This window comes from Haloarcula amylolytica JCM 13557 (assembly GCF_000336615.1).
GTDB classification, from domain to species: Archaea; Halobacteriota; Halobacteria; order Halobacteriales; family Haloarculaceae; genus Haloarcula; species Haloarcula amylolytica.
This window is the reverse complement of record NZ_AOLW01000035.1, coordinates 227,793-285,463: the sequence shown is the minus strand read 5'-3', so window position 1 is coordinate 285,463 and position 57,671 is coordinate 227,793. Positions and strand designations below refer to the sequence as shown.

Here is a 57,671-nt window from a genome sequence, read left to right as displayed (position 1 = left end):
ATAGGTATCACACATAGCAGAAAATACACCTCTCGAATTGTCGTTACGAGGCTATAGTAGCCATTGAAAATCAATGCACACCTGATCGCACGACGGCAGTACGATCAGTGTGTACATCGTTTCAATTGTTACTATAGCTTGGTCTTGCGGAGCTCGAGCCTATGCTATCAGCCACTGGTGACGTTAACCCAGATGTGTGTGCGGCGGTACGCGTTCTCGGGACGAGGATTCGCCCCAACTGGTGCTTCATTGCGGTAGAGGAGGTATGAAACTCGAATGTGATCACCGACCAGCGTGGGGGACAGTTCGTGTGGCCGCTTGAGAGTGTCACCCGCCCCGACACGGTTTCTGAATCGGTCAATCCGTGCAGTGGCCAGGACACTGCCGTCCTCGATTTTCTGCGCAATGACAACAACAGTATAGTTTAGTTCTTGGCCTTCATGGTTGCCGATGGAGACCTGAACAGTCCGAGAACTGCCGAGCGGGATCTGTGACGGATACTCAGACGCTATGGGTTCTCCGTCGGCGGATTCAGTTACCAGCGCAAACTCGGTAAACTGTTCACCCCGTTCAGTCGATATGGCCGCGTACCCAATACCGGTACCGGAGAGAAGAAGCCCAAATACAAGCAAAATGCGTATCGTCGGAACACCCCCAGACGGTGTTGAAAACGCTCGGCTCCGTACAGTTGTCATCCACCGCAGGGGACTGAAACGCACATCTGATGGCATTCGCGCCCGTCGGATCGTTGCAGCAAACGTGAGGAGTACCGTCGTGACTCCGATAGAGAGTTGATACGATCCGGTAGTCGCACCAAGCGAGCCCAAGACTAACCCGAGCCCCAATAGTGGAACTATACAGACACTGCTCCCGACTGCAAGGAGAAGTCGTTCACCGGCAGATATTCGTCCTTCCCGGTTGTCAAACAGTCCACCAGACTCGGAAGATCCTCGTGGGAATAGAAGCGCAACTAGAGCGTATCCCGGTGCAACAAGTACCGCCCCCAACCCCAAAAAAACCCCTGCGGGAGACTGTTCGAAATATCCCTGGGCAACGCCGAGGTGCCAGAATCCGAGGAGTCCGACCAACAGAAGATCGATCGGGAGCGTCTCCGTCTCCATGTTCGCATCAGCATCAGTAGTCATTATCGCTTGGTGCGGTCGTAGTAATAAAATTAGACAGTTACTACCAGTGCATGTAACCGATTAGTGCCAAGAGTTCCCGTCCGGAATCTGGCCAAAATAAGCTCATTGGATGGGGAGTAACCTGTTGTCAATTGGTGAATTACCACCGGGAAAGCAACCAGACAGAACACGCTCTTCCAGTTGTACAGATTTGGTCGTTCTTCCCTATCCTTGGTCAAACAAGTCGTTGAAGAGCGGTCAATTCGTACTCGAGAAACTACCCGAATCAGAACCGGACGTACAGTGCTTGCCGGCCGGTCACTCGGGCGCTGTGACTGCTTCCCTGACGGGGAGTTCCGAAACTGAATCGAGTATCTGAATGGCGGCTGTCCCATCTCCGAAAGGCGTCGTCCAATCCTCAGCCTTTCCGCGCATCTGTGTCGCCGCTGCAGTGATACTACTCGGCTCCCGGCCGGCAACGCAGTTCGCACCGACAAACGCCGTCTCAGGGCGTTCAGTTCCATACCTGAGCGTCACACACGGTGTCCCGAGGATGCTCGTCTCCTCTTGGACACCACCTGAATCGGTGAACACCAAGTCTGCTGTACTCTCTAATCTGAGGAAATCGAAGAACCCCAGTGGTTCGATAAGACGAACTTGATCGGGGACTGCGATACCGAACTCTTCGAGGCGATCCTCCGCTCGGGGATGGATTGGGTAGATGACCTCCCGGTCCGCTTGAGCGCTTGCCCGTGCAACGCCGCTGAGAATCCGCTCGAAGGCTTCCCGGTCGTCAACTGTTTCCGCCCGGTGAGCAGTCAATAGGTCGAACTGCCCTTCGGAAAGGCCGAGTTCACTCAGAATCTGACTTTTGTCTGCGGCTTCATCATCAAAGGTTTCGACTGCGTCGACGATCGTATTTCCGGTGACTGTGATGCGGTCCTCGGGGACCCCTTCGTCTCGGAGCAACACCGCTGTCTCGGCGGTCGGGGGAAAGAGGTAATCGGAGATGTGATCGATGATGACGCGGTTCGTCTCTTCGGGCATGTCGTCATCGAAACTCCGAAGCCCAGCTTCGACGTGGGCTACGTCGACATCTATCTTGCTCCCCGCTAATGCACCTGCGAGAGTCGAGTTCGTGTCCCCTTGGACAAACACCACCGTTGGCTCGGCATCTTGAAGTTCTTTCTCAATACCAGCGAGCATCGCACCAGTCTGAGCCCCGTGATCGTCAGATCCGATTTCGAGGTTCGTATCTGGCGGTGATAATCCGAGTTGTCGGAAAAAGACGGTATCCAGCGAATCTGAGTAATGCTGCCCAGTGTGGATGATATGTGTGTCGACGCCACGTCGGTGACACTCCTGAATTACCGGGGCTAACTTGATAATCTCGGGACGCGTTCCAAGGACGAAACCCACAGTGCTGTCAGTCATTGTTGTCCTCGTCTCGTAGGGCGAAATTCTGACAATAGTGCCACCCGATCAGGTTTCATAGCGGTTCCGTGAGTCGTCAACAGGATTGTTATGGGCCTCCTACGCCGTTGATGATGGCCAGCCGACCGCGAGGGAGTTGTTACTAACAGAATGGTATTCGTAGAAGGACTCAGATTGTCCGGACATCGAACCCGTGCTCAGTCCAGTGATCCACGTCGATTACATCGACCGGGTCAATCACGGTTCGGCCCGTCATCTTCGACCGAATGTCTGCCGGGTTAAGTTCTGCAAACTCATCGTGTGCTGCCCCGAATATCACTGCATCAGCGCCATTTACTGCTGTATCGAGCGTAACGAGCTGTAGTCTGGAGTCCGTCGCCCGTGGGTCGTGAATAGTGACTGATCCCTCGTTCCAACCCCCATCCATGGCCCGGCGTGTATCCACCGTGACATTACCGAGCAACTGGGCTATTTCCAAGCCTGGACTATTTCGAGTGTCGCTGACGTTACCCTTGTATGTTATTCCAAGGACAGCTACAGTCTTATTTTCGAGCGAGTCGATAGCGTCCTCGAGTAATCTGATAACGTGTTCAGGCATCCTGCCGTTGACTCGGTTCGCTATATCGATCAGCTCCGTTGCACCAGAGCCATCGCTCAGGAACCGTGGGTCGACAGGAAGGCAGTGTCCACCTACCCCTGGACCTGGACTCAGAATATCAACCCGCGGATGGTTGTTTGCGAGGTTGATCGCAGACCGCACATCGATGCCGTAGTTCTCTGCAAGGAGAGCGAGCGTGTTAGCATACGCGATACTAACGTTTCGCTCAGCGTTCTGTGCGAGTTTCACGAACTCGGCGGTTGTTGGGTCAGCGGCGACATGTATCTCTCCGGTGGTAAGCGGTTCGTAGAGGGACTTGATAGCGCTAACCGAGGCCTCATCAACACCTCCAACGATTCGATCGTTGGTTCGGAGTTCTGTGAGCGTATTCCCCGGCATCACCGTCTCCGGCGTGTACCCCAAGTGGACATGTTCACCGATATTGAGATCGCTTCGTGATATGATCGGCGCCAGGATTCCGGTAGTTGTTCCCGGCGGCACTGTTGATTCCAGAATGACGGTGTCGCCAGGCCTGAGAACGTTGGCCACGTTTCGCCCAGCGTCCTTCACGTAGGTCAGATCCGCCTCATCGTTCAGTTCGTCGTACGGTGTTGGAACGCAGATGATATGCACATCAGCGGGTTGGGGGCGACGGCTCGGCGTTAGATTACACTCTAACGCATCCTGAATGTACGACTCAAGCTCCGACTCGCTGACTTTGGGCTCACCCTCGTGGAGGCGATCTATTACATCTTCGTTGACATCGAAACCAATGACATCGGTGCCTTCGTTGGCGAACAGCGATGCGGTTGCAAGCCCGATATAGCCGAGCCCATGGACGCAGATAGTCATATTTCCAGTGCCTCCCGTAGTTTGATCATTGACTCGTAGCGCTGTCCCCGTTCCAGATAGTCTGATATGGGTTCGTGCTCCATTGACGTACGAATCATATAGGTTACCCTTTGTTATGCAGAAGTTGTTCCCAATCAAAAATCAAATACTCTGGTAAACCAACACCTGAGAAAGAAAGATACGAACCCTAATTTGTCCGTTGAATACTTGAACTGCCAGCTATTGTCGGTATAATTCTAAGGAGTGGAGAATGATTCCAGTGAAGGCTGCGAGGATGCCAATAATTGTGAAGGTAGTGCTAGCCAGAGCATGTCCAAGTGGAAAAGTTCCGGACTGAAGATAGTTGAACATCGTAAGGTAAGTAAACACAAATCCGATCAGAACGCAGGAGACACCAGGCACGCCGAGCAACATAATCGGATGTTCTCGCTCAACCGTCCGAATAATGTTTCCAACGAGCGTGAGGCCATGCTCAACTGGGCCAAGGTTGTTAGAAGTCTCCACGTCGTAATCTATCGTCGTCGGAACCTCTGTGATCTGGTAGCCATTTGAGTGAGCATGGTACAGAATATTGGTACTCGCATCCATCTGGTCTCCGATTGAGTTGTCCTCAGCGAGCGAGGTTATAGCCTCTGTACTATACGCACGGAATCCGCTCTGTGTATCGCTGATCTGATTTGCCGGCTTGAGGATTCCGAGGCTGAGGTTTGTCATGAGGTTAACCGCAAATAGGCCAAACCGCCTGTACAACGGTATCTCGGTGTCTGCATCCTCATCAAACCGGTTGCCGATGACAACTTCCGCCCCGGATTTCCGCTGTTGTTCGATTAATTCCGGGATGTCACTGGGGTCGTGCTGCCCGTCTGCGTCGAGTATGACCAAGTAGTCGGCGTCACCACGGCTAGCTTGGTCAAAAATACTGTTGAGGGCACCGCCATACCCGATGTTACGGTCGTGCTCATACACTGTCGCACCGGCCGCCGCTGCGACTTCGACGGTGTCGTCAGTACTCCCATCGTCGACCACCAGAACGGTGTCGACATAGTTCTTAGCTGACTCCACTACTGCCCCAATCGTCGCCGCCTCGTTGTACGCGGGAATTCCGACCATGACAGTCGGGTCCGGGTCCGTGACGGGCTCAAGACGGGCTTCGACTGTGAATTTCTCGGTATTCTCCAGGGCTTCGCGGCTTGCCGAGAGATTAACTGACCCCTTCTCTTCACCATGGTACAGGAGTCCCGGATACCCAGCTTGCTTAGCGAACAGACGCAACCGCTCGCGAGGGGTATCGGTCTCAGCCCAGTTTCCAGAAGGGAGAACCACCTCTGCATCAAGCCACCGGGCAAAAGTGAGTGCCTGAAGGTCAGCATCAACAGCAGCTGTAACGATTGCTTGGTGTGCCCGTGAGTGTATGCGAAGGATTTCAGCCGCGATCCACTCAGCGTTCGACTCGGTCGCGACTAGTCCCACCGCGGGCAAGTTCTTGGAAACCTCGCGGATACCGTCATTAGCGGGTGATTGTTGGATTCTATCCGACATCTCAGTCCCACTCCGGAACCGCTCTCGATGGCGGTCGTTCGGTGTGGTTGCCCACACGCTCCAGTACGTATAGTGGTATCATTGTGGCGAGTAGTGGACTCCGTTGTGCTCTGCTGTGAACGAGTTATCACATTGTTATTCCCAGCTTTCCGAGATTGCCCCAATCCTGTATTATCCGCAAAAAGCAGGTAACAAAGTATAGTCTGAGGTGGGGATACAACGCATGGCCGCTACGGTATCAGACGGGTTTAGTTCGGTACAGCCTCTATGAGATCGAGATGACTCGCTCGGGAAAGGAGACGTATGTCTACGAATAACTTAAAACATGAAAACCGCGTCTTCGAATGACATGTCGATGAATGATGTCAGCAATTGTCGGGTGCTAGTTACCGGGGGTGGTGGGTTCGTTGGAAGCCATCTAACATCAGCGTTAGCGGTGGAGAACCATGTTCGAGTCCTTGATAACTTCTCGACGGGACGGCGAGCAAACCTCCCGGAGGATGTGACTGTAATTGAGGGTGACATACGAGATACGGAAACAGTCAGCGAAGCGATGGACGACGTCGACATAGTTTTTCATGAGGCCGCGATGGTTAGTGTCCCCGAGTCAATCGAGCAGCCGGTCGACTGTCACGAGCTCAACGGGTCGGCAACCGTCACCGTTCTCGATTGCGCTCGACGGCAGGATGCACGGGTCGTACTCGCCTCAAGTGCCGCCGTATACGGCAATCCCGATACAGTCCCGATTAGAGAAGCGGAGCCGGCCGACCCACGCACTCCATATGGAATCGAGAAGCATCTCGGTGAACAGTATGCGCAGTTTTACACAGAACGGTACGGCCTGCCGACAGTTCCGTTACGATACTTCAACGTCTACGGGCCGCGTGGGCTTGACGGGGAGTACGCCGGTGTCATCGGCACCTTCATCCGGCAGGCGCAGGCGGGCAACCCGCTCACAATCGAGGGTGACGGGGAACAGACGCGAGATTTCGTCCACGTCGATGATGTCGTACGTGCAAACCTGCTTGCAGCTACAACGGATGCTATCGGCAGGCCGTTCAACGTCGGAACTGGACGAAGTATCTCTATCAACGAACTCGCCGAAACCGTCCGAGATGTCGTTGGAACGGATGTGGGGATAAAACACGTCCCTGAACGCACAGATGACATCAAGGAGAGCGAAGCAGATCTCAGTGACGCACGCACACTGCTGGGATATGAACCAACAGTGTCGCTCGAAAAAGGGCTTGAATCGACGCTCAGTGCTGAAGGGGAATAAACGCCGCCGGTTGCTGATCGAGTTATATGTACAAATATATGTACAAGTATAGTAAGATATCCACATTCAGGCCAGTTATTTGATCTCGATATCAAAGATGTAGATACTTGCTTGCTTCATCGATTCAGTGATGTCCGTATGAAGGATACAGATAATCCATACGTAATGATATAAAACAACGTCTACCACTGGTCCTGATCCAAAACATTTGGCTTGCTCAACCAGCCCAATATAATACACCGAGAACTGGCGACTGGAGTAGCCCGGAGAGTTGAGAGGTGGATACCGGTACGATGAGGACGGAGGTGCATCGGACGCTGACTGTAACAGGAAATGTCACAATGCTCTATTTCTTGGCCTCTACCCAGTTCTAACTGGGCAATCCACTCGGTTACAAGTACCCTTACTCGGGAATATCTTCGGACGGAGCTTCCAGCAGGGCTGGGGTATATTGGGACGGTTTTAAACAGTAGCTATATAATGATCACATTATCGGTAGGGATGGTATCTCATCGCGGCAGACAACGCTCGCTGACCCCTGCTACCGAGGGGACTTTTACCGATTCGGATGGAAACAGTTGTATGATTCAGAACCGGGCCGCACTGGCTGCCAACGCTGCACGCGAGGTGGCACTCGATTGTATCGAGGCCGCCGTGGCCGCGGCTGCGCCAGAAGTGGCCACTAGGTCGGTCGTCAGCCGCGTCGGTGAGACGCTGACAGTCGGTGAGACAACGTACGACCTCGGCAACTACACCGATGTCGTTGTTGTCGGCGGCGGGAAAGCCACGAGTGGCGTGACCCGCGCGCTCGAATCCATTCTCGGCGACTCCCTCAGCGGCGGCCACGTCGTCGTCGAGCAGGCTATCGACACCGAAACCGTCCGGAGTTCCGTCGGAGACCACCCGTTACCGTCGGACCGGAACGTTGAGGCGACCATCGATATTCTCGAAATCGTCGACGACGCCGACGAAGACACGCTCGTGCTGTTTGTCCTGACCGGCGGAGCCAGCGCGCTTCTGTCGGCTCCGGCCGGGGACCTGACGCTGGACGATCTCCAGACGACGACCGACAGACTCCTGAGTGGTGGCGTCCCGATTGAAGAGATCAACGCGGTCCGGAAGCACCTCTCGGACCTGAAAGGCGGGCAGATAGCACGGCGCGCGGCTCCCGCCACTGTCGCCGGGGTACTGATCAGCGACGTTGTCGGGAACGACCTCTCGACCATCGGTAGCGGGCCCTCAGTTCCGGACGAAGCCACCTACGAGGACGCCCTTGACGTGTTTGCTCAGTACGATCTCACTCCACCGCCGGCCGTTCGAGACCACCTCGAAGCCGGACGAGACGGCCGAATATCGGAGACACCGTTTCCCGGCGATTCGGTCTTTGACCGGGTCACGAACCATCTCATCGGGGACAACGCAACCGCACTTGACGCCGCCGCTGCTGTCGCACGGGAAGCCGGGTACGAACCGCTCGTGCTCACGTCTCGCCTGCGCGGCGAAGCCCGCGAGGTGGCGAAACCGCTCGTCGCTATCGCCGAAGAAGCTACGGCGACGGGAACACCCGTCGAGCCGCCGGCCGTCCTCCTCGCCGGCGGCGAAACGACTGTGACCGTGACCGGGGACGGTGGACAAGGCGGCCCCAATCAGGAGTTCGTCCTCTCCGGCGCACTGGTCCACGACGGCGACGCGGTCATCGCCGCCGTCGACACTGACGGCGAAGACGGGAGCTCCGACGTGGCCGGGGCTATCGCTGACGCGACCGTCGTCGACGACCGCGAACGGGCCCGCGACGCGCTTCTCGCAAACGACGCCGGCTCGTACCTCTCTCAAATCGAGGCGACAGTCGAGACCGGGCCGACCGGGACGAACGTCAACGACGTGGCCGTGCTCGTTATCCCAGACCCGAGCGAGTAATGCCGGCCCCCGAGACACGGTGGCTATTTTCGAGTGGTACTACCGGACTGCCGCATCACGATGGAAGGGCAGTACCGTTCGATCCGTGGCTCACGTTTATCAACAGACAGTCTGATATGCTGCGTATGAACGCATCCGATCAACAGATCGCGGCGGACGCCCTCTCCGTTCCGGAAGAAACAATCGTCGATGCCTGTGGCGACCCGCCGCTCCCCGAACTCGGCATCATCGAACAGAACTGGGAGACGGACCCGATAGCGCCGGACGACGTCGCAACACACGCGGCCCGGGCGGTCGAATCCCTGTCCTTTGCCGACGTGCCAGAAGGCGGCGAAGTCGCGCTGGGCGTCGGCAGCCGTGGTATCGCGAACCTGCCCACGATTGTCGCCGGTGTCGTCGACGCAGTTTCCGACGCCGGCTACGAGCCGTTCGTCTTCCCGGCCATGGGGAGCCACGGTGGGGCTACCGGCGAGGGCCAGCGAACGATGCTGAACGAACTCGGCGTGACCGAGTCGGCTATCGGCTGTGAAATCCGGTCGACCATGGACGTGGTCGAGGTCGGGCGAACGCCGGACCGGGACGTACCTGTCGTCGCCGACGACAACGCCGTGGCGGCTGATGCAATCATTCCCATCAACCGCGTCAAACCGCATACGGACTTCGACGGGCCAGTCGAGAGCGGGCTCTCGAAGATGCTCGTCATCGGCATGGGCAAGCAACGCGGCGCACAGATCGCGCACAAGTGGGCCGTCGACTGGTCGTTCCGGCGGATGATTCCAGAGATCACCGGGCAGTTGCTCGACGAGTTGCCGATTGTCGGCGGCGTCGCAATCGTCGAGGACCAGCACGACGAGACGACGCTGATAGAGGGCGTGCCGCCGAGTGGCTTCCTCGACCGCGAGGCGGAACTGTTAGAGACTGCCTACGAACTGATGCCCAAGCTCCCGTTCGAAGATCTCGATCTCGTGATGTTCGACCGCCAGGGGAAGGAGATCAGCGGCCAGGGGCTCGATACCAACGTCATCGGCCGCCGGCCGTTCTCGATAAACGAGCCGGCTCCCGAGACGCCGGAGGTCAAGCGCATCTTCACCCGCGGGCTGACAGAGAAGACACACGGAAACGCGATGGGCGTCGGTTCTGCGGATGTCGTCCACGAAGACGTCGTCGCGGAACTCGACGCGCAGACGTCGCTCATCAACGCGCTCACCGCGAGCACGATTCGCGGGGTGAAAGTACCGCCGGTGGTCGAAACCGACCGCGCCGGCATCGTCGCCGCGTTGTCGACGATTGGAGTCGTGGACACCGACACAGTTCGTGTGCTCCGTGCGGCCGACACGATGCATCTCCATCAGCTCTACGCGTCACCCGCGCTGATCGAGGCCGCACGCGACCGTGACGACCTCCGAGTCGTCGAAGCGCCGTCGCCGATCGAGTTCGACAACGGACAGCTCGCCGCGCCGTCGCTCCGCGAGTAGCTGTCGTTGCGGACCTGTATACGTGCACTGCAGACCGTGGACAGGACAAGTCACGAGACGCACGCGTCCCAGCGGAACACACGACATCTCGGGTCGTGGTGTCCATTCCAATACGTAGCCCAACACGCGCAAGAGGTATAAAGACGGGATAAATAACGGCCGTACACGCGTTAGGGGCTGTTTCCTTGCCCACACGCGGTTCTCAGTTTATGTCGCCAACAGCTCGATTGGATGGCGCGGCTGCCGTTCCAGCAGGGCGTCGATCTGTTCGAGACAGGACGTCCCGCTTGCGACGACGGGGCGGTCTTGGACACCGTCGTCGCGCAACTGCGTCCGGAGTCGGTCGCCGACGTCCATGCTCAGTTCGTAGTAGTCGGACTTGTACCCGAAGCTCCCGGCCATACCGCAACACTCCACGTCAGACGTGACGACGTCGTAGCCACACTCTTCGAGCACAGCGACAGTGTGAGCTTCGAGCCCGAGCGTCCGCTGCTGGCAGTGGCTGTGGTACGCGATTTCAGCGCCGGTGACGGTCGAGAGCGAATCGACGGACCCCCCGTTGTCGAGCAGCCCGAACACGTATTCGAACACCTCGTAACTGTTCTCCGCGATGTCGGTGAACGCCGACTCGTCGAGGAGGCGCTCGTACTCCCGTGTGAACATCGCGTGGTCGCTCGGTTCGATAACGACCACATCGCGGCCGTCTTCGATATGAGGTTCGAGCGTCTCCGTGACCCGTTCGGCGTGGTCGGTTGCCGTCGCGACCATTCCCTGTGACAGCGGCGCGCGGCCGCTGGATGGTGCCGGTGGGACCACCACGTCGACGCCCAGCGATTCGAGCACCTTCACGGCGGCTTTGCCGCGCTCGACCTGTACGTGGTTCGTGTACAGGTCCGGGTAGAGCACTGCCCGGCGTTCGGGATCTGTGACCTTTGAGTCGCGGGCGGCGGCCCAGTCGACGAGCGTCTCCCGTTCGAACGTCGGGAGGTCACGTCGGGGGTCGATACCCAGAATTCGGTCCATCGCTTGCCGTGCAACTGTCGTGTCGGCCAGCCAGTTCGACACCGGCGCGGTGGCGCTGCCGAGTTTTGCGACAGTCTCGAAGTTGCCGAAGAAGCGCTTTTGCAGTGGCGCACCGTCGTCCGCTTCGTCGGGCGTGAGGCCGTCGACGAGCCACTCTCCGGGGGCGTCCTTGTCGCGGTTGATCCGATCCCGGACGACGGTGTTGATCCATGGGATGTCGATACCGACCGGGCAGGCGTTCACGCAGCGCGTACACCCGGTACAGAGGTCGTTGAACTCCTCGGCCACATCCAGGCCCTCGATGCCGGCCTCCCAGCCCGTCGCAATGCCACCCGAATACGTTTCGCCGCCAAAGGCGTGGCCGCCGACGCTCTGGAAGTTCGCACAGGAGTTCGAACAGGCGGAACACCGGATGCAGTACAGCGTCTCCCGGAGGTGCTCGTCGTCCCGCATCTCCAGCCGGCCGTTGTCGATGAGTACGAGGTGGAAATCGCGGTCGGACTCAAACTCCGACAGCGGCGTTTCGTCGTCGGTGAAATCGACGACCGGGGTGTCGACCGGCGGGGTCAACAAGGAGACGTACGACGTGATGTCCTGGCCGGTGCCCGACCGACCGATGAGTTCGATGAACGGGTGGAGGGCTCCAACCGTCGGGATGACCTTCTCGACGCCGGCCACAGCGACGTGCGTGTCTGTCGCGGCCACGGTTTTGCGGGCGTTGCCCTCGCTGGTGACCAGCGCCATCGTCCCGGTATCGGCAGTGACGAAGTTCGCGCCGGTGATGCCGACTTCCGCGTCGATGATCTGCTCGCCCAGCTTTTTCCGGGCGAAGCGGGTCAGTTCCTCAGCCGTCTCGAGCGGTTCGTCAGGATCGAACTGTTTGTTGAACAGCTCCGCGATGCTCTCCCGTGATTTGTGAATCGCCGGAGCGACGATATGGGAAGGGGCTTCGTCAGCCACCTGCAACACCCACTCGCCTAAATCCGTCTCGACTACGTCCACGCCGTCGGCTTCGAGCGCGTCGTTGACCTCGATCTCCTCGCTGGTCATCGACTTGCTCTTGACGACCCGGTCAGCCGCTCGCTCGTCGACGACGCCGCGGATGTAGTCGTTCGCGTCGGCGGCGTCGTCGGCGATGTACACCGTTCCCCCGTTCGCTTCGACGGTCTCCGTCAGTTGGTCGAGGAGATCTGGAAGTTCCTCGATGGCGTCCTCCTTGATACTCCGGGCCGCTCGCTTGAGTGCCTCGTAGTCCTCTAAATCCGCGACAGAGTCGTAGCGCCCCGTGTTGAACCCCTGGGTGTTCTCCGCGACTGCCGCGCCCTCGGTCCGCATCAGTTCACGGAGTTCGTCGGCGGTCGCCATCGTCACGCCTCCTCCTCGACGATGATAACGTGGACCTCTCTTGCTCCGTGCGCACCGTTGACGAGCGCGCCCATGTCGGCTGTCGCGCTCGGTCCTGTTGCGATGATCGCGCTCCCACCGGTTTCGTTGAACCGTTCGTCCAGTTCTGCCACTGCCGCGTCCATATCGGGCTGGATGTCTTCCTCGTGAAGAATGGCGACGTGACGCTCGACAAACAGGCTCAGGAGTTCGCTGGCCTCTTCGGTCATCGAGAGGACGAGCGAACCGTAGTCGCCGATGCCGAGTTCAGCACCGGTTACGCCGGTGGTCGCTTCGCGAAGCGCGACCGGAGTGGGGTCGACCGTGACCGGCGTCTCCGTGAGAGAAAACGCCTCGTCCCCGGCCGTTTCGCCGAGCGCGATCCCGACTGCAGGCTCCGTGACTGCCTCCGTAACAGCGGCTTCGAGGTCGGACTCGGCAGTGCTTGAAACTGTCACACCCAATGCTTCGAGAGCGCCCTCGAACGACGCGCGTTTGCTTTTCATCTATGCGCGAACCGAAAACCTACATCATCATTTAGTTTTTGTCTGAAACGGGCGGAAGTCCGATAAATCCAGTGGGCTGCCGCGTATATCCAGCTACGCTGGGCATCGTTTTACTATAGTAGCCATTGAAAATCAATGCACACCTGATCGCACGACGGCAGTGCGATCAGTGTGTAAATCGTTTCAATTGTTACTATAGATCAGCAGACAGTTACTGTATTTACTTATATTGCCACTCGCCCGATGTAAGCGGATTAATATATCCGCCACACCAACACATCCAAATATCGGTACTCTCTACCGATATCACTCATATAGAAGTGTATCTATCACAGATACATTACCATATACTGCGTTAATAGCGGTATCACAGCTTCAACGGTGAGCGGTTGTTTTCGGATCGAGTAATACCCGGGAGGCAAGGGGTTTTGTGGGTTCTCCGAGAAACGCAGACAACGGACCGATGGACGACCAATCCGGTGCACCTCCAGATTCAGAGATTGTGACGTTACTCGAACAAGGAGAGAAAGCTGACGCACTGACAGTACTCGAGCGGCTTTCGACGGCCGGAGCGGCTGACCAACAGGCGTGCTTGCGGTCACTCAAAGCGGCTGCTGACGACCAGCCGGAACTGTTCGATGGCGTGCTGGCGTCGCTCACTGAGTTTTTGCAGAACAGCGAGCGGCCGACACGGCTCACGACAGCGAAATTGTTCGTCACGGTCAGCGAGAGCGCGCCGGACAGCGTGGTTCCGGTTGTCCCGACGCTTGCCGAGCGACTGGCGGATGAGTCGGAGTTCTACTACGTTCGCGCCCGGTGTGCAGAGGCGCTGGGCTACGTCGCCGTCGACCATCCCGATGCCGTCGTCTCGCCTGAGGTCGTGGCAGACCTGCGCATCGGCCTGGAGTTCGACAAACCAGAAGTTAGGGAGAAATTGGCGAAGGCGCTGGCCCACGTCGCCATGGGCCGTCCCGACAGACTCCGCTATCAGGTCGACTCGCTCGCCGAGCATCTTCGAGCGGACAGCGAACTGGTTCGATATCACCTGAGCACAGCTCTCGTCGTTATCGGCTCTGCGTGTCCCGAACGGCTTACAGACGCCAGGGAAGCACTCGTCTCATGTCTCGAAGACGAAAGCAGATACGTCCGCGGGCGGGCAGCCGAAGCGCTGGGGTTGCTTGCTGGCACTAAGAGCGTGGAAGCGTTCCCGGACGCACAACTCGAAGAGTTCACTGTGGACGAGGAGTTTGTTGCCGAGCGAGCCCAGTTCGCTCTCTCCCAGTATCGCGGGGCGGAACCTGCTGATGGCTTCACAGGAATAGCCGCGAGAGATGCAATCCGCACGCAGACATCCGACATTGTCTCGGAGATCCGGACGCTGGAAGGCGATGACGGATGCCCACACTGCGGGCTTTCGCTCCCCGAATCCGGCCCCCCGCTGTGCCCTGGCTGTGGCACCCCATTGTGAGAGCACAGTCGGTTTTCCTGCAGTTCCCGCGGAAACCGTATGTCTCCGTCTCTGACAGGGTCACGGTTGCAATAGTTATCTGGTGCTGCGTCGTCTCGTAGCGATACCCATCAGAGCTATCTACTTCCGTGGAAGATCAGACGTTGCGTGTGAGATATACAGACTTGGGTGAAATAGACGTATATCTAGCAATTCCATACCCAATTTTGAAATATATGACTTGAAGTGTATCAATTATATATTCATATTAGCGGTGGGCGTGAGTTAGAGACCAATAGCCGCTGTTGTAGTCGGTGGGACTGTCCCCACAACACCTCGCTGTTCAATCCTGCAGCCTGTTCTGTTATAGAGAACAGCACGCGATCGACAGCAGTAGCACTCACACGATGGTGCTTAATCTCACAGTCAGTACAGAGGGGGAATAAAGTGATCCGCGACTCCTTCGCGAGATTACTTCTGATGCCGAGGTGACCGCGAACTATCTTTTCGACGCACGAAGGTCAGGCGTCGCCGGTAGCGGTGTGTGGCAGTGAGGGCGTTCGTCCATTCCGATGGCGGCCACCGACAGAATAGAATAACAGTAGTACGCCCGTTATTCAGGAACCCATCAATTCGATGTAAGGGCCACCTGAATGGATTTTGTCGTGCTGAGGACTTGCCCGGTGATATCTTCCCTGAGGTATCGGCCGTTCAAACGCTCGACGGGGCCACAGATGCCCAGTGCAGCGATCCGATCACCACTGACGTCAGGGAGCGGGGCGGCAACACCGATAATCCCCTCGTACTGTTCTCCTCTACAGAACGCAATGCCGTCATCCCGAACCCGGCGCAGTTCCTCGATGAGTTCGTCTGGATCGACGAGAGTTGCGTCAGTCGGTGCGACAAGCTCTCTTCCATAGAGAACCGATTCGACGCGATCACTCGGGAGCGACGACAGCAGTGCCTTTCCCGGAGCGTTGACATGGAGTGGCAACCGTTCGCCCGCGTGGAACGGGACTGACCAGCCGTCCTCGGGTTCGGAGATCGACACCGGGACACCGGCCGTTTCCTCAAGGACGAACAGTGTCGCTGTCTCCCCTGTTGCCGCCGCGAGATTGTCCAGTTGTTGTTTCGCCGCCTGATAGAAACTGAGTCCATCACGCGTTCGCTCACCGAGAGACAACGGGCGGAGCGACGCCTCATATTTCTCTGCGCGCTTGACCACGTATCCGGCCGCACGCAACGTCGAGAGGTGGTTATGGGCGACGCTCTTGGAAACCCCGACGATATTGGCAAGTTCTGTAACGCCGACAGGCCCCTTCGCGTCGACAAGCGCTTCGAGGATAGCCACCGATGTCTGGGTTGCTTCGACTGCATACTGTGGTTCGTCGGTCATTGACCGTCGTTTCGGCCCGCCGCGACAAAAGCCTGTTCACTAGAGCAGAACAGGTGGGAGCATGTGCAGTAGGCCCAGAAGATATTCTACATCATTTATCACTATTTTCTGGATCGCTACGAGTTCCGACTGTCGAAATTTATTCGTTCTTCTCTCCAGAACAATCGCGGTCGCTCCCAATCCAATTCGCTAGCGTGTATAGAAGACTCATGTCAGACCTGCAAGGTCACTTCAGCCCTATTGTGATCGCAGCCGGTTGCAGGACACAGCATCAAGTGTGGACTGTACTGTTCGAGTCCGTGAATTGCTTCCATACCGATACCGTGGTCAAGCGCCACGAGGACCGCGTTTCCGGACAGTATCGAGGAGGTCGTACTCGCTCACTCGGCGTCCCCTGGAACGACTACTTTCTTCAGCCCCTCAGCGTTGCCCATCCGTTCAAACGCTGTCGGGAGATCGTCGAGCCCGATACGTTCGGTGATGAGCGTCTCGGCGTCGATGCGTTCGTGTCTGAGCAGTGTTATCGCTCGCTCGAAGTCCTCGGTCGTCAGGGAGAACGAGCCGCGGTAGTCGACCTCGTCGAAGAAGACATCGAACGGGCTGATTTCCATTGTCGCTTCTTGGTCAGGGACACCGAAGATGAGTGTCGAGCCGCCGGGCGCGGTCACAGCGTTGGCCTGCTTGATTGTCGGGACGAGCCCGATAGCCTCGGCGCCGACGTCGACCGGTCCGCCGGCCGCCGCAGGGATCGCTTCCTCGGGATCTTCGTCGTTGGGGTCGACGACGGCATCTGCGCCGAGGTCGGCAGCCAGCTCTCGCCGTTCGTCATCGAGTTCGGAAACCACGATTGGGGCAGCGCCCGCATTGCGGAACGCCTGCAGGAGCAGCAAGCCGATCGGGCCAGCGCCGATAATACCGACACTGTCTCCCGGTTTGATCTCAGTCTGCTCGACGCCGTGGACACAGCAGGCGAGCGGTTCGGCGAGCGCGGCCCGTTCGAATGATATCTCGCCGATGTCCTCGACGTTGATCGCCGGGACGCGGACGTATTCAGCGAAGGCACCGTCGAGGATGGTGTCACCGGCACCGCCGATGCTCGTGTTGTTCTCACAGAGGTGCGTCTCACCCTTCTTGCAGTACGAGCAGGCGTTACAGGGGACGGTGGGGTTGATTGCGACGCGGTCTCCGACCGCGAAGCCCTCAACGTCGGCACCGACTTCCGCAACGGTCCCGGCACCTTCGTGGCCCAGGACCAGCGGTGTCTCTGCGGCGAAGGTACCGTGGTACATATGATAGTCGGTCATGCAGACGCTACAGGCGCCGACCTGCACGAGAACCTCGTCATCCGCAGGGTCCGGTCGGTCACGCTCTTCGACGGTAATTTCGCCGACATCGGTCAACGTGCTGGCGCGCATCAGTCGTCCTCCGACGGTCGGGTCGCGGTCGTCACTACAGCAGTACCTCGGTCGTGAGTTGGTGTGGGTCGGGTCATGGGTGGTCTGGGCCGTAGCCCGTTGTCACTGGTCCAGCCGAGCTGGACGCACACAGCGGACTCAGCCACGATCCGTACTATCGATGTTTTCGGACCGCGTATTAAAATCTTGCCACGGTCTCCCGTAATCGGGCGACAGAGGAATTCGTAGATAGAGGCGTCCTAGTACTGCAAACCATCGGATCTCCCCCAGTGAGATGGGTATTCTACCTTACAGATGATTACCTTTATTATGCATCGGTAATTCGGTAGTGACGAGGCAAACTGGCATGACCAACTCCAACAGGCGGACGTTTCTGAAAGCGACAGGTGTCGGACTACTCAGCGGTCTCGCTGGCTGTACACGAGGCGGCGATGGCTCAGATGGGAGCGGAAGTGACGGCTCAAGTGGGGGTAGTGATGGTAGCGATGGCGGAACCAGCACCGACGGAAGCGATGGCGAGCTCGCGATTCCGCTCAGCGAGTACGAGGACGCCGATATCGACTGGCGACAGTTCGAGGGGTCCTCGATCAACATCGGGGCCGTCCAGCACCCCTGGGTTTCAGCCATCAAGCCCGCAGTCCCCGTCTTCGAGGAACTGACTGGGATCGACGTCGTCTGGAACGTCCTGCCCGAACAGCAGTTCCGGACCAAGCGCCAGACGGACGTCAGTACCGGCGCCGGGCAGTTCGACGTTTTCTACATGGATCAGGTCGTCAACCAGTTCCGCGAGGAAGGCTGGATCCAGCCGCTCGACCCGTTCTTCGACGACGACAGCCTCTTCGACGAGGACTGGTACGAGCCCGACGACCTCTTCGAGGCGTCGCGGTGGCAGGCCCACGGTGGTGGCTACAGCGACACATGGACGGGAATGCCGATTACCGTCGAAGTCCAGACGCAGTTCTACCGCAAAGACCTCTACGACAAGCACGACCTGGAGGTCGCGGAGACGCTCGAAGAGTTCCGTCAGAACGCACAGGCCATCCACGAGAACGAATCGGACGTCGTCGGCACCGTCGGCCGTGGCGACAAGGGGTACGGGATGAACATCTACATCCTGAACACGTTCCTGCGCCAGAACGGCGCGGAGCTCTGGGACAGTTTCCCGGACGATTCCGGCCTCGACTCCGACGGCGTCATCAACGCCGCGGAGTGGTACGTCAGCCTGCTGCAGGACTACGGTCCCGAAGGCGCGTCCACGCAGACCTGGTCGGACGTGCTCTCGACGATGCAGGAAGGGCGCGCCGGCCACATCGTCTCCGACGCGAACCTGTTCTGGCCCGGACTCACCGGCTCTGACTCCTCAGTTGCGGACACTATCGGTATCGCGAAGGTGCCCAGCCCGGCCGACGGCCAGTTCTCGCCCAACGCGTTCAACTGGCAGATCTCCACGTCCAAAAACGCCCAGAACTCCGAGCAGGCGTTCCTGTTCATGGTGTGGGCGTCCTCGCAGCCGACCAACACCTGGATGCACGTCGAGGGCGACGCCGCCTTCTCCGTCCGACAGTCCGTCTGGGAGAACGACGAGTTCCGCTCTCGCGTCGGCGAGAACTTCGCACAGGTCACCCTCGAATCCCTGCAAGCGGCGGCACCGGACCCGTTCGACCGGAAGTACCCCGAATGGGGCCAGCGGTACTCCGAGGAACTGCAGCGCGCCATCGCCGGCCAGAAGTCCGCCGAGGAGGCGATGACCCAGGCGGCGTCCATCGCAGAAGACATCTACAGCAATTAAACTGAAGCCATACCCGAGCCACAACACATCCCACAAATGAGTACACCAACGCAAACGGAAACGGCACCCAAATCGACCTTCGCCAGGCTTCGGGACCTGTGGAACGACTACCTCCCGTACTGGTTCATGGCACCGATGGTGCTGGTGATGATCATGATCACCTTCTTCCCCGGTGCCTACGACCTGTATCTCAGCCTGATCGCGGAGCCGACACTCGATGTATTCGCAGCTGATTTCGTGGGGCTGCGCAACTTCGAGACGGCGTTCACCCGCGGCGGCGCGATCCACTCGTTCGTCATTACGATTACTGTCGTCGTCAGCGCGCTGCTCCTCGAAACTATCCTCGGGTTCGTCCTGGCCGCGCTCGTCGCCGGCGTCGGCTCCGACCGGGCGAAGTCGTTCTACCGGGTGTTGTTCATCATTCCGATGGCCGTCGCGCCCGTCTCGCTCGCGACCATCGGCCGGATCATGCTGAACAGCGAAATCGGCATCATTCCGTACGTCATAAACACCGGCACGCCGTTCGTCGCGCCGAACTTCCTCTCGGACGTGCCGTTGCTGACGGTGATCCTGCTTGACGCCTGGAACTGGACGCCGTTCATGTTCATCATCTTCTACGCCGGCCTCTCGTCGGTGCCGAAGACGCTCATCGAGGCGTCGCGCGTCGACGGTGCGCCGATGTGGCGGCGCTACGTCCACGTCATCATCCCCTACATGAAGCCGGTCGTGTTCGTTGCGACGCTCATCCGGTTGATCGACCTGTTCCGGACGTTCGGCGTGGTGTACGGGCTCACGGGCGGCGGCCCCGGGACGGCGACCCAGCTCGTGAGCATCAACATCTACGAACAGATGTTCATCAACAACCAGATCACCGTGGCCGCAGCGATCGCCGTCGTCTACCTCGTCCTCGTCGTTGCACTGTGTAACGTCATCATTGCGAAGGTCGGCTTCGAGGGGGTGTGGGACTGATGGCGACGACAGATAGCGACTCCGCGACCGCGTCACAGCGACTCGACAAGGATACGCGTGAGACCATCGTCACGGTGGTTCGACACACGATTCTCCTGACGTGGTCGTTCATCGTGCTGTTCCCGCTGTACTGGCTGGCTTCGATGTCGCTGAAGCCCCCCGGAACAGCGAATTCGCTGCCCCCGGACTGGATCTTCCTGCCGACGGTGTACAACTACATCCAGTTGATCCAGGATTCCGGGTTCGTCGCGGCGTTCGCCAACAGCCTCGTCATGGTGTCGGCGTCGGTCGTCCTCGTGCTGTTGATCGGCGTCCCCGCCGCGTACGTGCTCTCGCGGTACGACATCCCGATGGAGCGGGACGTGCTCGTGTGGATACTCTCCTCGCGGATGCTCCCGCCGATTGCCGTCGTGCTCCCCTTCTTCATCATCTTCCGGGAGCTCAATCTGTTCGACACGCGGATCGGGATGGTACTGATGTACGTCAGCATCAACCTCTCCCTTGTCGTCTGGGTGATGAAAGCGTTCTTCGACGGCATCCCCGAGACGCTGGAAGAGGCGGCCCGTGTCGACGGCGCGACCCAGTTCCAGGGCTTCAGGAAGGTCGTCCTGCCGGCGGCCAAGCCCGGCATCTTCTCGGTCGCCATCATCAGCTTCATCTTCGCGTGGATCGAGCTGCTGTTCGGGCTCGTGCTGACGAGCTTCGAGGCCGTGCCGGTGACGCTGTTCGTCTACTCGTTCATCGGCTCGCGCTCGATCGAATGGGGGATGCTCGCGGCCGCCTCGACAGCGATGATCGTTCCGGTCGTCATCTTCCTCATCGCGGTCAACAAGTACCTCGCGGCCGGGCTCAGCTTCGGCGTGGTGATCAAAGAATGACCACGCTGTCCACACCTCGACAGGTATCGCTCGCAAACGACGCCCCTGCGGCGGCGGTAGCTTCACTTAGCCGTACATCGGAGGCAAGATAATGGCAAAGATCACAATCGACGACGTTACGAAGCGATTCGGTGAAGGAGATAAGTCAATCGTCGCGGTCGACGACGTCTCGCTGGACATCCGCGATGGCGAGTTCATCGTCTTCGTCGGTCCGTCCGGGAGCGGGAAGTCGACGCTCATGCGTATTGTCGCGGGACTGGAAACGCAATCAGAGGGCGATATCCGCATCGGCGAGAAGGTGGTCAACCAACTCGGCCCGCGCGCCCGGGACATCGCGATGGTGTTCCAGAACTACGCGCTATACCCCAATATGACCGTCGAGGAGAACATGTCCTTCGGGCTGAAGATGTCGACGGACATGTCCGCCGACGAGATCGAGGACGCCGTCACGTCCGCCGCCGAGATGATGGACATCGACATGCTGTTGGACGACAAGCCCGGCGAACTCTCCGGGGGACAACAACAGCGCGTCGCGCTCGGTCGCGCAATCGTCCGTGACCCGAACGTCTTCCTGATGGACGAGCCGCTTTCGAACCTGGACGCGAAGCTTCGGGCGGAGATGCGCACCGAGATCAACCGGCTCCAGAACGACCTCGACGTGACGACGCTATACGTCACCCACGACCAGACGGAGGCAATGACGATGGGCGACCGACTCGTCGTCCTCAACTACGGGGAACTCCAGCAGGTCGGAACGCCGCTAGAATGCTTCTACCGCCCAGCCAACCAGTTCGTCGCCGGCTTCCTCGGCTCGCCGTCGATGAACTTCTTCGAAGGCAAGGTCGAAGGCGGAACGCTCCGCGCGGACGGCTTCGACTTCGATCTGACAGAGCGGATGCAGTCCGCTGTTGGAAGTCGAAACGAACTCGTCCTCGGTATCCGGCCTGAGGATATGACGCTTCACGACCGGGCGAACTTGGGCCACGAGTTTGAGGCCGTCGTCGACGTCGTCGAACCGATGGGGAGTATCTCCTACGTCTACCTCCAGGCGCGGTCACAGAGCCACGACCAGACGTTCATCGTGGAGACGGACGGCCAGCGTCCGATCAGCGAAGGGCAGCACGTCTACGTCGAGATCCCGGACCGCGACGTGCACCTGTTCGATCCCGCCAGCGGCGAGACGATCCACCAGCGCCAGCTCGGAGATGACGCGGAGATGGCGCTCGAAGAGCAGATGAAGCCCGCCGAGTGACGACGAGCGCCGTCGTCATCCCACTCGCCGCAACCGACCGACAGTTATCGACACACGACACATGACAGAGCAAGACATTTCACACTACGAGACGCGTAACGCTATCTGCGAGTACGGCCGGAGCCTGCTCGAAGACGATCTGACCACCGGGACGGGCGGAAACCTCAGTGCCCGGCTCGACGAGACCCACATCGCGATCAGCCCGTCGGGAATCCCCTACGGGGAGATCGAACCCGAAGACGTCCCGGTCGTAGAGACGGACGGCACAGTCGTCGAGGGCGACATCGAGCCGTCGACGGAGCTTCCGATGCACCTGGCCGTCTACCGCGAGCGACCGGCGGTCGGCGGCGTCGTCCACACCCACTCCCCGTACGCGACGACGTTCGCCTCGCTCGGGGAGGCGATACCGGCATCGCACTACCTCCTCTCGTTCACCGGGACTGAGGTGCCGGTCGCCGAATACGAAACGCACGCGACCGAGAAACTCGGCGAGGCCGCCGTCGACGCGCTGGGCGAGTCGTTCAACGCCACGTTGTTGCGCAACCACGGCGTACTGACGGCGGACGAAACGCTGGACGACGCCTACACGGTTGCGCTGATGGTCGAGTACTGCGCGCGCATCCACCATCAGGCCCGGGCCATCGGTGAGCCGGAGATCCTCCCAGACGAGGAGATCGACCGGTTGGCTGACAAACTCGACAGCTACGGGCAGTGATCAGGCGTGCGAACCACACCTGAAAGTATCCGAGCATGAATCACGTCGCTATCGACATCGGCGCGAGCGGCGGGACGGTGTTCCTCGGCGAGGTGACGCAGTCGTCCTTCGCTGTGCAAGAAGTCCACCGGTTCGATAACCGACCCGTCGAACGGGACGGCCGCTACGTCTGGGACGTCGACGCGCTGGTCGACCACATCGGGGACGGAATCCGGGCTGCCGACCACGAGGCCGACAGCCTCGATACGGTCGGTATCGACACCTGGGGGCTCGACTTCGGACTCCTGGCCGACGACGAACTGCTCCGGGACCCGGTCTCCTACCGCGACCCAGAGTCGACGGCCACGCGCGAGCAAGTGTTCGAGGCTGTCGGGAAGCGGCGGCTGTTCGACGTGACCGGCATCACGAACTGGAACACCCCGAACACGCTGTGGCAGCTCCACACCATCGCCGAACGCGAGCCGGAACTCCTCGAAGCGAGCGACGGCCTGCTCATGATGCCACAGCTCCTCTCTGCACGGATAGGGGGCCAGCCGGCGGGCGAGGTGACGATAGCCTCGACCACGCAGATGGTCGATCCCGAGGCGCGGATGTGGGCCACCGACCTGCTCGAGGAGCTGTCGGTTCCGACGGACCTGCTCCCGGACCTGTCCGAACCCGGTCAACGTCTCGGGGCCGTCGATGATACCGTCGTTTCGGGCCTGTCTTCGACGCCGGAGATAGTAACGCCGGCGAGCCACGACACGGCGGCGGCCGTCGCCGGTCTCCCGCTAGTCGAGGACGCCGCGTTTCTCAACACCGGGTCGTGGTTCATCCTCGGTGTCGAGCGAGACGAACCAGTACGGACAGACGCCGCCTTCGAGCACGCCATTTCGAACGAACTCGGCGTCGGCGGGACCGTTCGGCTCCTGAAGAACATCAACGGGTTCTTTCTGCTCGAAGAATGCCGCGAAGCGTGGCGCAAGGCCGGCGAATCGGCCGATCACAAGGCGTTGCTGTCGGCCGCTGAAGAGGCTCAGCCACGGACCGCGCTCGTCGATACGGACGCCGACGCCTTCGGCATCGACGAGCCGATGCCCGACCAGATTCGGGCCTACTGTCGCCGGACGGACCAGCCCGTCCCCACGGGGCGGGGCGGTATCGTCCGCTGCCTGCTCGACAGCTTGGCGGCGAAAACGGCGCTGGAACTCGACGCACTCGCGGCAGTCGTCGACGACCCGCCGTCGCGCATCGTTCTCGGTGGCGGCGGTGTCAGAAACGAACTGTTCTGTCAGTTACTGGCTGACGCCACCGACCGCCCGGTGTCGACTGGGCCAGTCGAGGCGACGGCTGTCGGCAACGTCCTCACACAGGCCGTCGCCGCCGGAACGGTTTCTGACATCGGAACCGGGCGGCAGTTGGTCGAGTCGGCGTTCGAGACGACGACCTACGAGCCACAGGCTGGTGGTGCGTGGGCCGACGCAAAAGATCGGTTGGCGGCACTGACTGACGACTCGTCGTCCGAAGCCTGACGCTTTCACCGCGAGGTGTAGCCGCCGTCCATGACGACGGTCGACCCCGTCATGAACGACGACGCGTCCGACGCGAGGTAGACAACGAGTTCCTTCAGTTCCTCCGGTCGACCGAGTCGGCCCATCGGCGTGTTCTCCAGCCACGTCTCTTCCATCTCGGGGCTCTCTTCGAGCACTTCGTCGACGAGTTCGGTCCGCATGTACCCGGGCGCAATGGCATTGACGCGGACGCCCTGATCGCCCCACTCGACCGCCAGAGATTGGGTCAGCATCCTGACGCCGGCTTTCGTCGTGTTGTAGCTAGCCTGCTTCTGCGGGACGTTCACGTCGAAGCCTGACATCGAGGAGACGTTGACGATGCGGCCCTCGCCCCGTTCGAGCATCTGCTGGCCGACGTGCTTGGCACAGAGGAAGACACCGTCGAGGTTGACCGACACGACACGCCGCCAGGACTCGATGCTCGTCTCCTCTGCCGGTGAGTTCTCGACGATACCGGCGTTGTTGATCAGGACGTCGATCGGTCCGAGGCGGTCGGTCACGTCCTCGACCATCGCCTCCACCGAGGCCTCGTCCGTCACGTCGACCTCCGTCGCGATAACGTCCGTTTCACCGTCGAGTTCCGAAGCCGTCCGTTCCGCTTTCTCGATGTTCACGTCCGCGATAGCCACGTCGGCCCCCATCTCGGTGAGCCCGGTCGCCATCTGTTTGCCGAGACCCTGCGCCGCACCGGTGACGATAGCCGTCTCTCCGTCGAGGGAGAAACTGTCAAGTACACTCATGCGTACGCTTGGTGCTCCGGTAGCCTCCAGCATAAATGTACGCCTATTTTTGTTACAGTCTTTGTCGGGCCGATATCGGCAGCCAGTCATTACAAGTACTCCCTCGCAGATAACATAGCTATGCAAATCACCGACTTCGAACTGTTCGCCGTGCCGCCGCGGTGGTTGCTTCTAAAACTGGAGACTGACGAGGGGATCGTTGGCTGGGGCGAGCCCATCGTTCAGGGTCGGTTGGAGACGGTCCGTGCCGCCGTTACCGAACTTATCGAGGCGTATCTCCTCGGGGCCGACCCGCTCCGAACCGAGTATCACTGGCGGAAGCTCTATCAGAGCGGGTACTTCCGCGGCGGGCCGATACTCATGAGCGCGCTCGCGGGCATCGACCACGCGCTCTGGGACATCAAGGGGCGGCACTACGGCGCACCGGTGCACGAACTGCTCGGCGGGCACGTCCGCGATAAGCTACTCGTGTACCAGTGGCTCGGTGGCGATGATCCGCAAGACGTGGCCGCGGCCGCGGAAGAGGACCGAGAACGCGGCTACAGAGCGTTCAAGTTCAATTTCGCCCGGGAGTTTCGGCCGATTGAGACGCCGAACGCTGTCGATCATGCGGTTGAGCGTGTAGCCGCAATCCGTGATGCCGTCGGTGACGACGCCCTCGTTGGCGTCGACTTCCACGGCCGCGTCTCGAAACCGATGGCCGCGGATCTCGTCGAGCGGCTCGAACAGTTCGATCTGATGTTCATCGACCAGCCGCTGCTCCCCGAACACGACGACTCGTTTGCCAGTATCGCCGAGCGGACGACTGTCCCGATAGCGACTGGCGAACGGTTCTATTCGCGCTATGACTTCAAGCGGCTCCTCGTCGATGACGGGGTATCGATACTCCAGCCCGACGTGACCCACGTCGGTGGCATCAGCGAGATGCGCAAGGTCGCGTCGATGGCGGAAGCGTTCGACGTGGCCGTCGTTCCGCACTGCCCGCTCGGTCCTGTCGCGTTCGCGGCGAGCCTGCAGGTCGGGTTCTGCGCCCAGAACGTCGTGCTGCACGAACAGGACCTCGATCTACACGACCCGACGACGAGCCAGCGACTCAAGGTCCTGGAGGACCCGGAGACGTTCCAGTTCGAAGACGGCTACGTCAAACGGCCGACCGGCCCCGGACTCGGTATCGATATCGACGAGACTCTCATCCGCGAACTGGCACAGACAGAGGTCAACTGGTACAACCCGGTGTGGCACCACGAGGACGGGAGCGTCGCGGAGTGGTAGCTGGACACGGCAACCCAATGAGGCGGCTCACCCTGTGTATTTTTATGGCTCTGTTCCGTGCCAACAGGTATGCGAACTGCTGTACTGGTAGAACCAAATGAGTTCGAACTGGAGGACCGTCCCAGACCGTCGCCCGGGCCCGACGACGTACTCGTTGCCGTGCGCGACGTTGGGATCTGTGGCTCCGACGTCCACTACTACGAACACGGTCGTATCGGCGACTACGTCGTCGAAGACCCGCTCGTCCTCGGACACGAGAGCGCCGGTGAAGTCGTCGAAGTCGGCGAGAACGTTACGCACCACGAACCGGGCGACCGGGTCGCGCTCGAACCTGGCGTTCCGTGCCGACGCTGTGCCCACTGCAAGCGCGGCGACTATCACCTCTGTGAGAAAGTGACGTTCATGGCGACCCCGCCACACGACGGCGCGTTCACCGAGTACGTCTCGTGGCCGGCCGACTTCGCCTACACACTACCGGAGTCGGTCTCCACTGCCGAGGGGGCGTTGTGCGAGCCGCTTTCGGTCGGGATTCACGCCTGCCGCCGCGGCAGCGTCGGAACCGGGGATACAGTGCTGATAACCGGCGCCGGGCCGATCGGGCTGATGGTGCTGGAGGCCGCGCGTGCCGCGGGCGCGACGGACGTAATACTGACAGATGTTGTCGAGGAAAAACTAGAGTTCGCCAAAGAACGAGGAGCGGACCTGACAGTCGACGTTACCGAAACGGATCTCGATGCGGCGGTCGCCGAGTACACGGACGGCGTCGGTGCTGATGTGGTCGTCGAAGCCTCCGGCGCGGAGCCGTCGATCAAGTCGACAATCGACGTGGTCCGTCGGGGCGGCACGGTCGTTCTGGTCGGACTCGCCAGCGAAGCGGAGGTCCCAATCGACGTGCTGGAACTCATCGACAACGAGGTCGACGTCCACGGCTCGTTCCGGTACAAGAACACCTACGACGCGGCTGTCGACCTATTAGCCGACGGCGAAGTCGACGTCGAGGGCATAATCGACTTCGAATCCGAACTCGAAGATATCGACGACGCGTTCCGCCGAGCGATGGAGCCGACTGTGGTCAAGGGCATGATATCACTTGATTCGTAACTGGGATTCCATTGACAAGATAGTCCCGAAAGAAGCTCGATATGATGGCTATACAGATGTTACTGAGTATTGGTAGTAATTTCAGCAGGTCCGTTGTACGCACGAGCTCGGGACGCGACTCTGAAATAATTAATGAGGCAGTATATTATCTGAACGTACGGCCTAATGGCGTTTGAGTCCCACTAATTTGGGATCCCTGAGTTTCGGAAGGTACCCGAGAGATATAATTCTCCGACCTTCACACTGCCCAGAGATAGCCAGTATAGCGAAGTGAGACATTCTGTTTAAGATAGTATTGCATAAAACTATTGCTTTTTCTAGATATCAGTTATAACCGAGTGGGACGTTCCATCAGAGTGGTGTACCCGAGTGAGATACCCACGCACTGTGAGTAGCCGAACGGTTAAACCTCGCCACCGTTGTGGGCGGATATGGACCTCTCAATCGTCGATCTCTCTCCGGTCCCGAATGACGGAACTGCGGCTGACGCGTATTCGAACACCGTCGACGCGGCACAGCAGGCCGAACGCCTCGGCTATTCCCGGTTCTGGGTGGCGGAACACCACGGGATGGGAAACAAGCTCGCCGGAACAACACCCGAGGTACTGCTCGGCAACCTCGCCGCCGAAACCGACTCGATCCGGCTCGGGTCGGGTGCGGTCCTCCTCAACCACTACAGCCCGTTCAAAGTCGCGGAGCTGTTCGGCTCCCTCGACGGCCTTGCTCCCGGACGAATCGACGCGGGGCTTGGACGGGCAAACGGGTCTCCGGCCGTGGACCGCGCGCTCGGGACGGACCGCCGCGTCCGAAACCCCGACGAAGACCACGCCGAAAAAATCGAGGCCGTCGTTTCGCACCTCTACGACAGCTACCCGGACGGACACGCGTACAGTGATCTGGAAATCCCTCGTTCAGATGCGGAGACGCCTGTGCCGTGGGTTCTCGGATCGAGTCCGTCGAGCGCCGCGCTGGCCGGCGAACTCGGCCTGCGCTACTGTTTCGCCGCGTTCATTCGACCGGGGTTGGCCACCCGTTCGTTCGAGGAGTACCGGACTCACTTCGAATCGTCGGAGTTGGCCGGCGGCGTCGACGAGCCACAGGGGATGGTCGCAGTGAACGCGGTCTGTGCCGAGACCGACGCGGAAGCGGCGCGGCTCCGCGCCGTGGCCGAAGCGTCGTTCAAGCGGATGGAGCGAGGGGTCGTTGGCACGACTCCATCTGTCGAGGAAGCGATCGACGAACTCGGAGCGGTGCCCGAACCGACGCCCGCCACGCTGGATGCCGGTGAGTGGCCACGAGCGATCTCCGGGAGCCCGGAAACGCTCAATAACCTTCTCGAACAACTGTCAGATCGTGTCGGTGTCGATGAGGTGATGATCCAGCACGTCGTCGGCGACCACGCTGACGCGCTCCGCTCCCACGAATTGCTCGCGGACGGTGTCGGACTCACACCGCGCTAACTCCCACTACTGAAGTGGATGTGAGTTGGTCGATGCCATATAGATTCATATACTCGGTTTTATCCGATAAAATGTACTCAGTGTCTCTTTCGTATGCTATCGGGGGCACAATACTCCATAGGTGTTTTTATATACCCGTAATTGAGATAGGCCTACGTAGATACTAGTTGTTCTGAGCGATTTTCTATTTTGAAACTCAGTATAGAGAGACAAAGAGTCAGCGTGACGGCGGTTCCAGATACCGGCTGTTCGGCCCAGTTCAGTCGTCTGCGGCCGCAGGGGCAGTCGGTTCCGTACGGTCGGCTTCGGACAGCGCAGACACAGGCGACCACTCCAGATCACGCTCGTACTCGAAAGCGCTGTGGTCCTGCGTGGGGTCGACGACAGTCACCGAGAGCCAGTTGTTGTCGAGCAAGTCCATCAGTTCCGTATGGTCGGCGAGAACGTCGTTGACGCGGGCGACCGGCGCGTGGATGACCGTCGAGAGGCGGAGCGGCTGATGGTGTAGGTCGTCGTCGGCAGCCATGAGGGACTGCAGCGGGAGGCCGGTCATCAGGTCGCCGCCGTTGCCCTGATAGACGCCGACGTTGCCGACGGGGTTGTGGGTCACCTTCGACCCGCTGCCGTAGACGGCGTTGTCAACCGTCGAGAAGTAGTACTGGGTGTTGATCCACTGCGTGACGACCATCGGGCCGGTGAGTATCGCTTCCAGCGCCTCGCCGTCGGGGTCGGCCGACCAGTCATATGAATGAAGGAACGTGCGGCCATCGAGGTCGACATCGCTCGTCAGTTCGCGGGGACCGACGACAAAGCCGGCGTTGCCGGCCAGACCCCACTCGGGGCGGGTCTCGGCCCAGTCGGCGGCGCGGCGTTCCGTCTCGGTGACCCCTGATGAGGTGTCGGCACCCATCGACTCGGCACGCTCGGCGGCCGCGTTCTCGCGGGCGGTGGTGAGGTCGGCGCGCAGCTGATCGAGAGAAGCGGCGTGGCTTTCGGGCACGTCGCTGTCGTACAGCGCCACTTCGTCGGTCGTCGTGTTGTGTTCGCCGGCGAGGAAGACGGTGTCTTCGGGGATTTCGAAACCGCGGTCACGAAGCGCGGTCCTGACATCGGTGTCGTTGCAAATCGCCGCCAGCACGCGGGCGTTCGGGCCGCCGGGGTTGCCGGCGCAGGCCCCACAGTCCAGACTCGAATCGTAGGGATTGTTGGTTGTCTCACTGGCGTGCCCGGTGAAGACGACGAGGCGGCTGAACGTCTCCCAGCCCATCAGGTCGAACGCGGTGGCGGCGTACTCGACTTTCTCGTCGGTGGTCAGCCCCACCGGCAGATCACCGGCGTAGGTGTGCTGGTGGTGGACGAGCGGGTCACAGAACTCGTGTTCGTCGGGGACCGTACCGTCAGCCGCGTCGAATAGCTCCTGCACGCGTCCGGGGACAAGCGTGCGGGCCGCGAGCGCGAGGCCGTAGCCGCTGCCGGCGGTCTCGACGAAGCCGTAGGCCGTGGCGGCGTTGGCCTCCAGCGTCTCGATGATTTCGTCGGCGGTCTCACGGACGCCCCACAAGCGGTCGTGGCGCTCCCGGGTGTCGTCGTCGGTCGGAACGTCGGCGATGCGGTGTTGTAGTTCGAGAATCGGCGGGCAAGCGTCGACCGACACGTCGGCGTCGTATCCCTGGTACTCCATCGGAACCCCGAAGAAACCGGCGTACCCATGGGTCTCGTAGTCGCCCGCGGCCTCGATGTGACGGCGGATGATCTCCGAGCGCGTGTCGATACAGAAGACCATCTGTGCGTCCGGGCGGCCCGATTTGTCACTGTCGGCGAGCGACTGGCTCTCCGCGGCGACGGTCTCGACGAGGTCGCCGCGGTAGGTCGCCTCCCAGGCGCGCAGGAACGCCCCGGCGAGTTCGGCGGCCGGGTCCGGGTCGATGCTGTCGTTCGAGGGGGCGATGTCAGCACCGACGGCATCGAGCAGAGCCAGACGCGCCGCGAGGTACCCCGCCAGTGAAATCGGGTACGCCGACTGCCACGCCCCCTCGTCGTCGGCACGCTGCTTGATGAGTCCCGTCCAGCCCGGGAGAGCGGCCAGTTGCTCCTCGAAAATGGGCACCCACTGGCTCTCCGGGTACGGCGCAAGCACGGTTTCGATGGCCTCGGTCGGTGCCTCGGGCAGGTCAGCGATGACCCCCTCGTCGGGGATTTCGCTGTCGTGCTCGGCCACTCCGCGGAAAGCGGTGTAGAACCCCGCTTCGCGGTTCGGCATCGACCAGTGGGCGCTCCCCTCGTCGAGGAACGCCGACAGCCACTTCGTCAGCACCTGGTCGACGCGGTCCGTGGTGGTGTCGGAATCGCTTTTCGAGGCATCGGTCGCTGTGGCCATCCGGTCGAGCAGTACCTCGGGGTCGTTCTCGTAGCCGGCCTCGGAGAGTTCCGCGTCGAGAATCTCCGGGTCTATCTGGCCGCGTTGTAGCGCCGCACGGAACGTCTCCGCGCTGGGGTAGCCACGGCCGCCCAACAGGTCGGCTGCCTGCGTGACTGCCTCACTGAACGGCTGGTCCTCGAACCCCGCGAGGGGGTTTGCCGTCACGAACGAGTGGATGGGCCAGAGGGAGCCGACGGTGGTCGCTGCGGTGTCGATACTGTCGTGGATGGTGGATTCAGTACTCATTGTAGTCCTCCGTAGCAGTGAGCACAGTGTCGGCTGCCGGTTGACCGGCGTTCAGCAGCGCCACGTAGAGGCACTGGCTGCGCTCGTGAACCCCGGTCTCGATGCCGGTGTAGATGCCGACGAAGACGACGGCGATAATGCCGTGGAGCAGGGTCAGTTCGGTCGTTGCCGGGCTGACAGGCATGAGCCCCGAGACGCCCGTATAGACCGCGGCGTAGATGACGATAGCCGGGAAGAAGACCACTGGGACGGCCCCGTAGCGGGTCGCCGTCGGAAGCGAGGTGTGCTGTACGGCGCTACGGGCCGCGTGGAGCGTCGTGAACACCACAAAGAACGTCAGTAGGAGGCCGCTGTCGACCTTCGTCCCTTTCCCCGTCAGCACCGCGAACACTGCGCCGCCGGCGATGCCGGTCAGCAGTGTGACGATGACGCCGATGATGCTCGTCGTCGTTCCTACCGTGTGTGGCGTTCCCTCGCTGGGGCTAGTGTGTTCAACCTGTCCGCCAGCGCTGAGGAACTGATAGGCCTTGTAGAAGCCGTGGAGGATGAGATGGGTGATAGCAGCCCCGAAGAAGCCGAGACCGGCCTGCATGATCATGAATCCCATCTGGCCGACCGTCGAACAGCCGAGTTTGCCCTTGATATCCGTCTGGACCGATTTCAGGAGTTTCCCGCCGATAGCGCTTGCACCGCCGACGGCGACGATTGCGAGCATGAGCGCAGGGTCGACAGTGATGACCGACGCGAAGCGGGTCAACAGGATGCCGCCGGCGTTGACGAATCCAGCGTGCATCAGCGCCGAGGCGGGCGTCGGTGCGGTCATCGAGGAGAGGAGCCAGCCATGGAACGGGAGCAGGGCGGACTGAATCATCGCTGCGAGCACGAGCGCGCCGGCGGCGACCAGCCACACCGGGCCACCGAGTGCGTCGGCAGCCGCCGTAACTCCGGTGACTGTGGTCGCATCGGTCGTCCACCACAGCGCCGTCAGCGCGACAGCGAGGAGCGCGCTGCTGGCGAGGAAGTACTTGCGGGCGACCGTCGCAGCCGCCTGTGCCTGGTCCCAGCCGCTGACGATGCCGATGAGTTTCGCCATCAGTAATCCCATCGCGATCCACAGCGCCCCGAACAGGGCAAGGTGGTCAGCCGCGACCAGCCCCATCACGACCACCGTGAAACCGAATACGGTGGCGAAAAAGCCCGTTTTGAGGCGACTGCCTGCCAGGTAGCGGCGCGAGTAGCTGTGAACGATACCGCTGAAGAAGGTGACGACCACCCACATCAGAACTGTCAGTCCGTCGACGGCGACAACGCCGGGAATCTCCCATGCGAACCCGGTTCGGATTCGGACGGCAAGCACAGCAATGCTCGCGGCCACCATCGACCACACGAGCCATGTGAGTGCGACGGGCACGAACGGCGATTTAGCCGTCGTGTCCGGGAGTGATCCAACCGTCGTCGTTGAGTTGCGTCCTGACATCGTTGTTCGTGACCGATCACGGTAATCACGGGACGTGATTGACCGATTATGGTTGTCTTCACCCCTAGTGCGAACGGACTGGTTATTAAATCCTTCTATACTACCAATTTGTTCCTAAAATAGTAGATTATAGAACATTATGGTCCTGTTGTCGATGCTCCGGCGAAAACCACTGCCAATGGGTTAGGAAGGTACATCGCGGCCTGTCGCGGCAAAGTTCTTCAAAGACAAATGGCCTGCTCACACGGACATCGGTTCGGCTGCTGAGGACTAATCGGGTATCGAGACGGGAGGGGATTACCAAACTGTTCAGTGGACCGTTAGAGAACTCAGTTCGTCATCGAAGCTGGCGCAATCGCTCACATACGCCGTCCCGCCGTGTAGTCACGGGTACGCAGGTGTCCGGGACACGACCGTGCGACAGCAGTTCCGTCCGCAGCTACCTCTCGTTCTCGGAATCGAACTTACCGAAGGGCGTCGTCTCGTGGCTCCGGACGAGTACTTCGTCGGCCACCGTCAGGCCCATATCGAGAAGTGCCTGCGCGACCGGCGTGATATCGCTATCCGATTCACCGACAGCCGTCACGAGGAGGTTCTCCTCCCCGGTGACCAGTTCCTGTACCGACACCACACCGTCTATATCGAGGATTTCGGGGATTAAATCGCCTCGTTCGGGAATCGACGCAGTGCAGTAGAGCAGCATTCGGAGCGGATAGCCCGCCTGCTGATAGTCGACGTCAGCGCTGTAGCCTTTGATGACCTCGCTGGCCTCGAGATGGTTGATGCGCTTGCGGACGGTGCTGTCGGACGTATCGGTTCGCTCTGCGATGTCCCCGGACGACATGTTTCGAGCATCCTCCTGTAATGCGTACAGAATCGCTCTGTCCACGTCGTCGATTTCCTCGTCAGCCATACCAGTGTGTCTACAGCAAGGACACTTTACTGTTGTACGTTCCCACGATCCGCTGTTGTCGCTACCAGCCATAGCCGAGAGGTTTCAGCTGCTCCCGATACAGTCGCGATTCGATGCCCATCCATGATTCCGGCATAACAGTAGGGAATTTCGATGCCGATAGACAGGCGTGGCTGTAACACAAACAGCTCGGTGGAAGCCGGCGTCGTGAATCTGAAGCGTATGTGGGCTACTGATTCGGTGTCGTATAGAAGCAGAAGACAAGTTACAGCGATATCTCCCAGTAGACGCACTACTGAACAGCAGTTCGGAATCCATGACAACGCCCCGTTTTAAGGTGTGCCTAAATTCCGAAGCAGTTATATATTTTTAGGCAGGCCTAATCATTATGTCGAGAGATGATACGAATCACGAAGGTCCAACGAGACGTGACTACATGAAGTACAGCGGCGCGGTGGTGAGCGGGGGCTTGCTGGCGGGCTGTGCAGGTCAGTCCGGACCCGAATCAACTCCGGCCGAGAAGAGTACGGGAAGTGAGTCAGGCTCGTCGAACGAATCAACGTCGGAGGACGGGAGATACTCGGTTACAATGTCGCCAATGGGAACCGTCGAGTTCGAAACGGTCCCCCAGAGTGTGTTCACGATACTGGGCCACCACGTAGACATGCTGGTCGCGCTTGGGCGAGGCGACGCGATCAACGCGATGCACGCGCCCGAATACCGCAAGTCGCTGTATCAGAAGTTCCTCCACCGACTCGACGGCGTCACGGTCGACTGGGATGGGCTATACTCCTCGTGGCCGCCGACCAAAGAGAAACTGTACGAACTCGATAGCGATGTCCATATAGCGGACCCAGCGAAGGTTGCCACGGCCGAGGGATGGGACGACAGTAGCCTCGAAGAGATAGGCTCGAACGTCGGCCCGTGGTTCGGGAACACGCTCAGCGGCACTCATCAGAAACCGCCATCAGGCTGGGCCGATGCGTACGAATACTACACGCTCTGGGAAATCTTCGGAAAGATCGCGCAGGTGTTTCGCGAGAGCGACCGGTACGAGGCACTCACATCGGTCCGCGAATCGATGCTGCAGACTATCAGAGCGGGCCTGCCCCCGGAACAGGAGCGGCCGAGTGCGGCTCTGGTCCTGTTCTCCACATCCGACGAGAAAATATGGGGGTACAAAATGAACCACCCGGGCTACTACGCTGCCCACACCCGCCCGCTGGGTGCTACCGATGCGTTAGCCGACGCCGTCGGTGACGAGTACGGCGACGACGGGCGGAATATCACGCTCGACTCCGAACTGCTTCTCGACGCCGACCCGGACGTGTTGCTCGTCCTCGGGCCGATGACGGGGTACCACAACCTCGACGACATTCGGTCACAACTGGCAGACGACGAGGTACTGAGAAAGATGACTGCCGTCCAAGAGGGGCGGATATACGCTCAGGGTGCCCGTCGGCAGGGTCCGATCCTGAATCTGTTCCAGACAGAAATGACAGCGAAACAACTGTACCCCGACCAGTTCGGCGAGTGGCCGGGCTACGTCGACGGCGAGCCATACCCCGAACTCCCCGTCGAGGAACAGCTGTTCGACCGCCAGCGCGTCGCTGACATAATCACGGGTGAGGGACAGTGACTGACCCCGATAGAACGACGCTTGAACAGCCGACACGCAGAGATTATATCAAGGGTGCCGGGCTGATCGCGGGCGGCAGTTTGCTCGCCGGGTGTTCGAGCAACTCCGCCACGGACTCCACTGCGACTGAGCCAACGGAGACAACCGGGACCCCAACAGCGACTGAGACTGAATCATACACCGTCAATATGGAGCCAGTGGGCGACGTTACGTTCCAGACGGTTCCCGAGCGGTGGCTCCCTTACGGTGGCACTTACGCCGATATGGGCGTGGCACTCGGACAAGCCGATGGCCTCACAGGTATCGGCGGGGCGGACCGCTACTACACGTACGTCTACGACGAGCTTCCCGGTGTGTCCGTCGACCAGGAGACGATTGACGCGAATCCGGAGGTCCGAACGAAAGAGGAGTTTTACGAACTCGACAGCGACGTACACCTCTATGACCCAGAGATGCTCGTCAACTGGTTCGACTGGTCGCAGTCGGACGTCGACGAAATCGCCGAAAACGTCGCTCCGTTCATGGGGAATCTGATCTTCCGTCGCTCCGACGAGTGGCACGACTACCGGTACTACACCCTGTATCAGGCCTTCGAAAAGGTCGCCGAGGTCTTCCAAGAACAGGCTCGATACAAGGCGTTCAGACAACTACACGACGACTACATCGCGGACCTGCAGAGTCAGCTCCCGCCAGTTGATGAGCGTCCGAACGTCCTCCTTACGTTCGAGGGCACCGACGAGCCGGAGTCGTTCTCGCCCTATCGGCTGAACGACAACGGCACGAGCAAGAAGCAGTGGCGTGATCTCGGCGTCACCGACGCGCTTGCCGGAACCGATATCGAGAACCTCAGCACAACCAACCGGGGCGAGTACGACTACGAAACCCTTCTCTCAGTCGACCCAGACGTTATCCTCGTCCGCGGCCACGAGCGAAAATCTGCGACCGAGTTCCGGGAGACCGTCCTGCAGTTCATGCAGGACCACAACGTCGGGAGCCAACTGACCGCGGTACAGAACGGACGCGTGTATCGCGGTGGCTACCTCCGGCAGGGTCCGATTCACAATTTCTTCCTGACCGAACGGGCGGCCCAACAACTCTATCCCGATATCTTCGGCGACGTGACCTCCGACACCAAACTCTTCGACCGGCAGCGAATCGCCGATATCGTCACGGGTGAGTTCGAATGAGTGGCCCGGACGGAGCAACGTTCGAACGACCGACGCGGAGAGAAGTCGTGAAAGGCGGTGGTACACTCGCCCTCGGTGGACTACTCGCCGGATGTTCGGGCAACAGCAGTCAGGAATCTTCGGAAGCCGGGACCGGCGACAGGACCACGGATACCGAACCGAGCGCTACCGGGCCAGCGACTTCCGACGGAACGTATTCGGTGACGATGGAGCCAGTCGGAACCGTCGAGTTCGAAACTGTGCCCGAGACAATCGCCCCCTTCACCGCGGACTACATCGATATGCTGGTCGCGCTCGGTCACGGCGACGCAGTACAATCAATCTGGTACCGTGGACGGTACAAGACGCTGCACTACGAGGAACTCGATGGAGTGTCTATAGACCTCGACGCCCTCACACAGCTCTGGAGCGACGGCGTCTCGAAGGAGGCGTTCTACGAGATGGACGCGGATCTGCATCTCATCGATCCGCACGCACTGACACACTGGCTCAAAGCATGGGAACAGTCCGACCTCACGGAAGTCCGGGAGAACGTCGCTCCGTTTATCGGAAACCTCGTTTTCCGACAGACTGACGACTGGCACAACTACCGGTACTACAGCCTGTACGAGGCTTTCGAGAAGGTGGCTGAGATGGTTCAGGAACGGACGCGCTTCGAGGCGATCCGTTCAATCCACGACGAGCTAACCGAAACGGTGCAGGCTCGGCTCCCGGCACCAGAGGAGCGACCGAACGCCGCGCTCATGTTCGCCGGCGAGGAGCCGGAAGCGTTCACGCCGTATCGGATCAGCGGGAACGGGGCCAACAAGGAACACTTCCAAACGCTCGGAATTGCCGACGCGTTCTCGGACACCGCAATCGAGGGGTACTCCGGCTCGGAGTCGCTCGATTACGAAGCGTTGCTGGAGATAGATCCAGACTCACTCCTTCTGCGATACCATCGCGAGGGGAAGACCCGTGAGGAGTTCGAGAACTCAGTGCTCGCCCATATGAAAGAGCACGAAGTGGGCAGCCGGTTGAGGGCCGTCCAGAACGACAGGGTGTTTCGCGGCGGTCCGATCTACACCGGCCCGTTGCACAACCTATTCATGATCGAACGGTACGCGAAGTGCTACTTCCCCGAGACGTTCACAGAGGCGCAGTTGTTCGACCGAGAACGCCTCGCGAGGATTATTACAGAAGGAGTTGCCGAGTGAGAGACAGGTCCGTGCCACCGCGACACCCGCTCTCATAGGAGTGGCTGGATGTCCCCGTCGCGGTGGAAGCGGGTCATATAGCTGAATATAAATAATTACTATAATTATAGTAAACTCATAGCAGCTTCTTTTTACCCCGGCAGCGAAGCTCAGTGCTGATGACTGAAGTGACAGCAGCGACCGATTCGCGCGGCCTCGAAACCGTGCTACTCGCGATCGGTAGCCGCGACGACGCCCGCGTCGACACGCTCGTCGACGCCGTTACTGAAGTCACGGTGCCGACAGACGCGACAGTAATTATCGCACATGTGTTCGATCCGGACTCGTACCGGGAGGCGGTAGAGCAACTGCTCGAAACGCCGGACGAAAACATCGACCCGGACGAGCTGGCCGCACAGATGTCGGTCACACAGGACATCATCGACGAGCTAGAAGCCGAGTCGCTGACGACTATCCCCCGCGCGACGACTGGGACGAGTGGGGAGGGTATCGTTTCGATCGCGAGAGACGTGTCCGCCGACCGCGTGATTGTCGGCGGGCGGCAGCGCTCTCCGGCGGGGAAGGCTATCTTCGGGAGCACGGCTCAGGAGGTGATGTTGAACGCTCCGTGCCCGGTTACGTTCGTTCGCGACCGATGACCGGGCAGACTGCGCTCCGGGCCTTGCCCGACGCCGCCCGCCCCCAGTGGCTTCACCGTGGTGCGAAAAGACTTGGAAAGACTTTTACACAGATTCGAGTTCATTTTTACACAGATGTCCACAGCCACCATACGAAACGTCCTCCGCGGTGACGGCGACCGGTTCGTCTACGTCGTCTCCGCGTTAGCCGCGCTGAACGGACTGTTGTTCGGGTTCGACACCGGGATCATCTCGGGCGCGTTCCTGTTCATCCAGGACTCGTTCGTCATGTCGCCGCTCGTCGAGGGGATCATCGTCAGTGGTGCGATGGCCGGGGCCGCGGCCGGTGCGGCCGTCGGCGGCCAGTTAGCCGACCGCCTCGGTCGCCGCCGCCTCATCCTCATCGCGGCCATCGTGTTCTTCGTCGGGTCGTTCACGATGGCAGTCGCGCCGACTGTCCCCGTCCTCGTCGCCGGTCGGCTTATCGACGGCGTCGCTATCGGTTTCGCGTCGATTGTCGGCCCGCTGTACATCTCCGAAATCGCGCCGCCCAGGATTCGCGGCGGGCTCACCTCGCTCAATCAGCTCATGGTGACCACCGGAATCCTCCTCTCGTATTTCGTCAACTACGCGTTCGCCGACGCGGGCGCGTGGCGGTGGATGCTCGGTGCCGGGATGGTCCCGGCCGTCGTGCTGGCCATCGGCATCCTGAAAATGCCCGAAAGTCCACGCTGGCTGTTCGAACACGGGCGAAAAGACGAAGCCAGAGCCGTCCTCAAGCGGACGCGGTCCGGCGGCGTCGAGGAGGAACTCGGCGAGATCGAGGAGACCGTCGAGACACAGTCCGAAACCGGCGTTCGGGACCTGCTGGCTCCGTGGCTCCGTCCAGCGCTCGTTGTCGGACTGGGTCTCGCCGTATTCCAGCAGATTACCGGTATCAACGCGGTCATTTACTACGCCCCAACCATTCTCGAATCCACCGGCCTAGGAAATGTGGCTTCGATCCTTGCCACAGTCGGCATCGGGACCATCAACGTAGTGATGACCGTCGTGGCGATCCTGCTCGTCGACCGTGTCGGTCGGCGTCGACTGCTCCTCGTCGGTGTCGGTGGGATGGTCGCGACGCTCGCCGTCCTCGGTACTGTGTTCTACCTTCCCGGTCTCGGCGGGGGCCTCGGCGTCATCGCCACGATCAGTCTGATGCTGTTCGTGTCCTTCTTCGCAATCGGTCTCGGCCCGGTCTTCTGGCTCCTGATCTCTGAGATATACCCGCTTTCCGTTCGCGGGTCGGCGATGGGTGTCGTCACCGTCGCCAACTGGGGTGCGAATCTCCTCGTGTCGCTGACCTTCCCCGTCCTGACTGACGGCGTCGGAACCTCAGCGACGTTCTGGCTGTTTGGCCTCTGCAGCCTCCTAGGGCTGTTGTTCGTCTACCGCTACGTCCCCGAAACCAAGGGCCGGACGCTGGAGGCAATCGAAGACGACCTCCGGCAGAACATCTCGCTGGCTGACTGAGTCGGCCATCGGAACGGCGGGCGAATCCACCGCTCTCAGTTTTTACACCCCGAGGCGGTCCAACGCGTTGTCGAGCCTCGGGAGACCGTCTTCGCCGAAAAACCGGACGTTCTCCAGCGCGTGGAAGGCGATATACACGTCGCGCCGTTCTTCGAAGTACCGCTCGGAGAGATCTCGGTGGCGGCGGTACTCATCGTAGAACGCAGCGCCGATCGAGTCCAGTCGGTCGACGTACGCCAGGTCCACTTCAGCATGGCCGAAATATATCGCTGGGTCGAGGACGGCCCGAACAGTTCCGTCAGCTACGACAGCGTTTCCAGGGTGGATGTCGCCGTGCAACAGCGACGGCGTGGCCGGCTCGACGAGGCGAGTATCGAGCGTTTCCACCAGTCGCTGCACCCGGTCGAACTCGGTGGCTGGCAGGGCCCCAGCGTCCCGTGCAGCCCTTGCGAACGGGAGTAGTCGTCGCTCGCGGAAGAAGTCGATCCACGACTCGGTCCACGGGTTCGACTGGCTGAACGGCCCCGAAAGGGTATCGAACGGAAAGCCGAACGCGTCAGCCGAGACGTCGTGGAGAGACGCGACGTGGCGCGCGAGGTCGCGTTCGGCCCGTTCACCGAATCGGCCGTCTCCGCGGACGAACGACAGCACGAGCAGTTCCGGTTCGACGTGGAGGACGTCCGGAACGGGAAGCGGCGTGTCACGGTCGAGGTACTGAAGCATTGCCGCCTCGATTCCGAGCGGCGAGTCGTCGACTTTCACCGCCACGTCAGGACGGTCGCGAAACGACACACGGTAGACCGACCCGACTTCCCCGCCGTCGAGTGCCGTCGCGCTTTGAGCGTCGGCGTCCAGTGCGCTCGAAACACGCTGTCGCACTGTCGCCGTCAGCTGTTCCGCGCCCGTCCCGTCGTCCATAGTCGGCGTACGAGAAGGGGTCCAATAGGTCTGTTTGTCTTCTGCCTCGACAGCCAAAACGAAGCCGTTCATGACTGCAAACTCCCGGGAAGGGGCAGTGCTCGAAACGGCTGGTGACGCTACACGGACCGGTCAGCGCTGTCACCGAACTGTACGACGAGTCGTTCCGTGGCGAGGGCGTACACTGTCATCTCCGTCCCCTTCTCCGAGTACCACGTTTCGGCGGGTTCGATAAGGTCAGCTTCACAGAGACGGTCGAGGTGATAGGAGACGCTCTGGAGCGAGCGGTCGACTGCGTCCGCGATATCCGACGCGGTCCGCGGTTCGTCCCCGACCGCCCCCAGTATCTCCTGCGCGGCCTCGGACGAGAGGATCTGAAGGACGTCGGTCGGTTCGGTACCGTTGACTACGACGTTCGTCTGCTCTCGGGGTGCATAGTCAACCGGCGGGTGGTGGGGGAAGACGCTTGCCATGGATTGTAGAGGGTATTGCCGTTCGCTTCTGTTTGTTCGGCTCAATCCGAACAAACCAATCAAACAATTTAATACTTACGGAATCAATAGCCAGAGGTATGACGCAGCAGGACACGCGGCAAACAGGGCAGCCAGTTCGGATGCATGAGTGATGACGACAGCGCGGTCGCACGCGAACGCGTCATCGAATCGATGGAGCAGTCGGCCGAGGTGTACGGCCTCAGCCGAAGCGCCGGGCGCATCTACGGCGTGCTGTACTTCGCATCGGACCCGCTCTCCATCCCGGAGCTCGTCGAAGAAACGGGCTACGCGAAATCGACCGTGAGTAACGTCACGCGGACGCTATCGCGTATCGGGCTCATCCACCGCAGGTCGTCTGAGGGGGGCGGCAGGCGAGTCCGTTTCGAGGCCGAACGTGAGGTCTGGTTCATCCTGCAGGACGTGTTCCAGCAGTACATCCAACGGGAAGTCCAGACGACGCTCAGGACCATCCGCCGGGCGGAAGAGCAGGTGCTGGCAGAGACTCGCGAGCAGGAGCGCGTTCGAAATCTCCGTGAGACGTACGAAGACCTGGAGGAGATCGTACAGCTCGCGTCGGAGTACTCCGCCGCCGAACTCCGCGAGGCGCTCGAGACCTACGAGCGGTAGTCACCGCGTTACCAATAGACGGTGTACGTGCACGTATCGTCACCGTTCCGACGACACGTCTCACCCGTTTCTTCGATGAACACGAACGCGCCGACCGGCGCGTATTGCTGGGCGACACCCCGGATGAGGCCACGGTCGAACGGGCACGGATACGGGTTCTCACACGTCACCTCGCCGGTCCGCTCGCCAACGGATTCGAAGCGGTAGTGCCCGATGTCCCCGCCACGGTGATTGCGCTGGTAGGCCTCGTCTATCGACTGGAGCCCCGCCGGAACAGAGTCGAAATCGTTCGGCCAGTCAGCGACACGCGGGATCTGTTCGCCGAGCCGGTCGAGGACGTGCGGTTGCAGGTCGTCGGCAATCGTCTCGAACGCGTTCAGCCAGGCCTGTTGTGGGTACCACTCGTCGGCCGCCGGGTCGGTGATTCCCTCCGCATCGAGCGCCGTTAGCGCCCGTTCCCGGTACTCGTCTGAGAACTTCCCCATCGCCTCTTCGACTATCGTAAGTACCGTTTGCCCGTTGATTTCGACGGCGGGGTCAAACGCGACGTAGGATGCCATTCTGCCCGATGGTTCGCGGGGAAGAAAATAAAACCGACCATACACGCGGCGAACGTGGCACTTTCAGCCCGTGGAGAGGAAGCCGACCGCAGTTTTCTACTCTACTGCCTGTAGCCCAGTCTCTACAGCGCTTAGTCTTCACTCTTAACGGGTCGCCGAGGGCTGGCGGCTCCATACAGACCGTACACGACAGCCCTGCCGTTACGACGCGTCCTGTGACTGTCCGCTACGTTCAGTACGGGCGTCGGTGACCCACGACGGCCGATTCACTGTCGTCTCACCCGATTCGAACTCGAAGGAGAGGTCGTATGTTTCCGGTGCTTTCCCTGCCAATCTGCCCAGGGCGAGTTCTGCATACGTCCCCACGGACTTCGTCAGGTCCCACGTAACTGTCGCGGAGCGAACGTCAGTCGTGTCACCGACTGTTCGCACTGTCCCCGTAGCCCCGGTGACGTGGTACGTTTCCCTCCCCTCGTACCAGCCGTTTTTCGGCCTGTAGGCGGTCGCTGCCTGAGCGGTGTCGGCCTCCCGTTCGTATTCGACGATGTACAGGCTCCTGACGACTACCGACGCCGCTCCCGAGACATCGTCCGCCACATCCTCTGACTCCTGCTTGACGATGAACGTGACGGCCCCGTCAGTCCGGGTTTCCCGGAGGAGTTCCCGATCAGTATCGCTCTGGATCTGCTCTCGCCGGCGGTCGGTGCTGCCGCCGTCGTCGACGACGATACGACTGTAGACCGGGTCGCTCGGCGACGCCTGATACTGTTCGGTTCGGACATCACCCTCGTCAATGAACAGGTAGCGGCCGCCGTCAGCGGTCACAGCGCCCTCGAATTCGAGCGCTGTCTCACTGTCCGCGACAATCGCTCCCGACGCCCGGTATTCGTCGGACTCGGGGACGGTAAACCGTTCGTCAACCGGATTTTCCGCGTGTGGGCTCGCAGTACTGAATGGATACACAGCGGCGAAGGCAAGCGCGAGACAGCATAACGCTAGCACGCCGTTCAGTAGCCTCGCGGTACGGCGGTCCATATCCAAGTACCAGTACTGCCCGATAAAAGCTATTCGGAAACCGGGACTTAGACTCCGAGTTTGTCGCTACTTCTTCGGGAGGGTCGCGATGAACTCGTTCGGACCGATGCGGTCGACAGTGTAGTTCTCGGCGTCGAACGATTGTCGCTCCGCAGCCATCTGGTGATAAAGAGGCGTCGGCTCGTGGTCGTTGACTATCGTCAGTGCCTCTCCGCTGTCCAGTTCCTCGAACGCATCGAAGATTTTCGGATGACGCTTCGGCGGTGGAATCTCTCGGAGATCGAGTTGCTGTGCTGCCATGCGATCTATCTGTCGCTAGCTGCCGTAGAGAGCCTTTGTGCGAATATATTCAGAGCAGGACTCCGACAGCGATACCACGGGGCCCGCATTCGGTTACGTCGACCGCGTTACCGATACATTCCGGTTGATTGTGTCCTATTCGTCGTCACGGACGGCTGCTTTTGCAGTTCAGGCCTGCTGATACCGCGTCGACCACTTCGGTAACGACCGACGGTAAAGGCCGACGCCGATCGCGCCCAGGACGCCACCAGACCCACCGAGCGCGGCAAGCAGGGGCCCGGACAGCGGTGAGATGGCGAACCCGGCGATGAGGATCGGGACCAGCGGGAGGACCATTGCCGCGCCGAAAACAGCGAACAGGGCCGTGTCGAAGAGGAACTCGTTCGGAGAGAGGCCGGTGAGGTACACGGTGGTGCCGAAGATGTAGCAGGCGACACCGACGAGCAGGACGGCCCCGACGACCGCCTCGGCGACCGGCCCGCCACGCCAGGCCAGTGCGAGTCCGTAGAACGCGAGTCCGACCAGCGGGCCGAGCAGGAGGAACGCCCGGAACTTCCCCGCGAAAACGGCGTTCACAGAGAGGGGATGGGCGAAGTACAGGGTAACGTCATCGGATTGCGTGAGCCAGTTATACGTCGTAAATCCCGAGAGCCCGAGAATCGCACCGAACGAGATTCCGGTCGACGGTGGCACGCCCGTTATCTGGCCGGCGAAATCGACCAGCGCGGCGGTGACACCAAACAGCACCGCCGCCGAGAAGAGGACCTTCCCGAACCCGCCTGCGCTCCGGTGGATGTCGAGCAGGCTCTTCGTTGCGACTGGGTCACCGATCCGCCGCCACCACCGGCGGAAGGCCGGTTCGACTGTTCGAGCAGAGCGAGGCGCGGTCGCGTCAAAGGTGAGAGCCCCGAGCAGAAAGACGCCGAGGATGACGGTCGCTGTCACGCCGACCCGCAGGGGAGTCTGAGCGAGAAACAGGCCGTAGGGGGTGTAGGAGACGACATCGACACCGCTGGACAGCGCTGCACCGACTCCGACGAGTGGGGCCGCAAGTAGCGCCAGACCGGGAACGCCGCGGCCGGCGAGACCGAGGGCCGCAATCGTCGTACCCATCCCGAGGACGAACGTCAGTGCCAGGGTCGTCCACAGGAGGGAGACAGTCGCAGCGACGAGGAGAGGCCCGGCGACGCCGTGGACTGCAAGCACCGTTCCCAGAGAGATCGGCAGCAGAAACAGCACTGCGTAGTAGACACTGTCCTTGACGACGAACAGCCCCAGCAGCGTGTTCTGTGACAGCGGGAGCGTGCGGGCAGAGAACACCAGCAGCGTCACGTCACCGAGAAGGTTCCGGAGGGCATCCCGTCCCACAAATCCGAGAGACCCCGTGTGGAGACCGAAGACGAACACCAGTGCGTGGAGCCCGGCGAACACGGTTTTCGGTTCGGTCCCGGTAACAGCGAGAAGCTTGGCTGCGCCGCCAACGAGCAGGCAGACGAACACCGGAAACAGGGAGAAGTGACTGCCGCCGAAGAGCCGGCTGTGGAGTCGCCACTCCTCGCGGAGCATCTCGACGAACACCCTGCGCGCCCGTCCGTCACTCATGTGTCAGCGGGTTGGCTCCCCGGTCCACTGTTGCGTCGACGTTGTCCAGAAACACGTCGAGGAGCGTCACGTCGGCGTCGAGTTCCGCCGGACGGACGTCGGCGACGAGGTCGCCGCCGTACATGATGCCGACCCGCGAACAGAGTTCGGCGGCGACGTCTACGTCGTGCGTGGTGACGACGATCGTGTTGCCGGCGTCCCGATACGAACGCAGGAATCGCTTGACCCGCTCCTGAACGATCGGGTCGAGGTTCGCCAGCGGTTCGTCGATGAACACGACGTCCGGTTCGTGGAAGAACGCGCCGGCGATCATCACTTTCTGCTGTTGGCCCCGCGAAAGGTCCGAGGACAGCGTGTCGAGTTTGGCGGTAAAGCCGAGGCGGTCGGCCCACGACTCGGTCTGCTCGGTCACCGCCTGGTCGGGCATACCCCGGATAGCACCGACGAAGTCGAAGTACTCGCGCGGCGTCATGAAACTCGGCGGTGACTCCTTCTCCGGGAGGATTCCCGCCCGTTCACGGACCGCTGTTGGCTGCGTCGCTGGGTCGACACCGAGTACCGCCGCCTGTCCACCGTCCGGACTAAGCTGCCCGGTGAGTATTTCCATTGTCGTGGTCTTGCCAGCGCCATTGGGACCAAGCAACCCGAAGAACTCACCGTCGTCGATACTGAGCGAGAGGTCCGCTATCGCGGTCACGTCGCCGTACGACTTCCTGAGCGACTCGATCTCGATTGCTGTCACGGCGTTCTGCCTACCATCGTGGTTCTGTCGGTATAAGCTGTTATACTGAATAAGAGCATCTCAGATAATCTACCAATGGTTTCGCCGAGACGTACATCTAAAAGGCGGTACAATTGTCAGAGCGGTATTGGTCGAAGAGTCACCCGTCGTCCGTGTTGGTGTAACTGTTGTTTGAGTAATCGAAGGCTCTTAACACATGACAGGATAGATATGTTATATGGTCCCGCGCCGACTCCGCCATCTCGCCCTCCTCTGTCTGGTCTGTGCACCGCTCCTTGCCGCCGCCATGCCCGCCGGGGCAGCACCCCCGCCGCGGCCGCTGTGTGACGCCTGTGGCGAGTCGTTCGAATCGACGGCCGAATCCCACGGCGTCTCGGTCACTGTCACCCACAGCAACGCAACCGTCGCCGTCACCGATAACGGAAGCGCAACGTGGGTCGTCCACAACCGCCTGTCTAACTCAGATGGAGTTGCACGTCTCCGGGCGAACGAGAGCCTCCGGACCGCTATCGCCGACAGAGCGATGTGGGACACCGAGCTTCTGAGCGCGAACGTCTCCGGCGACGGCGTCATAACGCTGCGCTACCGTGAGACCGACTTCGCCGAGGGGTCTGTCGGCGGGGCGGTCCGCACTGGCGAGTTTACTGAAGCTTACGGGTATCGAAACCTCGACGGCCTCGGTGCCGACCGGCTTGTCGTCATTGCCCCTGATGGGATGCGCGTCGGGCGGGCCATCGACGGCGCGACCGTCTCGGACGACGGCCAGCGGATGACGATGACCGAACTGAACGACGGGCGTGTCGTGACGTTCGTCCCCCGTGACACGGCCTTTGGGCCGGTGTTGAGTCTCCTCGCGGTCGGAACACTTCTCGGTCCCGTGATGGCGGTGAAGGCGCTCGCATACATCACGCTCCCCGCAGCGGTGTTTACCCTCTTGATCGGCGCTGCCGCCGGAGGGGTCTCCTGGCTCGATTGGGACTTCAAACGAGTCCGGGACTCCGCGGGCGTCGCATTCGCCGGTTTCGGCGCGCTCGCGACTGCCCTGTCGCTGCTTGGAGCGACGGGCGTTTTGCGGTTAGGTGGGATAGCGGCACCGCTGTTCGGTGGTGGCACTGCGCTGTTCGTGTGTGGAATCGCACTTTCACAGCGGCGTGTCCGTGAGCGTGCGAGCTATCGTGCGGTCGTTGGCGGTGCAGTAGTCGGAGCGGGCATCGCGCTGGGAGCGACGATAGCGGTAGCGCCGATGGTCGTCGCTGACGGATTCACGCCCCCGGTGTCGGCGCTGTTAGTTCTTGGACCCGCGTTCGTGCTTCTCCCGGCCGGGTACGCAGTCGGCCACGGGAACCGTCGGCTAGCGATGAAAACGGCCGCTATCGGGTTCGTACTGTCGATGCTACCGGTACTCCCGGTGCTGCCTACGCCGTTCGGACTGGGCGTGCTTTTCATCCCAGTCGTCACAGCCAGCGCCGCCGCCGTTGCTATCGTCGGCCTGCCGATTTTCCTTGCCGGCGTCTCGCTCGGTAGTCCACCGTCTGACTTGTGACCAGTTCGCTGGCTGGGGTCGTTGCAAGGACTATCCTCGGTTCGACCCGAATAGACTGACATAGACGTGTCACGTAGGCAGGACTGTAGCCGTGCCCTGATTTGTTCGACCGGACAGACCGTGCTATCTTGTATTATGGTTGGGATGCTGGAACATTTTTCGACAGCGCCTCCAAGTAGCTACTCTTATAAGTGTGGCTGCCGGAAAACCTGTGTAGGCGGCCACAGCGGTGGGGTTGCCTCCCGTACCCATCCCGAACACGGAAGATAAGCCCACCAGCGTTCCGGCGAGTACTGGAGTGCGCGAGCCTCTGGGAAATCCGGTTCGCCGCCACCATTCATATCTATTCATACGAACTGACGAGCGACGCAACTTCGCTGTAGTCGTCTTTCGTCCCGGAGACGTGTAAAAGATCGCAGGGGTCGACAGTCAGCGGCCTCAAACTCATCTGCGTGGTAACATTAGTCAAGGGTACTGTCTGGTAGATACGGGACGTGTTCCGCCCGCCAACCGCTATCAAGTACTTGCAGATCGGCGAACGCCGGCTCAGCGAAGAACAGGCACAGCGCGAGTACACCGAAGCGACGGTCGTGTTCATCCTCTGGATTACGGCTCGTCATCGGTGTTGCGGTCCTACTCCGCGTTCTCTCACCGGCTCACCCACTCGAATACGTCATTTTCGATGTGATGAGCTCACAGAGCAACGTCGGCCTCAGCAGTGGCATCACTGGGCCAGCGATGCCCGACACTGCGAAGGCCATGCTGACACTCAATATGTTGGTCAGCCGACTCGAAATCATCCCCATCGCCGTACTGATCGGGTCGGTCCTACAGCGACTCGATCTGTACCGACGCGGGTGATTGCTGTTTTGCGTTTCGGGTGTCGATCATAGCTGATCTGAAGCCGTGGTCTGGAATAGAACGCTAGCGCACACCGACTTTTCTCCAGACGACCCCGACCTTCTCGTCGAAGGTGCTGTCGAGGCTGGTGTGTTGGAACAGGAGCGATTCGCTGCACAGGTACATGGGGTGAATACCTCGAGGGGTTTCAGCCGCCGACCGCAAGTCAGGGTGTTACGATCAGACTAAACCGATAGACTGTGCCCTGGTATTCGGCGACGACACCCCGGAAGTCGACTCGGTCGTCGTAGCTGTCTATCGGCTGGAGGTCACCGGCGATGCCGAGCGCGTCCAAAACCTCCGCAAGTTCGTCGGAGGGCGGTGCGCTCTCTTCGTAGCGGCGAGGCTCCTCGCTGATCGCGTCGTCGATCACGCCACGACCGGATTCCGAGAGGTCGAGTGAACTCAGATCGAGTTCCAGAATCGCCGTTCGTGCGTACTCCTGGAACGCTTCGCGATTGTTCGTGATTTCGTCGAGAGTGTACGTCCATTCTGGGACGGTTACCGTCCGCTGCTCTGTGACGGGCCGAAAGTATTCGTCTTCGTACTCGATGTAATCGAACGGCGGCGACGGGACGAGCTCACTGGCTTCGGCGTCAAGGTGGTGGTGATACTCGACGGTCTGCAGGTTTTCGAATTGAGGCTCGCCGAGAAACCCATCGTTGCCCGCGTAGACCGCGTCGAGCGCTGCTTCAAGGACACGTTTGTCCTGTGTTGAGCGGTCGAAGGGGGTGCGTTCGACCGTGGCGTCGTCTGGCGGTGTCTCGTCAGTCCGTGTGACTGCGAAATGCCAGCGTTCTCGTTCGAGATGCTGTTCCTCGCTGATTTGGACTTCATAAAAGATCCCGTCCTGTCGAAGGAACGTTGGGCGTGGTCGCGTGTCTTTGCCCCATCGGTCTCGTCCGACGAGCGGCCACTGTTGGACGGTGACACTGCCGGTGTTAAACAGCTCGGACGTATACTGCTGTTTCGTCTCGGTAGTAAAATCGACCCTGGTGGTCGCATCAATTGTGGTCGGGTCGGGCCAGAGATACGGCCGTCCGATTGATGAGAGGTCCTGTTCACTGGCGATGAGCGCGTAGTTGTCGAGACTGCCGGGATTGAGACAACCGGCGGTCGCGGTGATGACCCCGGACGCGCCGATGAGTCGGAGGGCGTGGCGGCGGGAACAACGCATTGCTGTGCCGAAGTAGTTAATATGTCGATAAATTGCTTGTGGTGTAAATCTGCGTATCCCCGTGCGAATGCCACACGAGTCCTCGCTGGAGAGGGGCCAGTCAGCACTCGATTGAACCTACAACACGCCGAGTTCGAACACTGCGAGGTAAATCTGTCCGCCGCCGGCCAGTATCATCACGACGGCTGCGAGCTGGTGCAGTCGTTGCAGGTGCGTGCCCGCGGTGCGCCAGAGTCCGATGCCAACACCCGCAAGGAGTGTCACTCCGACAAGCGGAAGGGCGACTCCGAGCGCGTACACCGCCAGTACGAGAACGCTTGTCCGGGCTGGCAACGCGAGTGCCTGGGCCACCACACCGAAGAACAGCGGGACGACACAGCCCGCCGCAGCGACCGCGTACACAGCCCCGAACACACCGAATCCGGTTACCGACGCCGGTCGCTGCGGCAGCGGGACGCGGAGTTCGGGCTCGCGATTCAGGAGCATCGCGACGCCGAACGCGATCAGACCGAGTCCAATCACCGGTTCGAGCATCGGGAGTGCGTTTTTCAGTGGCTGCCCGAGTGCGAGGACGAGCAGCGCGACGAGGGGAAGCGCAAGGAGTGCCCCACCAGCAGCGGCGGTGGCAGGTGGTAGCATACCGACATCTCGGTCGCTCTCGTTCATGTAGTACCCGATATACCCCGGGAGCAGCGGGAACGCACACGGCGCGAAAAACGTCGTGATGCCTGCGCCCGCGGCGAACGTGAGTGTCCCGAGTACGGCAACTCCGGTCATCTCACACCAGTGCGTCGAGTTCGTCTCGAAGCGTCTCTTCCCCGGCGAGTCCGCTGTGGCCGAACTGGACGGTCCCGCTCTCGTCAGTAATCGCGATGTACGGGAGTCCGTCCGCCCCGAGTGCCGCCAGCAACTCGCTGTCGGGGTCGAGGCCGACAGTCCAGGCCCCGCCGTTCCGGTTCCACCACTCGCTGATGTCAGCCCTCGTCAGTGTCTCGCTTGGCCGCTCGTTCGTCACTGAGACGAACGACACGTCAGCGTACTCGGACTGCATCGCGTTTAGTATCCGGAGTTGGTCGTCACAGGGCGCACACCACGTAGCGAAGAGGTCGATCACCGTGACAGTTCCCGGGGCCGGCACAGCCGACTCGCCCGCCGACGAGCCGTGTGCATCTAGCGTCTCCACGCGGATCGGAAGCTGTTCTGTGTTCCCGGTCTGGCTACCCGACAGCCCGTTCTGGGCAACCCACAGGCTCCCACCGGTGAGACCGAGCCCTGCCATCGCCGCCACGACCTGTCGGCGGTTCACGCGGTTCTCACCGTCTTCAGGTCGGAAATGATGGTTTCTTCGTCCGGCGACTTCGAGCGGTAGGCACGCTCGACGAACCCATCAGCGTTGACCAGGAGCGTCAGTGCTGTGTGCGTGAACATGTACATATCCATGTCCTCAGGTTCGGTTCGCTGGAACACAACCCCGAACTGTTCCTGTATGACATCCTTGGCTCGCTGCTTCGACGCTGGCCGAAGGAATTGCCAGTTCTCGCTCTCGGCGTCGACGTTCATCTCGTCCGCGTACGCCCCGAGTCGTTCTGCAGTGTCACGAGCGGGGTCGAAGGTCATCGGGAGGAACCGGACCGCATCAGCGTAGCCGTTGTTCTGTGCGTGGCTCTGAATGTTCCGCTGGGTCGAGATGAGAACGGGGCACACGGTCTGGCAGTGGCTGTAAAAAAACGTGAGGAGGGCTGGGGTTTCAACGTCGCGCAGTCGAATCTCTGTGGATTCGGCCGGCGCAGGGACGCTCACGTCCGGAATCTGCTCGCCCCACGCAGGATACGGAACGTCGCTGCTCTCGAACTCGCGGTCGGGCTCTTCGAGGACGACATCGGGGTTCGAATCCCCGAAGCGACCACCACCGAGACACCCGGCGACTCCAACAATCGTTCCAACCGCACCGGTCGATTTGAGAACCGTCCGTCGGCGCATACGCAGTAGTTGTGCCCTCGGATATTTGGCTAATCTGGTGTGACTGTCGTAAACCCTCTCTCGCCTGCTATCGCATTATTTCGGGCTGTGAGAGTGGTAAGACCACAGCGCAGTGACAGAGACGTTTTCCGGACCCGGTCGGGCTCCGGAGGCCTGGGGCGGCCCTCGTATTAGCAGTATGTATCACAGCGTACAAGCGGCTGTGTACCACCTGCAGCCTGGCCCGCTCTACCCATGGTTCACAGTCCGTCCTGAAGGGTCTGGCCGTTCGCTGTGTGCCGTCGCCAGCGTCTCCGGATTCCCACTGAAGCAGTACGTCGTCCCCGTTGTACCGTGGGATGACAGGAGCGTGAGCGTGGCAGGCGTCTATCCGTGGTCGGTAGTGAACTGAACCCGGGAGGGCTATCATGCACCAACGACCACCCAGCCGACTGGCTGAGTTACTCGTCCTCCGGAGCGGGTTCGCGCTGGACCACGAACACCGGTCCGAGAAATCGCTCGGCGATCTGGTCGGCAGGCATCCCGAACACGAACGTCGCCAGGGACGGGTCGGTTTCACCCATGACGACCGTATCGAACGAGTCAGCTATGTCTGCAATCGCGTCGAGGGGATCCTGGTCGCGGTCGATCCGTGTTTCGATAGTCGACGGGTCCATTCCGAACTCCACCAGTCGGTCCGTCATTCCACCGAGGAGTGTCTGGATGTCGTCGTCCGTCGTGTCTTCGTCGGCAACGTGATACAACGTCACGTCGGCGTCCATCTCTCCGAACACACTCGCGACGACACGGGCGAGGCGGTCAACCCCGATGGCCCCGCGGACTGGGACCAGCACGTCTTCGACCGGCCCCGTCGCGTTCGGAACGAGGACAGCCATGCAGTCGTGCTCAGCGATCATGCGGTCGATGGTCTTCTGGCCGTCGTGGGTGAACACGAGCCGCCGCTCGACAGTGGCTCCGGCCTCCTCGAACATCTCCTCGTAGTCATCGAGCCGTTCCGTGGCCCGGTCCTCGAACTGCATCCGTGCCTGTCCGGGAGCAGTCTGTTCCGGGATGACGTGATACCCCAGCAGGACAACGTGGGCGTGTGCGAGAAGTTCGGGGACACCCTCGGGGACCGATTCCCCTTCGAGCACGCGGAGCGGAACGAGTATTGATGGTCGGTCCGTCATAATCAGATGTCTCCTTTGAGTGTCACGTCCCCAGCGTAATAACGGTACCAGAGATACGAGGCGAGCATGACCACGATGCCGATACCGATTGACGCGGGCTGCATGAAGACGATCAGTCCGAAACTCGCGAGCGCGCCCACGACCGGGACCACCGGATAGCCCGGCACCTGATAGCTTGGCGAGTACCACTCCGGGTTCCGACGGCGCAACACGATCAGGGCGATACACATCAGCCCGTACATAATCAGGTGGAGGAACGAGGCGACCTCAGCCAGGAGTTCGACCCGGCCAGTCGCGACGAGGACGAGGATCGGGCCGCCAGCGGAGAGCAGTGCGACGTGTGGTGTGCCGTAGCGGAGGTTGACCTCGCTCGCCTTTCTGGGGAGCAACGCATCGCGGCTCAGAGCGTACACTGCCCGCGAGGCACTGAGAATCGACGCGTTCGCGCTCGAAAACGTCGCCAACAGCCCGGCACCCAGGATCGCGACCGCACCGGGCAACCCGAGGAAGTCACGGGCGACTTCGACCATCGCAGTCTCCCCGAACTCCCCCAGCCGATCAGCACCGAACGCGCTGGTCGCGACGAAAATCGTGACAACATAAAAGACGGTGACGATCAGGACCGAGCCGACCATCGCCAGCGGGAGGTTCCGACCCGGCTGCTTGATTTCACCCGCGACAGTTGCGACCTGGGCGAACCCCAGATACGACGTGAACACGAGCGCAGCGGTCGTCAACACTGGGAGGTACCCTTTCGAGAAAAACTGCTCCGGCACGGTGCCGCCACCGAATACGCCAACAGCGTCGAGGACACCGTAGGAAAGGAAGCCCGTGAGTACGACGAGGAGAACCCCGACCACCACGTTCTGAATCTTCGCGGTGTTTTCCGTGCCGCCGATACTCAATGCAGTCAGTGCGGCCCCGAACAACAGCCCGATGCCGATGACCGGACTGAACGGGAGCGCGACGTTGAGCTCGGCGAACACGGCGCTCGCGTAGTGACCGAGCCCGACCAGATAGAACGCCGAAGCGAACATCAGCCCCAGCCACAGCCCGAGGCCGACGATTGCGCCGTAGGCCGTCCCCATCCCCCGCGAGATGAAGTAGTATCCGCCACCGCTCCGGGGCATCGCCGTGGCGAGTTCGGAGGTCGGCAGCGCCACAAGCAACGCGATCAGGCCGCCGATCGCAAAGGAGAGCGTGGCTGCGAGCCCAGCGTTGGCGGCCGCCAGCCCTGGAAACACGAAGATTCCGGCACCGATCATCGTCCCGATTCCGATTGCCAGCCCGCCAACGAGCCCAATAGTCCGTTCGAGTTCGACGTCGTCGTGGACGACCGCGTCGTCGGTGACGGATTCCGGCTCCTCGGCGGGTGCCTCACCGGCGACGTTCTCGCCCCCCGGCTCGACGTCGACAGGCTGGTCAGTCATATGACAGGGATAGTTTCACCTGTCGGATAAAACCGCCGAGGGAATGTGTGACCGACGCCGCGGGTAGCACTGGTCGGCAGCCTCGTACAGGATCAAACCTCTCAGCACCGAAGACAGATGAACAGGCCATTATGCCTGTATCCGAAATGGTCCGTAGAGGATCATATTCATGGTCTCGGTGCTTCTCGTCCTCGGCTTACTCGTCGCCGGGTTCGTGGGATTCAACATCGGCGGTTCGTCAACAGGCGTCGCGTTCGGGCCGGCTGTCGGGAGCAAGCTGGTCAGAAAGGTAACAGCGGCGGCACTGTTCAGCGTGTTCGCGTTCATCGGAGCGTGGACAGTCGGCCGCAACGTCATCGTCACGATGAGCGAGGGGATCGTCCCGGCCGCACAGTTCACCCCGGTAGCCGGTGTCGGCGTCCTGTTTTTCACTGGTCTCTCGCTGCTGGTCTCGAACGTGTATGGCGTCCCCGCCTCGACCTCGATGACGGCTGTGGGGGCGATTGTGGGGCTCGGACTCGCGACGGGATCGCTCAACGAGGCGTTGATGTTTACAATCGTCTCCGCGTGGATCGTCGCCCCGCTCATCGGCCTCATCATCGGGGCGGCCATCGGTCGGTACGCCTATCCGCAACTCGAAGCTCGACTGTCGTTTACGCGCCTCGAACGGCAGTTGGTACAGATCGACCGGTCGGGCCGGTTCCCCAGCGTCCGATTCAACAGAAACGCGTCCCCTCGCGACCTCATCGGGTCGGCACTGGTACTGGCCATCGCCTGTTACATGGGCTTCAGTGCGGGGGCCTCGAACGCTGCGAACGCAGTCGCCCCGCTGGTCGGCAACGGGGCCGTCAGTATCGATCAGGGCGTGCTCCTCGCAGTCGCAGCCATCAGCCTCGGTGGGTTCACCATCGCCAGACGCACTCTCGCAACCGTCGGCGACGGCATTACTGACCTACCGATTCTGGCAGCCCTCATCGTCTCCTCCGTCGGTGCGACGATCATCACCGTCCTCTCGTACTACGGCATTCCGGCGAGCCTCGCGGTGAGCACGACCTGCTGTATCATCGGTCTAGGGTGGGGCCGAGCGAGTCGCGCTGTCACGCTTACGGAACTCGCGACGCCACCATCCGAGTCCAAGCCGGGGCCGAATCTCAGTACCGGCGCGCTCGCCGCCCCATCAACCAAGGATGAGAAGCCAGCGGGTCCAACTGTGGGCGAACTCGCAGCCGGAGAGTCCCCTACCCCCGAAACGTCTCCATCAGTCCCAGCCATTGGCGAGGAGGACATCGAGGAACTGACCGCCGAGAACCTGTTCGATCCGGCAGCGACGAGCCGAATCGTCATTCTCTGGGTCCTCACGCCGTCGCTGTCTGTCGTCGGATCGTACCTCCTCTTCGCTCTCCTGCTGTGAGCCAGTCGTCCGACCGGCCCCGTCGGTGATTTGGGAAGTACTTGGACCACGAGCACCGGGGGGCCGCGAAAATGAGTACGAGTCCCGAGAGCGCCATGAGTGAGACGAGGTAGTTCATCTGCGGGCTCGTCCACGGGGCGTCCCCGCCGTAGCCCACGGTGGTGACCGTTTGAACGATGACCCCCACCGAGCGGTACAACGGCTGAGGCCGCCCCTCCCACGTAGCCATCCCGTAGTTGTAGAGAACCACGAACCCAGAGAGCACGATGACGACGATGACGAGATAATAGACGATGAGCCGCGTTCGCCGGTCCATGCTTCGGTATCAGGTGTCAGACCGATAATAGCTACTCCCGAGAGGGAGCGGTTCAATCACCAGTGAGCTGCCAACCGACTCATCATCGAGGTCATGGGGAGAAGGACACTTGCGGAAAAGGGACTCGAATCGGGCGACCCGATCAAGCCCAAGGAACCGCTCGGTTCCACCGAGGAAGCCGAGACGCCCGCCGACGACTACCCTCACAGGCGTTCATATCGGTAGAGCAGTACAGCCCCGCAAACCGCTCTGCCTCATCCTGATACCGGACCCCATGTCGCGTTCCCGATATCAGACGCTATCGGCGGTTTCCGATCCGTCGCTATCCTGCCGTGCGAGTACGATGCCGGCGATGAAACAGGTAGCCCCCAGCCCGTAGAGGCCATAGCTCAGAGGTGCCGAGACGAGGAACCCTGCGACGATCAGTACTCCGAACGCGGCGTGCAGAATCGCAGTCTGGTTCACAGCCAGTGTAGCGGGTTCAGAAGCAAAAATGGCGCGGTACCGGCCTCACTGGTCGAGTCTGATCGATAGGGATCTGTGGGAGTATGGGACCAGAACGGCCCCGATCACCGTTGGTGCATCGCTCCAACACTAATTCAAATTACGGACACAGGTCGCCAGCCCACACGGTTGTCGCCGAATCACTCGATTCAGGCGGGGCAGAGTCGCACGATAGGTGCGTCCGACGAGTCGATTGCAGCGAGGACGTGTCCGGTTTCGGGCTCGACCACCACGTCGCGGATGCGCCACCCGCGGTCGGCGAGGAGGGGCGTCGCTTCTTCGACTGTTCGCCCATCGACGGTGAACCGGGCGAGATACTGCGAGGCCAAGCCACCGACGAGCAAGTCACCGGTCCACTCCGGGAAGGCGTCACCGGTGTAGAACGCCGTGCCGCTGGGCGGGAAGCCACCTGACCCACAGTCCCACGAATACACTGGTGCAACAACGTCGTCGCGCTCCGCGTGGCTGACGCCGATCGGATCGCCGCTGCCGTAGGTACAGCCCTCGTCGGCGACCGGCCAGCCGTAGTTAGCGCCCCGTTGGACGATGTTGATCTCGTCGCCGTCCTGCTCGCCGAACTCGGTCTGCCAGATGGCTCCGGTGTCGGGGTGGACGGTCATCCCCTGGGCGTTGCGGTGGC

50 protein-coding genes, 1 rRNA gene and 1 pseudogene (1 of these 52 only partly in view) are annotated in these 57,671 nt (G+C 60.8%); 24 read left to right on the top strand and 28 right to left on the bottom strand.

Annotated elements, in window-relative coordinates; translation table 11 throughout:
- Positions 1 to 167: 167 nt before the first annotated feature.
- The 4 genes from C442_RS21055 to C442_RS15230 form a co-directional block, all read right to left on the bottom strand.
- Complete coding sequence (locus C442_RS21055) at positions 168 to 1,145, bottom strand: DUF1616 domain-containing protein (RefSeq protein ID WP_080504321.1); 978 nt, start codon at positions 1,143 to 1,145, stop codon at positions 168 to 170.
- 297 nt (positions 1,146 to 1,442) lie between these two features.
- Positions 1,443 to 2,558, bottom strand: coding sequence for a non-hydrolyzing UDP-N-acetylglucosamine 2-epimerase (gene wecB, locus C442_RS15240; protein WP_049943026.1), 1,116 nt, complete (start codon positions 2,556 to 2,558; stop codon positions 1,443 to 1,445).
- 169 nt (positions 2,559 to 2,727) lie between these two features.
- On the bottom strand, positions 2,728 to 4,008 hold the full coding sequence (locus tag C442_RS15235) for a nucleotide sugar dehydrogenase (protein WP_008311952.1): 1,281 nt from the start codon (positions 4,006 to 4,008) through the stop codon (positions 2,728 to 2,730).
- Between the two features lie 219 nt (positions 4,009 to 4,227).
- A complete protein-coding gene (locus tag C442_RS15230) occupies positions 4,228 to 5,547 on the bottom strand; it encodes a glycosyltransferase family 2 protein (RefSeq protein ID WP_008311950.1) in 1,320 nt (439 codons plus the stop codon).
- Between the two features lie 355 nt (positions 5,548 to 5,902).
- Here C442_RS15230 and C442_RS15225 point away from each other — a divergent pair, with 355 nt between their 5' ends.
- From C442_RS15225 to C442_RS15215, 3 genes are all read left to right on the top strand, one after another.
- A complete protein-coding gene (locus C442_RS15225; protein WP_394324896.1) occupies positions 5,903 to 6,826 on the top strand; it encodes an NAD-dependent epimerase/dehydratase family protein in 924 nt (307 codons plus the stop codon).
- Positions 6,827 to 7,408: 582 nt separating this feature from the next.
- On the top strand, positions 7,409 to 8,743 hold the full coding sequence (locus tag C442_RS15220) for a glycerate kinase type-2 family protein (protein WP_008311946.1): 1,335 nt from the start codon (positions 7,409 to 7,411) through the stop codon (positions 8,741 to 8,743).
- Between the two features lie 125 nt (positions 8,744 to 8,868).
- Complete coding sequence (locus tag C442_RS15215) at positions 8,869 to 10,218, top strand: DUF362 domain-containing protein (protein WP_049943024.1); 1,350 nt, start codon at positions 8,869 to 8,871, stop codon at positions 10,216 to 10,218.
- Positions 10,219 to 10,425: 207 nt separating this feature from the next.
- Here the strand turns inward: C442_RS15215 and C442_RS15210 are convergent, their stop codons facing one another.
- Both C442_RS15210 and C442_RS15205 read right to left on the bottom strand, forming a co-directional pair.
- Positions 10,426 to 12,606, bottom strand: coding sequence for an LUD domain-containing protein (locus C442_RS15210; protein WP_008311943.1), 2,181 nt, complete (start codon positions 12,604 to 12,606; stop codon positions 10,426 to 10,428).
- A gap of 2 nt (positions 12,607 to 12,608) precedes the next feature.
- Complete coding sequence (locus C442_RS15205) at positions 12,609 to 13,130, bottom strand: LUD domain-containing protein (protein WP_008311941.1); 522 nt, start codon at positions 13,128 to 13,130, stop codon at positions 12,609 to 12,611.
- A gap of 463 nt (positions 13,131 to 13,593) precedes the next feature.
- On the opposite strand from C442_RS15205, the gene C442_RS15200 reads away from it, so the two are divergent.
- Positions 13,594 to 14,598, top strand: a complete 1,005-nt coding sequence (locus C442_RS15200) for a HEAT repeat domain-containing protein (protein WP_008311940.1) — start codon at positions 13,594 to 13,596, stop codon at positions 14,596 to 14,598.
- Between the two features lie 607 nt (positions 14,599 to 15,205).
- Here the strand turns inward: C442_RS15200 and C442_RS15195 are convergent.
- Both C442_RS15195 and C442_RS15190 read right to left on the bottom strand, forming a co-directional pair.
- Positions 15,206 to 15,973 (bottom strand): IclR family transcriptional regulator, encoded by a 768-nt coding sequence (locus tag C442_RS15195; RefSeq protein WP_008311938.1) that lies wholly within the window; start codon positions 15,971 to 15,973, stop codon positions 15,206 to 15,208.
- A gap of 380 nt (positions 15,974 to 16,353) precedes the next feature.
- Entirely contained in the window at positions 16,354 to 17,388 is a 1,035-nt protein-coding gene (locus tag C442_RS15190) for a galactitol-1-phosphate 5-dehydrogenase (protein ID WP_008311936.1), read from the bottom strand.
- A 346-nt stretch (positions 17,389 to 17,734) separates the two neighbouring features.
- Here C442_RS15190 and C442_RS15185 point away from each other — a divergent pair, with 346 nt between their 5' ends.
- The 6 genes from C442_RS15185 (at position 17,735) to C442_RS15160 (ending at position 24,502) form a co-directional block, all read left to right on the top strand.
- Positions 17,735 to 19,177, top strand: a complete 1,443-nt coding sequence (locus C442_RS15185) for an ABC transporter substrate-binding protein (RefSeq protein WP_008311935.1) — start codon at positions 17,735 to 17,737, stop codon at positions 19,175 to 19,177.
- 36 nt (positions 19,178 to 19,213) lie between these two features.
- Positions 19,214 to 20,146 (top strand): carbohydrate ABC transporter permease, encoded by a 933-nt coding sequence (locus C442_RS15180; RefSeq protein WP_008311934.1) that lies wholly within the window; start codon positions 19,214 to 19,216, stop codon positions 20,144 to 20,146.
- Entirely contained in the window at positions 20,146 to 21,024 is an 879-nt protein-coding gene (locus C442_RS15175; protein ID WP_008311933.1) for a carbohydrate ABC transporter permease, read from the top strand. Before C442_RS15180 ends, C442_RS15175 begins: the two co-directional genes overlap by 1 nt.
- Before the next feature lie 91 nt (positions 21,025 to 21,115).
- The gene (locus C442_RS15170) at positions 21,116 to 22,276 is read left to right on the top strand and encodes an ABC transporter ATP-binding protein (RefSeq protein ID WP_008311932.1); all 1,161 of its coding nucleotides are present in this window, start codon (positions 21,116 to 21,118) and stop codon (positions 22,274 to 22,276) included.
- Positions 22,277 to 22,337: 61 nt separating this feature from the next.
- Complete coding sequence (locus C442_RS15165) at positions 22,338 to 22,991, top strand: class II aldolase/adducin family protein (RefSeq protein WP_008311931.1); 654 nt, start codon at positions 22,338 to 22,340, stop codon at positions 22,989 to 22,991.
- Positions 22,992 to 23,026: 35 nt separating this feature from the next.
- Positions 23,027 to 24,502 (top strand): rhamnulokinase, encoded by a 1,476-nt coding sequence (locus C442_RS15160; protein WP_008311930.1) that lies wholly within the window; start codon positions 23,027 to 23,029, stop codon positions 24,500 to 24,502.
- Between the two features lie 5 nt (positions 24,503 to 24,507).
- Here the strand turns inward: C442_RS15160 and C442_RS15155 are convergent, their stop codons facing one another.
- Positions 24,508 to 25,281, bottom strand: a complete 774-nt coding sequence (locus C442_RS15155; RefSeq protein ID WP_008311929.1) for an SDR family NAD(P)-dependent oxidoreductase — start codon at positions 25,279 to 25,281, stop codon at positions 24,508 to 24,510.
- A 120-nt stretch (positions 25,282 to 25,401) separates the two neighbouring features.
- Here C442_RS15155 and dgoD point away from each other — a divergent pair, with 120 nt between their 5' ends.
- The 3 genes from dgoD to C442_RS15140 all read left to right on the top strand — a co-directional run bounded on the left by dgoD (position 25,402) and on the right by C442_RS15140 (position 29,114).
- Positions 25,402 to 26,553 (top strand): galactonate dehydratase, encoded by a 1,152-nt coding sequence (dgoD, locus tag C442_RS15150; RefSeq protein WP_008311928.1) that lies wholly within the window; start codon positions 25,402 to 25,404, stop codon positions 26,551 to 26,553.
- Positions 26,554 to 26,622: 69 nt separating this feature from the next.
- Positions 26,623 to 27,654, top strand: a complete 1,032-nt coding sequence (locus C442_RS15145) for an NAD(P)-dependent alcohol dehydrogenase (protein WP_008311926.1) — start codon at positions 26,623 to 26,625, stop codon at positions 27,652 to 27,654.
- A 431-nt stretch (positions 27,655 to 28,085) separates the two neighbouring features.
- On the top strand, positions 28,086 to 29,114 hold the full coding sequence (locus C442_RS15140; protein WP_008311924.1) for an LLM class flavin-dependent oxidoreductase: 1,029 nt from the start codon (positions 28,086 to 28,088) through the stop codon (positions 29,112 to 29,114).
- A gap of 259 nt (positions 29,115 to 29,373) precedes the next feature.
- On the opposite strand, the gene C442_RS15135 is transcribed toward C442_RS15140, so the two are convergent.
- The 3 genes from C442_RS15135 to C442_RS15125 all read right to left on the bottom strand — a co-directional run bounded on the left by C442_RS15135 (position 29,374) and on the right by C442_RS15125 (position 34,169).
- On the bottom strand, positions 29,374 to 31,779 hold the full coding sequence (locus C442_RS15135) for a DUF2309 domain-containing protein (protein WP_008311922.1): 2,406 nt from the start codon (positions 31,777 to 31,779) through the stop codon (positions 29,374 to 29,376).
- A complete protein-coding gene (locus tag C442_RS15130; protein ID WP_008311921.1) occupies positions 31,769 to 33,256 on the bottom strand; it encodes a proton-conducting transporter transmembrane domain-containing protein in 1,488 nt (495 codons plus the stop codon). The genes C442_RS15135 and C442_RS15130 overlap by 11 nt, the downstream gene beginning before the upstream one ends.
- A 439-nt stretch (positions 33,257 to 33,695) precedes the next feature.
- A complete protein-coding gene (locus C442_RS15125; protein WP_008311919.1) occupies positions 33,696 to 34,169 on the bottom strand; it encodes an Lrp/AsnC family transcriptional regulator in 474 nt (157 codons plus the stop codon).
- Between the two features lie 598 nt (positions 34,170 to 34,767).
- Between C442_RS15125 and C442_RS15120 the strand changes: the two genes are divergently transcribed.
- The 5 genes from C442_RS15120 to C442_RS15100 all read left to right on the top strand — a co-directional run bounded on the left by C442_RS15120 (position 34,768) and on the right by C442_RS15100 (position 40,323).
- Positions 34,768 to 35,808 (top strand): ABC transporter substrate-binding protein, encoded by a 1,041-nt coding sequence (locus C442_RS15120; protein ID WP_049943023.1) that lies wholly within the window; start codon positions 34,768 to 34,770, stop codon positions 35,806 to 35,808.
- The gene (locus tag C442_RS15115; RefSeq protein WP_008311915.1) at positions 35,805 to 36,995 is read left to right on the top strand and encodes an ABC transporter substrate-binding protein; all 1,191 of its coding nucleotides are present in this window, start codon (positions 35,805 to 35,807) and stop codon (positions 36,993 to 36,995) included. Before C442_RS15120 ends, C442_RS15115 begins: the two co-directional genes overlap by 4 nt.
- On the top strand, positions 36,992 to 38,191 hold the full coding sequence (locus tag C442_RS15110) for an ABC transporter substrate-binding protein (protein ID WP_008311914.1): 1,200 nt from the start codon (positions 36,992 to 36,994) through the stop codon (positions 38,189 to 38,191). The genes C442_RS15115 and C442_RS15110 overlap by 4 nt, the downstream gene beginning before the upstream one ends.
- Before the next feature lie 158 nt (positions 38,192 to 38,349).
- Positions 38,350 to 38,829, top strand: a complete 480-nt coding sequence (locus C442_RS15105; RefSeq protein WP_008311912.1) for a universal stress protein — start codon at positions 38,350 to 38,352, stop codon at positions 38,827 to 38,829.
- Between the two features lie 114 nt (positions 38,830 to 38,943).
- Positions 38,944 to 40,323, top strand: coding sequence for a sugar porter family MFS transporter (locus C442_RS15100; RefSeq protein ID WP_008311910.1), 1,380 nt, complete (start codon positions 38,944 to 38,946; stop codon positions 40,321 to 40,323).
- Positions 40,324 to 40,365: 42 nt separating this feature from the next.
- Here the strand turns inward: C442_RS15100 and C442_RS15095 are convergent, their stop codons facing one another.
- Together C442_RS15095 and C442_RS15090 are read right to left on the bottom strand one after the other, a co-directional pair.
- Positions 40,366 to 41,241 carry a fructosamine kinase family protein gene (locus C442_RS15095; RefSeq protein ID WP_049943022.1) on the bottom strand — a complete coding sequence of 292 codons (876 nt, stop codon included), beginning with the start codon at positions 41,239 to 41,241 and terminating at the stop codon, positions 40,366 to 40,368.
- Between the two features lie 119 nt (positions 41,242 to 41,360).
- A complete protein-coding gene (locus C442_RS15090) occupies positions 41,361 to 41,714 on the bottom strand; it encodes an ArsR/SmtB family transcription factor (RefSeq protein WP_008311905.1) in 354 nt (117 codons plus the stop codon).
- Positions 41,715 to 41,858: 144 nt separating this feature from the next.
- Between C442_RS15090 and C442_RS15085 the strand changes: the two genes are divergently transcribed.
- Entirely contained in the window at positions 41,859 to 42,362 is a 504-nt protein-coding gene (locus C442_RS15085; RefSeq protein ID WP_008311903.1) for a GbsR/MarR family transcriptional regulator, read from the top strand.
- An 8-nt stretch (positions 42,363 to 42,370) separates the two neighbouring features.
- Here C442_RS15085 and C442_RS15080 read toward each other — a convergent pair whose 3' ends face one another.
- From C442_RS15080 to C442_RS15060, 5 genes are all read right to left on the bottom strand, one after another.
- Positions 42,371 to 42,922: a hypothetical protein gene (locus C442_RS15080; RefSeq protein ID WP_008311902.1), complete on the bottom strand. Its 552-nt coding sequence runs from the start codon at positions 42,920 to 42,922 to the stop codon at positions 42,371 to 42,373.
- Between the two features lie 201 nt (positions 42,923 to 43,123).
- Positions 43,124 to 43,957: a hypothetical protein gene (locus C442_RS15075; RefSeq protein ID WP_008311901.1), complete on the bottom strand. Its 834-nt coding sequence runs from the start codon at positions 43,955 to 43,957 to the stop codon at positions 43,124 to 43,126.
- A gap of 66 nt (positions 43,958 to 44,023) precedes the next feature.
- Positions 44,024 to 44,257 carry a DUF2249 domain-containing protein gene (locus tag C442_RS15070; protein WP_008311900.1) on the bottom strand — a complete coding sequence of 78 codons (234 nt, stop codon included), beginning with the start codon at positions 44,255 to 44,257 and terminating at the stop codon, positions 44,024 to 44,026.
- Positions 44,258 to 44,425: 168 nt separating this feature from the next.
- Entirely contained in the window at positions 44,426 to 45,859 is a 1,434-nt protein-coding gene (locus tag C442_RS15065) for a hypothetical protein (RefSeq protein ID WP_008311898.1), read from the bottom strand.
- Positions 45,852 to 46,601: an ABC transporter ATP-binding protein gene (locus C442_RS15060; protein WP_008311897.1), complete on the bottom strand. Its 750-nt coding sequence runs from the start codon at positions 46,599 to 46,601 to the stop codon at positions 45,852 to 45,854. Before C442_RS15060 ends, C442_RS15065 begins: the two co-directional genes overlap by 8 nt.
- A gap of 217 nt (positions 46,602 to 46,818) precedes the next feature.
- Between C442_RS15060 and C442_RS15055 the strand changes: the two genes are divergently transcribed.
- The 3 genes and pseudogenes from C442_RS15055 to C442_RS23100 all read left to right on the top strand — a co-directional run.
- Positions 46,819 to 48,144 carry a hypothetical protein gene (locus C442_RS15055; RefSeq protein ID WP_008311893.1) on the top strand — a complete coding sequence of 442 codons (1,326 nt, stop codon included), beginning with the start codon at positions 46,819 to 46,821 and terminating at the stop codon, positions 48,142 to 48,144.
- 213 nt (positions 48,145 to 48,357) lie between these two features.
- Positions 48,358 to 48,480: ribosomal RNA gene (gene rrf / locus C442_RS15050) — 5S ribosomal RNA — on the top strand.
- An 83-nt stretch (positions 48,481 to 48,563) separates the two neighbouring features.
- Positions 48,564 to 49,005: pseudogene (locus C442_RS23100) on the top strand (potassium transporter TrkG); the annotation flags it as partial.
- 205 nt (positions 49,006 to 49,210) lie between these two features.
- On the opposite strand, the gene C442_RS15045 reads toward C442_RS23100, so the two are convergent.
- The 6 genes from C442_RS15045 to C442_RS15020 form a co-directional block, all read right to left on the bottom strand.
- Positions 49,211 to 50,221: a hypothetical protein gene (locus C442_RS15045; RefSeq protein WP_008311889.1), complete on the bottom strand. Its 1,011-nt coding sequence runs from the start codon at positions 50,219 to 50,221 to the stop codon at positions 49,211 to 49,213.
- Between the two features lie 117 nt (positions 50,222 to 50,338).
- Positions 50,339 to 50,998 (bottom strand): cytochrome c biogenesis protein CcdA, encoded by a 660-nt coding sequence (locus C442_RS15040; RefSeq protein WP_008311887.1) that lies wholly within the window; start codon positions 50,996 to 50,998, stop codon positions 50,339 to 50,341.
- Position 50,999: 1 nt separating this feature from the next.
- The gene (locus C442_RS15035; RefSeq protein ID WP_008311886.1) at positions 51,000 to 51,527 is read right to left on the bottom strand and encodes a TlpA family protein disulfide reductase; all 528 of its coding nucleotides are present in this window, start codon (positions 51,525 to 51,527) and stop codon (positions 51,000 to 51,002) included.
- Positions 51,524 to 52,201 carry an SCO family protein gene (locus tag C442_RS15030; protein ID WP_008311885.1) on the bottom strand — a complete coding sequence of 226 codons (678 nt, stop codon included), beginning with the start codon at positions 52,199 to 52,201 and terminating at the stop codon, positions 51,524 to 51,526. The genes C442_RS15035 and C442_RS15030 overlap by 4 nt, the downstream gene beginning before the upstream one ends.
- A gap of 440 nt (positions 52,202 to 52,641) precedes the next feature.
- Positions 52,642 to 53,370, bottom strand: coding sequence for an adenine nucleotide alpha hydrolase family protein (locus C442_RS15025; protein ID WP_008311884.1), 729 nt, complete (start codon positions 53,368 to 53,370; stop codon positions 52,642 to 52,644).
- Positions 53,371 to 53,372: 2 nt separating this feature from the next.
- A complete protein-coding gene (locus C442_RS15020; RefSeq protein WP_008311883.1) occupies positions 53,373 to 54,800 on the bottom strand; it encodes an APC family permease in 1,428 nt (475 codons plus the stop codon).
- A 169-nt stretch (positions 54,801 to 54,969) separates the two neighbouring features.
- Here C442_RS15020 and C442_RS15015 point away from each other — a divergent pair, with 169 nt between their 5' ends.
- Positions 54,970 to 56,211 (top strand): inorganic phosphate transporter, encoded by a 1,242-nt coding sequence (locus tag C442_RS15015; protein ID WP_008311882.1) that lies wholly within the window; start codon positions 54,970 to 54,972, stop codon positions 56,209 to 56,211.
- Here the strand turns inward: C442_RS15015 and C442_RS15010 are convergent.
- Positions 56,156 to 56,527, bottom strand: coding sequence for a hypothetical protein (locus C442_RS15010; RefSeq protein ID WP_008311881.1), 372 nt, complete (start codon positions 56,525 to 56,527; stop codon positions 56,156 to 56,158). The two genes, C442_RS15015 and C442_RS15010, sit on opposite strands and share 56 nt — an antisense overlap.
- Before the next feature lie 93 nt (positions 56,528 to 56,620).
- Between C442_RS15010 and C442_RS22935 the strand changes: the two genes are divergently transcribed.
- Positions 56,621 to 56,752, top strand: a complete 132-nt coding sequence (locus C442_RS22935) for a hypothetical protein (protein ID WP_255518503.1) — start codon at positions 56,621 to 56,623, stop codon at positions 56,750 to 56,752.
- Positions 56,753 to 56,818: 66 nt separating this feature from the next.
- Here C442_RS22935 and C442_RS22260 read toward each other — a convergent pair whose 3' ends face one another.
- Together C442_RS22260 and C442_RS15005 are read right to left on the bottom strand one after the other, a co-directional pair.
- The gene (locus C442_RS22260; protein ID WP_008311880.1) at positions 56,819 to 56,992 is read right to left on the bottom strand and encodes a hypothetical protein; all 174 of its coding nucleotides are present in this window, start codon (positions 56,990 to 56,992) and stop codon (positions 56,819 to 56,821) included.
- Positions 56,993 to 57,180: 188 nt separating this feature from the next.
- Positions 57,181 to 57,671, bottom strand: partial view of a PQQ-dependent sugar dehydrogenase gene (locus C442_RS15005; protein ID WP_008311879.1) — the end only. The gene runs 718 nt beyond the window's last position; the window shows 491 of its 1,209 coding nt (coding positions 719-1,209); its start codon lies off the right edge, out of view; the stop codon is at positions 57,181 to 57,183.

Coding starts and splice junctions, on each gene's coding strand:
- C442_RS15015 (WP_008311882.1), top strand. CDS start 54,970: ATGGTCTCGGTGCTTCTCGTCCTCGGCTTACTCGTCGCCGGGTTCGTG.
- C442_RS15100 (WP_008311910.1), top strand. CDS start 38,944: ATGTCCACAGCCACCATACGAAACGTCCTCCGCGGTGACGGCGACCGG.
- C442_RS15040 (WP_008311887.1), bottom strand. CDS start 50,998: ATGACCGGAGTTGCCGTACTCGGGACACTCACGTTCGCCGCGGGCGCA.
- C442_RS15205 (WP_008311941.1), bottom strand. CDS start 13,130: ATGAAAAGCAAACGCGCGTCGTTCGAGGGCGCTCTCGAAGCATTGGGT.
- C442_RS15105 (WP_008311912.1), top strand. CDS start 38,350: ATGACTGAAGTGACAGCAGCGACCGATTCGCGCGGCCTCGAAACCGTG.
- C442_RS15090 (WP_008311905.1), bottom strand. CDS start 41,714: ATGGCAAGCGTCTTCCCCCACCACCCGCCGGTTGACTATGCACCCCGA.
- C442_RS15065 (WP_008311898.1), bottom strand. CDS start 45,859: ATGAGTGACGGACGGGCGCGCAGGGTGTTCGTCGAGATGCTCCGCGAG.
- C442_RS15165 (WP_008311931.1), top strand. CDS start 22,338: ATGACAGAGCAAGACATTTCACACTACGAGACGCGTAACGCTATCTGC.
- C442_RS15160 (WP_008311930.1), top strand. CDS start 23,027: ATGAATCACGTCGCTATCGACATCGGCGCGAGCGGCGGGACGGTGTTC.
- C442_RS15025 (WP_008311884.1), bottom strand. CDS start 53,370: ATGACGGACCGACCATCAATACTCGTTCCGCTCCGCGTGCTCGAAGGG.
- C442_RS15185 (WP_008311935.1), top strand. CDS start 17,735: ATGACCAACTCCAACAGGCGGACGTTTCTGAAAGCGACAGGTGTCGGA.
- C442_RS15110 (WP_008311914.1), top strand. CDS start 36,992: ATGAGTGGCCCGGACGGAGCAACGTTCGAACGACCGACGCGGAGAGAA.
- C442_RS21055 (WP_080504321.1), bottom strand. CDS start 1,145: ATGACTACTGATGCTGATGCGAACATGGAGACGGAGACGCTCCCGATC.
- C442_RS15210 (WP_008311943.1), bottom strand. CDS start 12,606: ATGGCGACCGCCGACGAACTCCGTGAACTGATGCGGACCGAGGGCGCG.
- C442_RS15190 (WP_008311936.1), bottom strand. CDS start 17,388: ATGCGCGCCAGCACGTTGACCGATGTCGGCGAAATTACCGTCGAAGAG.
- C442_RS15155 (WP_008311929.1), bottom strand. CDS start 25,281: ATGAGTGTACTTGACAGTTTCTCCCTCGACGGAGAGACGGCTATCGTC.
- C442_RS15095 (WP_049943022.1), bottom strand. CDS start 41,241: ATGGACGACGGGACGGGCGCGGAACAGCTGACGGCGACAGTGCGACAG.
- C442_RS15045 (WP_008311889.1), bottom strand. CDS start 50,221: ATGCGTTGTTCCCGCCGCCACGCCCTCCGACTCATCGGCGCGTCCGGG.
- C442_RS15130 (WP_008311921.1), bottom strand. CDS start 33,256: ATGTCAGGACGCAACTCAACGACGACGGTTGGATCACTCCCGGACACG.
- C442_RS15135 (WP_008311922.1), bottom strand. CDS start 31,779: ATGAGTACTGAATCCACCATCCACGACAGTATCGACACCGCAGCGACC.
- C442_RS15215 (WP_049943024.1), top strand. CDS start 8,869: ATGAACGCATCCGATCAACAGATCGCGGCGGACGCCCTCTCCGTTCCG.
- C442_RS15085 (WP_008311903.1), top strand. CDS start 41,859: ATGAGTGATGACGACAGCGCGGTCGCACGCGAACGCGTCATCGAATCG.
- C442_RS22935 (WP_255518503.1), top strand. CDS start 56,621: ATGGGGAGAAGGACACTTGCGGAAAAGGGACTCGAATCGGGCGACCCG.
- dgoD (WP_008311928.1), top strand. CDS start 25,402: ATGCAAATCACCGACTTCGAACTGTTCGCCGTGCCGCCGCGGTGGTTG.
- C442_RS15080 (WP_008311902.1), bottom strand. CDS start 42,922: ATGGCATCCTACGTCGCGTTTGACCCCGCCGTCGAAATCAACGGGCAA.
- C442_RS15170 (WP_008311932.1), top strand. CDS start 21,116: ATGGCAAAGATCACAATCGACGACGTTACGAAGCGATTCGGTGAAGGA.
- C442_RS15200 (WP_008311940.1), top strand. CDS start 13,594: ATGGACGACCAATCCGGTGCACCTCCAGATTCAGAGATTGTGACGTTA.
- C442_RS15175 (WP_008311933.1), top strand. CDS start 20,146: ATGGCGACGACAGATAGCGACTCCGCGACCGCGTCACAGCGACTCGAC.
- C442_RS15225 (WP_394324896.1), top strand. CDS start 5,903: ATGAATGATGTCAGCAATTGTCGGGTGCTAGTTACCGGGGGTGGTGGG.
- C442_RS15220 (WP_008311946.1), top strand. CDS start 7,409: ATGATTCAGAACCGGGCCGCACTGGCTGCCAACGCTGCACGCGAGGTG.
- C442_RS15125 (WP_008311919.1), bottom strand. CDS start 34,169: ATGGCTGACGAGGAAATCGACGACGTGGACAGAGCGATTCTGTACGCA.
- C442_RS15010 (WP_008311881.1), bottom strand. CDS start 56,527: ATGGACCGGCGAACGCGGCTCATCGTCTATTATCTCGTCATCGTCGTC.
- C442_RS15020 (WP_008311883.1), bottom strand. CDS start 54,800: ATGACTGACCAGCCTGTCGACGTCGAGCCGGGGGGCGAGAACGTCGCC.
- C442_RS15180 (WP_008311934.1), top strand. CDS start 19,214: ATGAGTACACCAACGCAAACGGAAACGGCACCCAAATCGACCTTCGCC.
- C442_RS15055 (WP_008311893.1), top strand. CDS start 46,819: ATGGTCCCGCGCCGACTCCGCCATCTCGCCCTCCTCTGTCTGGTCTGT.
- C442_RS15145 (WP_008311926.1), top strand. CDS start 26,623: ATGCGAACTGCTGTACTGGTAGAACCAAATGAGTTCGAACTGGAGGAC.
- C442_RS15235 (WP_008311952.1), bottom strand. CDS start 4,008: ATGACTATCTGCGTCCATGGGCTCGGCTATATCGGGCTTGCAACCGCA.
- C442_RS15070 (WP_008311900.1), bottom strand. CDS start 44,257: ATGGCAGCACAGCAACTCGATCTCCGAGAGATTCCACCGCCGAAGCGT.
- wecB (WP_049943026.1), bottom strand. CDS start 2,558: ATGACTGACAGCACTGTGGGTTTCGTCCTTGGAACGCGTCCCGAGATT.
- C442_RS15030 (WP_008311885.1), bottom strand. CDS start 52,201: ATGCGCCGACGGACGGTTCTCAAATCGACCGGTGCGGTTGGAACGATT.
- C442_RS15140 (WP_008311924.1), top strand. CDS start 28,086: ATGGACCTCTCAATCGTCGATCTCTCTCCGGTCCCGAATGACGGAACT.
- C442_RS15120 (WP_049943023.1), top strand. CDS start 34,768: ATGGGAACCGTCGAGTTCGAAACGGTCCCCCAGAGTGTGTTCACGATA.
- C442_RS15075 (WP_008311901.1), bottom strand. CDS start 43,957: ATGGACCGCCGTACCGCGAGGCTACTGAACGGCGTGCTAGCGTTATGC.
- C442_RS15195 (WP_008311938.1), bottom strand. CDS start 15,973: ATGACCGACGAACCACAGTATGCAGTCGAAGCAACCCAGACATCGGTG.
- C442_RS15230 (WP_008311950.1), bottom strand. CDS start 5,547: ATGTCGGATAGAATCCAACAATCACCCGCTAATGACGGTATCCGCGAG.